61 protein-coding genes and 1 pseudogene (2 of these 62 cut by a window edge) are annotated in these 53,773 nt (G+C 62.3%); 27 read left to right on the top strand and 35 right to left on the bottom strand.

Going from position 1 to position 53,773, the window contains the following annotated elements; translation table 11 throughout:
• The 3 genes in view from HT585_RS08080 to HT585_RS08070 are tightly spaced (each overlapping or abutting the next) and all read left to right on the top strand, a layout consistent with a single transcriptional unit that may run on beyond the window.
• Positions 1–777: the 3' portion of an ATP-binding cassette domain-containing protein gene (locus HT585_RS08080; protein ID WP_176352431.1), read on the top strand. It extends 129 nt beyond the left edge of the window; only the last 777 of its 906 coding nucleotides appear in the window; its start codon lies beyond the left edge, outside the window; the stop codon is at positions 775–777.
• Positions 770–1,600, top strand: coding sequence for a zinc ABC transporter permease subunit ZnuB (gene znuB, locus HT585_RS08075; protein WP_176352430.1), 831 nt, complete (start codon positions 770–772; stop codon positions 1,598–1,600). Before HT585_RS08080 ends, znuB begins: the two co-directional genes overlap by 8 nt.
• Positions 1,600–1,995, top strand: a complete 396-nt coding sequence (locus HT585_RS08070) for a Fur family transcriptional regulator (RefSeq protein ID WP_176352429.1) — start codon at positions 1,600–1,602, stop codon at positions 1,993–1,995. The genes znuB and HT585_RS08070 overlap by 1 nt, the downstream gene beginning before the upstream one ends.
• A gap of 16 nt (positions 1,996–2,011) precedes the next feature.
• On the opposite strand, the gene HT585_RS08065 is transcribed toward HT585_RS08070, so the two are convergent.
• From HT585_RS08065 to HT585_RS08030, 9 genes are all read right to left on the bottom strand, one after another.
• On the bottom strand, positions 2,012–2,542 hold the full coding sequence (locus HT585_RS08065) for a gamma carbonic anhydrase family protein (RefSeq protein ID WP_176352428.1): 531 nt from the start codon (positions 2,540–2,542) through the stop codon (positions 2,012–2,014).
• 190 nt (positions 2,543–2,732) lie between these two features.
• Positions 2,733–3,419 carry a fumarylacetoacetate hydrolase family protein gene (locus HT585_RS08060; protein WP_176352427.1) on the bottom strand — a complete coding sequence of 229 codons (687 nt, stop codon included), beginning with the start codon at positions 3,417–3,419 and terminating at the stop codon, positions 2,733–2,735.
• A gap of 67 nt (positions 3,420–3,486) precedes the next feature.
• Positions 3,487–3,690, bottom strand: a complete 204-nt coding sequence (locus HT585_RS08055; RefSeq protein WP_210270354.1) for a hypothetical protein — start codon at positions 3,688–3,690, stop codon at positions 3,487–3,489.
• Between the two features lie 370 nt (positions 3,691–4,060).
• Positions 4,061–4,300, bottom strand: coding sequence for a DUF982 domain-containing protein (locus HT585_RS08050; protein ID WP_173420219.1), 240 nt, complete (start codon positions 4,298–4,300; stop codon positions 4,061–4,063).
• A 156-nt stretch (positions 4,301–4,456) separates the two neighbouring features.
• Positions 4,457–4,696, bottom strand: coding sequence for a hypothetical protein (locus HT585_RS08045; protein ID WP_176352426.1), 240 nt, complete (start codon positions 4,694–4,696; stop codon positions 4,457–4,459).
• A gap of 254 nt (positions 4,697–4,950) precedes the next feature.
• Complete coding sequence (locus tag HT585_RS32060) at positions 4,951–5,073, bottom strand: hypothetical protein (RefSeq protein WP_281410669.1); 123 nt, start codon at positions 5,071–5,073, stop codon at positions 4,951–4,953.
• 126 nt (positions 5,074–5,199) lie between these two features.
• Positions 5,200–5,661, bottom strand: coding sequence for a GNAT family N-acetyltransferase (locus tag HT585_RS08040; RefSeq protein ID WP_176352425.1), 462 nt, complete (start codon positions 5,659–5,661; stop codon positions 5,200–5,202).
• Between the two features lie 56 nt (positions 5,662–5,717).
• The gene (locus HT585_RS08035) at positions 5,718–6,101 is read right to left on the bottom strand and encodes a hypothetical protein (protein WP_176352424.1); all 384 of its coding nucleotides are present in this window, start codon (positions 6,099–6,101) and stop codon (positions 5,718–5,720) included.
• A 149-nt stretch (positions 6,102–6,250) separates the two neighbouring features.
• The gene (locus HT585_RS08030) at positions 6,251–6,724 is read right to left on the bottom strand and encodes a DUF3828 domain-containing protein (RefSeq protein WP_176352423.1); all 474 of its coding nucleotides are present in this window, start codon (positions 6,722–6,724) and stop codon (positions 6,251–6,253) included.
• 401 nt (positions 6,725–7,125) lie between these two features.
• Here HT585_RS08030 and dusA point away from each other — a divergent pair, with 401 nt between their 5' ends.
• Entirely contained in the window at positions 7,126–8,214 is a 1,089-nt protein-coding gene (gene dusA / locus HT585_RS08025) for a tRNA dihydrouridine(20/20a) synthase DusA (protein ID WP_176352422.1), read from the top strand.
• Between the two features lie 180 nt (positions 8,215–8,394).
• On the opposite strand, the gene HT585_RS08020 is transcribed toward dusA, so the two are convergent.
• Complete coding sequence (locus tag HT585_RS08020; RefSeq protein ID WP_025427309.1) at positions 8,395–8,607, bottom strand: cold-shock protein; 213 nt, start codon at positions 8,605–8,607, stop codon at positions 8,395–8,397.
• A gap of 804 nt (positions 8,608–9,411) precedes the next feature.
• Between HT585_RS08020 and HT585_RS08015 the strand changes: the two genes are divergently transcribed.
• From HT585_RS08015 to HT585_RS08005, 3 genes are all read left to right on the top strand, one after another.
• Positions 9,412–9,981 carry a J domain-containing protein gene (locus tag HT585_RS08015; protein WP_176353231.1) on the top strand — a complete coding sequence of 190 codons (570 nt, stop codon included), beginning with the start codon at positions 9,412–9,414 and terminating at the stop codon, positions 9,979–9,981.
• A 512-nt stretch (positions 9,982–10,493) separates the two neighbouring features.
• Positions 10,494–11,216, top strand: coding sequence for an LssY C-terminal domain-containing protein (locus HT585_RS08010; RefSeq protein ID WP_176352421.1), 723 nt, complete (start codon positions 10,494–10,496; stop codon positions 11,214–11,216).
• A gap of 305 nt (positions 11,217–11,521) precedes the next feature.
• Positions 11,522–12,277 carry a bestrophin-like domain gene (locus HT585_RS08005; protein ID WP_176352420.1) on the top strand — a complete coding sequence of 252 codons (756 nt, stop codon included), beginning with the start codon at positions 11,522–11,524 and terminating at the stop codon, positions 12,275–12,277.
• A 60-nt stretch (positions 12,278–12,337) separates the two neighbouring features.
• On the opposite strand, the gene uvrB is transcribed toward HT585_RS08005, so the two are convergent.
• Entirely contained in the window at positions 12,338–15,286 is a 2,949-nt protein-coding gene (gene uvrB / locus HT585_RS08000; protein ID WP_176352419.1) for an excinuclease ABC subunit UvrB, read from the bottom strand.
• A gap of 62 nt (positions 15,287–15,348) precedes the next feature.
• On the opposite strand from uvrB, the gene HT585_RS07995 reads away from it, so the two are divergent.
• Together HT585_RS07995 and HT585_RS07990 are read left to right on the top strand one after the other, a co-directional pair.
• A complete protein-coding gene (locus HT585_RS07995; RefSeq protein WP_176352418.1) occupies positions 15,349–15,933 on the top strand; it encodes a GNAT family N-acetyltransferase in 585 nt (194 codons plus the stop codon).
• A gap of 178 nt (positions 15,934–16,111) precedes the next feature.
• Positions 16,112–17,215: a FecR family protein gene (locus tag HT585_RS07990; RefSeq protein WP_176352417.1), complete on the top strand. Its 1,104-nt coding sequence runs from the start codon at positions 16,112–16,114 to the stop codon at positions 17,213–17,215.
• 3 nt (positions 17,216–17,218) lie between these two features.
• On the opposite strand, the gene HT585_RS07985 is transcribed toward HT585_RS07990, so the two are convergent.
• Together HT585_RS07985 and HT585_RS07980 are read right to left on the bottom strand one after the other, a co-directional pair.
• Positions 17,219–19,390, bottom strand: a complete 2,172-nt coding sequence (locus tag HT585_RS07985; RefSeq protein ID WP_176352416.1) for a CHASE2 domain-containing protein — start codon at positions 19,388–19,390, stop codon at positions 17,219–17,221.
• Between the two features lie 6 nt (positions 19,391–19,396).
• Positions 19,397–21,151, bottom strand: a complete 1,755-nt coding sequence (locus HT585_RS07980; RefSeq protein ID WP_176352415.1) for an adenylate/guanylate cyclase domain-containing protein — start codon at positions 21,149–21,151, stop codon at positions 19,397–19,399.
• A 308-nt stretch (positions 21,152–21,459) separates the two neighbouring features.
• On the opposite strand from HT585_RS07980, the gene HT585_RS07975 reads away from it, so the two are divergent.
• The 3 genes from HT585_RS07975 to HT585_RS07965 all read left to right on the top strand — a co-directional run bounded on the left by HT585_RS07975 (position 21,460) and on the right by HT585_RS07965 (position 23,526).
• Positions 21,460–22,122, top strand: coding sequence for an aspartate/glutamate racemase family protein (locus HT585_RS07975; RefSeq protein WP_176352414.1), 663 nt, complete (start codon positions 21,460–21,462; stop codon positions 22,120–22,122).
• Positions 22,123–22,263: 141 nt separating this feature from the next.
• Positions 22,264–22,764 carry a GNAT family N-acetyltransferase gene (locus tag HT585_RS07970; RefSeq protein WP_176352413.1) on the top strand — a complete coding sequence of 167 codons (501 nt, stop codon included), beginning with the start codon at positions 22,264–22,266 and terminating at the stop codon, positions 22,762–22,764.
• Between the two features lie 204 nt (positions 22,765–22,968).
• The gene (locus tag HT585_RS07965) at positions 22,969–23,526 is read left to right on the top strand and encodes a GNAT family N-acetyltransferase (RefSeq protein WP_176352412.1); all 558 of its coding nucleotides are present in this window, start codon (positions 22,969–22,971) and stop codon (positions 23,524–23,526) included.
• Positions 23,527–23,550: 24 nt separating this feature from the next.
• Here HT585_RS07965 and HT585_RS07960 read toward each other — a convergent pair whose 3' ends face one another.
• Positions 23,551–23,994: a TIGR02594 family protein gene (locus tag HT585_RS07960; RefSeq protein WP_176352411.1), complete on the bottom strand. Its 444-nt coding sequence runs from the start codon at positions 23,992–23,994 to the stop codon at positions 23,551–23,553.
• 728 nt (positions 23,995–24,722) lie between these two features.
• On the opposite strand from HT585_RS07960, the gene HT585_RS07955 reads away from it, so the two are divergent.
• The gene (locus tag HT585_RS07955) at positions 24,723–25,076 is read left to right on the top strand and encodes a DMT family protein (protein WP_077503757.1); all 354 of its coding nucleotides are present in this window, start codon (positions 24,723–24,725) and stop codon (positions 25,074–25,076) included.
• 22 nt (positions 25,077–25,098) lie between these two features.
• On the opposite strand, the gene HT585_RS07950 is transcribed toward HT585_RS07955, so the two are convergent.
• The 6 genes from HT585_RS07950 to HT585_RS07925 form a co-directional block, all read right to left on the bottom strand.
• Positions 25,099–25,926, bottom strand: a complete 828-nt coding sequence (locus HT585_RS07950) for an ATP-binding cassette domain-containing protein (protein ID WP_176352410.1) — start codon at positions 25,924–25,926, stop codon at positions 25,099–25,101.
• A gap of 40 nt (positions 25,927–25,966) precedes the next feature.
• Positions 25,967–26,743, bottom strand: a complete 777-nt coding sequence (locus HT585_RS07945) for an ABC transporter permease subunit (RefSeq protein ID WP_176353230.1) — start codon at positions 26,741–26,743, stop codon at positions 25,967–25,969.
• Between the two features lie 107 nt (positions 26,744–26,850).
• The gene (locus HT585_RS07940) at positions 26,851–27,804 is read right to left on the bottom strand and encodes an aliphatic sulfonate ABC transporter substrate-binding protein (RefSeq protein WP_176352409.1); all 954 of its coding nucleotides are present in this window, start codon (positions 27,802–27,804) and stop codon (positions 26,851–26,853) included.
• A gap of 79 nt (positions 27,805–27,883) precedes the next feature.
• Positions 27,884–28,183 carry a hypothetical protein gene (locus HT585_RS07935; protein ID WP_176352408.1) on the bottom strand — a complete coding sequence of 100 codons (300 nt, stop codon included), beginning with the start codon at positions 28,181–28,183 and terminating at the stop codon, positions 27,884–27,886.
• A 223-nt stretch (positions 28,184–28,406) separates the two neighbouring features.
• Positions 28,407–28,940, bottom strand: coding sequence for a hypothetical protein (locus tag HT585_RS07930; protein ID WP_210270386.1), 534 nt, complete (start codon positions 28,938–28,940; stop codon positions 28,407–28,409).
• A 68-nt stretch (positions 28,941–29,008) separates the two neighbouring features.
• Positions 29,009–29,395 carry an acyl-CoA thioesterase gene (locus HT585_RS07925; RefSeq protein ID WP_077503744.1) on the bottom strand — a complete coding sequence of 129 codons (387 nt, stop codon included), beginning with the start codon at positions 29,393–29,395 and terminating at the stop codon, positions 29,009–29,011.
• 214 nt (positions 29,396–29,609) lie between these two features.
• On the opposite strand from HT585_RS07925, the gene HT585_RS07920 reads away from it, so the two are divergent.
• From HT585_RS07920 to HT585_RS32170, 6 genes and pseudogenes are all read left to right on the top strand, one after another.
• Positions 29,610–31,424: a methyl-accepting chemotaxis protein gene (locus tag HT585_RS07920; RefSeq protein WP_176352406.1), complete on the top strand. Its 1,815-nt coding sequence runs from the start codon at positions 29,610–29,612 to the stop codon at positions 31,422–31,424.
• Between the two features lie 286 nt (positions 31,425–31,710).
• Entirely contained in the window at positions 31,711–32,262 is a 552-nt protein-coding gene (locus HT585_RS07915; protein WP_176352405.1) for a Kazal-type serine protease inhibitor family protein, read from the top strand.
• A 272-nt stretch (positions 32,263–32,534) separates the two neighbouring features.
• Positions 32,535–33,770: an extensin-like domain-containing protein gene (locus HT585_RS07910; protein WP_176352404.1), complete on the top strand. Its 1,236-nt coding sequence runs from the start codon at positions 32,535–32,537 to the stop codon at positions 33,768–33,770.
• A gap of 233 nt (positions 33,771–34,003) precedes the next feature.
• Positions 34,004–34,825 (top strand): TSUP family transporter, encoded by an 822-nt coding sequence (locus HT585_RS07905; RefSeq protein ID WP_176352403.1) that lies wholly within the window; start codon positions 34,004–34,006, stop codon positions 34,823–34,825.
• A gap of 300 nt (positions 34,826–35,125) precedes the next feature.
• Positions 35,126–35,458, top strand: a complete 333-nt coding sequence (locus HT585_RS07900; RefSeq protein ID WP_077503740.1) for an ArsR/SmtB family transcription factor — start codon at positions 35,126–35,128, stop codon at positions 35,456–35,458.
• A gap of 17 nt (positions 35,459–35,475) precedes the next feature.
• Positions 35,476–35,721: pseudogene (locus HT585_RS32170) on the top strand (DUF6691 family protein); the annotation flags it as partial.
• Between the two features lie 36 nt (positions 35,722–35,757).
• Here HT585_RS32170 and HT585_RS07890 read toward each other — a convergent pair.
• Positions 35,758–35,946: a hypothetical protein gene (locus HT585_RS07890; protein WP_176352401.1), complete on the bottom strand. Its 189-nt coding sequence runs from the start codon at positions 35,944–35,946 to the stop codon at positions 35,758–35,760.
• On the opposite strand from HT585_RS07890, the gene HT585_RS07885 reads away from it, so the two are divergent.
• Positions 35,945–36,871: an ABC transporter ATP-binding protein gene (locus tag HT585_RS07885; protein ID WP_176352400.1), complete on the top strand. Its 927-nt coding sequence runs from the start codon at positions 35,945–35,947 to the stop codon at positions 36,869–36,871. The two genes, HT585_RS07890 and HT585_RS07885, sit on opposite strands and share 2 nt — an antisense overlap.
• Entirely contained in the window at positions 36,868–37,629 is a 762-nt protein-coding gene (locus tag HT585_RS07880; protein WP_176352399.1) for an ABC transporter permease, read from the top strand. Before HT585_RS07885 ends, HT585_RS07880 begins: the two co-directional genes overlap by 4 nt.
• Before the next feature lie 18 nt (positions 37,630–37,647).
• Here the strand turns inward: HT585_RS07880 and HT585_RS07875 are convergent, their stop codons facing one another.
• The 4 genes from HT585_RS07875 to HT585_RS07860 all read right to left on the bottom strand — a co-directional run bounded on the left by HT585_RS07875 (position 37,648) and on the right by HT585_RS07860 (position 40,193).
• Positions 37,648–38,328 carry a permease gene (locus tag HT585_RS07875; protein WP_176352398.1) on the bottom strand — a complete coding sequence of 227 codons (681 nt, stop codon included), beginning with the start codon at positions 38,326–38,328 and terminating at the stop codon, positions 37,648–37,650.
• Positions 38,329–38,414: 86 nt separating this feature from the next.
• Positions 38,415–39,116, bottom strand: a complete 702-nt coding sequence (locus HT585_RS07870) for a TIGR02281 family clan AA aspartic protease (RefSeq protein ID WP_176352397.1) — start codon at positions 39,114–39,116, stop codon at positions 38,415–38,417.
• Positions 39,113–39,334, bottom strand: coding sequence for a DUF1289 domain-containing protein (locus HT585_RS07865; protein ID WP_176352396.1), 222 nt, complete (start codon positions 39,332–39,334; stop codon positions 39,113–39,115). The genes HT585_RS07870 and HT585_RS07865 overlap by 4 nt, the downstream gene beginning before the upstream one ends.
• A gap of 70 nt (positions 39,335–39,404) precedes the next feature.
• Positions 39,405–40,193, bottom strand: a complete 789-nt coding sequence (locus HT585_RS07860; protein ID WP_176352395.1) for an adenosylcobinamide-GDP ribazoletransferase — start codon at positions 40,191–40,193, stop codon at positions 39,405–39,407.
• A 151-nt stretch (positions 40,194–40,344) separates the two neighbouring features.
• Between HT585_RS07860 and cobT the strand changes: the two genes are divergently transcribed.
• Together cobT and HT585_RS07850 are read left to right on the top strand one after the other, a co-directional pair.
• Positions 40,345–41,361, top strand: coding sequence for a nicotinate-nucleotide--dimethylbenzimidazole phosphoribosyltransferase (gene cobT, locus HT585_RS07855; protein ID WP_176352394.1), 1,017 nt, complete (start codon positions 40,345–40,347; stop codon positions 41,359–41,361).
• 219 nt (positions 41,362–41,580) lie between these two features.
• Positions 41,581–41,994 (top strand): diacylglycerol kinase, encoded by a 414-nt coding sequence (locus HT585_RS07850; protein WP_176352393.1) that lies wholly within the window; start codon positions 41,581–41,583, stop codon positions 41,992–41,994.
• 6 nt (positions 41,995–42,000) lie between these two features.
• Here HT585_RS07850 and HT585_RS07845 read toward each other — a convergent pair whose 3' ends face one another.
• A complete protein-coding gene (locus tag HT585_RS07845) occupies positions 42,001–42,540 on the bottom strand; it encodes a GNAT family N-acetyltransferase (protein ID WP_176352392.1) in 540 nt (179 codons plus the stop codon).
• A gap of 3 nt (positions 42,541–42,543) precedes the next feature.
• On the bottom strand, positions 42,544–44,079 hold the full coding sequence (locus HT585_RS07840; RefSeq protein WP_176352391.1) for a sensor histidine kinase: 1,536 nt from the start codon (positions 44,077–44,079) through the stop codon (positions 42,544–42,546).
• A gap of 224 nt (positions 44,080–44,303) precedes the next feature.
• On the opposite strand from HT585_RS07840, the gene HT585_RS07835 reads away from it, so the two are divergent.
• The 3 genes from HT585_RS07835 (at position 44,304) to HT585_RS07825 (ending at position 46,079) form a co-directional block, all read left to right on the top strand.
• Positions 44,304–44,897 (top strand): thermonuclease family protein, encoded by a 594-nt coding sequence (locus HT585_RS07835; protein ID WP_246707601.1) that lies wholly within the window; start codon positions 44,304–44,306, stop codon positions 44,895–44,897.
• Positions 44,890–45,525 (top strand): uracil-DNA glycosylase family protein, encoded by a 636-nt coding sequence (locus HT585_RS07830; RefSeq protein ID WP_176352389.1) that lies wholly within the window; start codon positions 44,890–44,892, stop codon positions 45,523–45,525. The genes HT585_RS07835 and HT585_RS07830 overlap by 8 nt, the downstream gene beginning before the upstream one ends.
• Before the next feature lie 65 nt (positions 45,526–45,590).
• A complete protein-coding gene (locus HT585_RS07825; RefSeq protein WP_025427268.1) occupies positions 45,591–46,079 on the top strand; it encodes an Lrp/AsnC family transcriptional regulator in 489 nt (162 codons plus the stop codon).
• A 45-nt stretch (positions 46,080–46,124) separates the two neighbouring features.
• Here the strand turns inward: HT585_RS07825 and HT585_RS07820 are convergent, their stop codons facing one another.
• From HT585_RS07820 to HT585_RS07805, 4 genes are all read right to left on the bottom strand, one after another.
• The gene (locus HT585_RS07820; protein ID WP_176352388.1) at positions 46,125–47,117 is read right to left on the bottom strand and encodes a carbon-nitrogen hydrolase family protein; all 993 of its coding nucleotides are present in this window, start codon (positions 47,115–47,117) and stop codon (positions 46,125–46,127) included.
• Positions 47,118–47,323: 206 nt separating this feature from the next.
• The gene (locus HT585_RS07815; RefSeq protein WP_176352387.1) at positions 47,324–48,046 is read right to left on the bottom strand and encodes a DNA alkylation repair protein; all 723 of its coding nucleotides are present in this window, start codon (positions 48,044–48,046) and stop codon (positions 47,324–47,326) included.
• Positions 48,043–48,912: an NAD(P)-dependent oxidoreductase gene (locus HT585_RS07810; protein WP_176352386.1), complete on the bottom strand. Its 870-nt coding sequence runs from the start codon at positions 48,910–48,912 to the stop codon at positions 48,043–48,045. Before HT585_RS07810 ends, HT585_RS07815 begins: the two co-directional genes overlap by 4 nt.
• Before the next feature lie 109 nt (positions 48,913–49,021).
• Positions 49,022–49,849: a class I SAM-dependent methyltransferase gene (locus HT585_RS07805; protein WP_176352385.1), complete on the bottom strand. Its 828-nt coding sequence runs from the start codon at positions 49,847–49,849 to the stop codon at positions 49,022–49,024.
• Between the two features lie 180 nt (positions 49,850–50,029).
• Here HT585_RS07805 and HT585_RS07800 point away from each other — a divergent pair, with 180 nt between their 5' ends.
• Entirely contained in the window at positions 50,030–50,755 is a 726-nt protein-coding gene (locus HT585_RS07800; protein ID WP_176352384.1) for a DUF2270 domain-containing protein, read from the top strand.
• A gap of 102 nt (positions 50,756–50,857) precedes the next feature.
• Here the strand turns inward: HT585_RS07800 and HT585_RS07795 are convergent, their stop codons facing one another.
• From HT585_RS07795 to HT585_RS07780, 4 genes are all read right to left on the bottom strand, one after another.
• Positions 50,858–51,124: an usg protein gene (locus HT585_RS07795; RefSeq protein ID WP_176352383.1), complete on the bottom strand. Its 267-nt coding sequence runs from the start codon at positions 51,122–51,124 to the stop codon at positions 50,858–50,860.
• 176 nt (positions 51,125–51,300) lie between these two features.
• Complete coding sequence (locus HT585_RS07790; RefSeq protein ID WP_176352382.1) at positions 51,301–52,131, bottom strand: ABC transporter permease; 831 nt, start codon at positions 52,129–52,131, stop codon at positions 51,301–51,303.
• Positions 52,128–52,931: an ABC transporter permease gene (locus HT585_RS07785; protein ID WP_176352381.1), complete on the bottom strand. Its 804-nt coding sequence runs from the start codon at positions 52,929–52,931 to the stop codon at positions 52,128–52,130. Before HT585_RS07785 ends, HT585_RS07790 begins: the two co-directional genes overlap by 4 nt.
• Before the next feature lie 169 nt (positions 52,932–53,100).
• Positions 53,101–53,773, bottom strand: partial view of an ABC transporter substrate-binding protein gene (locus tag HT585_RS07780; RefSeq protein WP_176352380.1) — the 3' portion only. The gene runs 110 nt beyond the window's last position; the window shows 673 of its 783 coding nt (coding positions 111–783); the start codon falls outside the window, past its right edge — the gene reads right to left on this strand; its stop codon occupies positions 53,101–53,103.

The following is a 53,773-nucleotide window of genomic DNA, read 5'->3' as shown; positions in this document are numbered from 1 at the left end:
ATCGGTCCCAACGGCTCCGGCAAGTCGACCACGGCAAAGACCGCGATCGGTGTGCTGAAGGCCGACGAGGGCTATGTCGAGCGCAAGTCTGGCCTGAAGGTCGGCTATGTCCCGCAGAAGCTTGCCGTCGACTGGACGCTGCCCCTGACGGTCGAACGCCTGATGACCTTGACCGGACCCTTGAAGGGTCGCGAGATCGAGGAGGCACTGTCGTCGACCGGCGTGCTGCATCTGGCCAAAGCCGAGGTGCAGCATCTGTCGGGCGGCGAATTCCAGCGGGCATTGCTGGCACGGGCGATTGCCCGCAAGCCGGACCTGCTGGTGCTCGACGAGCCGGTGCAGGGGGTCGACTTCAGCGGCGAGATCGCGCTTTATGAACTGATCAAGCAGATCCGCAACCGCACCGGCTGCGGCATCCTGCTGATCTCCCACGACCTGCACATCGTCATGGCCGAGACTGATACGGTGGTTTGCCTCAATGGCCATGTCTGCTGCACCGGCACGCCGCAGGCCGTCAGCCAGAGCCCGGAATACCAGAAGCTGTTCGGTCGGCGCGCGGCCAGCACGCTTGCGGTCTACAGCCACAATCACGACCACACCCATCTGCCCGACGGGCGCGTGCTGCATGCGGACGGCTCGATCACCGAGCACTGTTACCCCGGCGACGGTCACCATCACGACGAGGACGACAACGTGCATGACCATGGCGATGATTGCGGCTGCGGCCACCATAGCCGTCTGCATGGCTTCGAATTGAAGGAGAAGCGCGATGCTTGACGATTTCTTCGTCCGGGCGCTGATCGCCGGCATAGGCATTGCCGTCATGGCCGGACCGCTCGGCTGCTTCGTCATCTGGCGACGCATGGCCTATTTCGGCGACACGATGGCGCATTCGGCGCTGCTCGGCGTGGCGCTGTCGCTGCTTCTCGATCTCAACCTGATGGTGGCGGTGTTCATCGTTGCGGCGGCGGTATCGCTGCTGCTGTTGTTTCTGCAGCGGCGCGGGGCACTGTCGACCGACGCGCTGCTTGGCATCCTCTCGCATTCGGCGCTGTCGATCGGCCTCGTCATCGTCGCCTTCATGACTTGGGTGCGCATCGATCTCGTCGGCTTTCTCTTCGGCGACATCCTGGCGGTATCGGAATCCGACATCGACATCATCTGGGGCGGCGGCATCCTGGTGATCTTCGCCATCGTCTATCTCTGGCGGCCGCTGCTGGCGTCGACGGTCAATCCGGAGCTTGCGGAAGCCGAAGGCATGAAGCCGGAGCGGGCAAGACTGTTCTTCATGCTGCTGATGGCGCTGGTCATCGCCATTGCCATGAAGATCGTCGGCATCCTCCTGATCACGTCGCTCTTGATCATCCCGGCGGCAACTGCGCGGCGTTTTTCGACGTCGCCTGAGATCATGGCGGTTCTCGCCTCGGTGATCGGCGCGCTTGCCGTGACCGGCGGACTTTTCGGCTCACTGCACTGGGATACGCCTTCGGGACCGTCTATCGTCGTTGCAGCACTTGCGCTTTTCGTACTGAGTCTGCTGCCGATCGGGCGGCGCCGGTTGGAGACAGCGTCTCATTCCACGCCTGGAGGGCATCATTGATGGCGACCCCGCAACTGACCAAGAACCAGACGATGGTGATGGATGCGCTCAGCCATTCCGAAGGCCCCTTGAGCGCCTACACCATTCTCGACAAGCTGCGCGATCAGGGTTTTCGCGCGCCGCTTCAGGTCTATCGCGCGCTCGACAAGCTGCTCGAATATGGCCTCGTGCATCGGCTTGAAAGCCTCAATGCTTTCGTTGCCTGCACATGCCCGCACGAGCATGAGCATGACCATGGGGTCACGGCGTTCACGATCTGCGAAGGGTGCGGGCAGGTAACCGAGTTCCACGACATCGCCATCGAGCAGCGGTTGTCGGCGCTGACACGGGCCCAGAGCTTCAAGACGGAAAAGACCACCATCGAGATCCGCGGCCACTGCCAGAGCTGCGTCTGACGGCGCGGTCGTCGGTTCAGTCGAGCTTGGTCAGCTGCATCGCGTAGCGTTGCCAGTTCTTGACGTAGTGGCTCGCCGAGCGCTTCAGCCCTTCGACGGCGGCATCGTCCAGCACGCGGATAGCCTTGGCCGGCGCGCCGACGATCAGCGAATTGTCAGGGAATTCCTTGCCTTCGGTCACCAGTGCATTGGCGCCGACCAGGCAATTGCGGCCGATCTTCGCGCCATTCAGCACCGTTGCACCCATGCCGATCAGCGAGTTGTCGCCGATGGTGCAGCCGTGGATGATCGCGCCGTGGCCGATGGTGCAGCCTTCGCCAATGGTCACGGGAAAACCTGGGTCGACATGGATGACGGTGTTTTCCTGGATATTGGTGCCGGCGCCGAGCCGGATCGGCTCGTTATCGCCGCGCAACGTCGCGCCGAACCAGATGCCGACATCCTCGCCGATTTCCACCTGGCCGATGATGTTGGCGTCCGGCGCCACCCAGTAGCTGCCCTGGGCAGGCGTTTGCGGGCGCAACGGTCCAAGGGCATAGAGCGGCATCGTGTGATCCTTGCGGTCAGGAGCATTTCCAGGAAAAGCGCGTAGCGGTTTTCCGTAAGGAAATGGTTCAAAAGTGATGACGGCATATCCAGGAAATTATGTAGCGGTTTTCCGTCAGGATATGCGTCAGGATAAAACGATCGAGCGCTTCCACGGCACCGAACACGACGGTTGCGGAAGCGCTCTGATCCTAGCGAACGGTGACGGCGAGGGCGGCCACGCCATCGACGCCACAGGTTACCGTGTCGCCGGGCACCACAGGACCGACGCCCGAAGGTGTCCCAGTCATGATGATGTCTCCTGGCGCCAGCGTGAACAGCCGCGAAAGCTCCGAGATGACCTCGGGGATCTTCCAGATCATCTGGTCGAGATCGCCCTGCTGGCGAAGCTCGCCGTTGACCTTCAGCCAGATATTGCCGTTGGCGGGGTGGCCGATTGCCTCGACCGGAACGATTTCGGAAACGGGCGCAGAATGCTCGAATGCCTTCGCCGCAGCCCAGGGCTTGCCGGCCTTTTTGGCTTCCGCCTGCAGGTCGCGGCGGGTAAAGTCGATGCCGACGCCGTAGCCGTAGACGCAGTCGAGCGCCTGTTCGACCGGGATGTCGGCACCACCGCTCCTCAAGGCGACAACCAGCTCCACCTCATGATGCACATCGCTTGTTCGCGGGGGATAGGGGAAGGTTTTGTCCGCCACCAGCAGATTGTCCGGGTTCTTCTGGAAGAAGAACGGCGGCTCGCGATCCGGGTCGTGCCCCATCTCTATGGCGTGGGCCGCATAGTTGCGACCGACGCAATAGACCCGGCGCACAGGAAAACCGACGAGGCTGCCTGTGATCGGCAGCAGGACGGGTGGCGAAAGTGGAATGACTGTTTGCATGATTGTCCGGCTGTTTAGAATCCCAGCCGGACGTTAGCACCCTTCCCGGGTGCTGCAAGGGTTTATCTCAGGCGCAGACCGCGTAGGCTTGCAACTGGTCGCGCGTGAGAAACCGGCCGTCGGAGCGAGAGTTCAGCTCCGGATGGCTGTATTCCAAGCTCGGGACTTGAAGTTCCAGGGCCTGGCGCACGGTCATGATGCCGACATCGCGACGGTCACCGCCGCGGGTCACCGTGACTTCAACGATGCGATAGAGATTCTGTTCACTCATGATATCTCTCCCGTTTTCGTTGTCCCTTTGCCGGGACATTATGCTTTTCCCTTGAATGGGACTGAGGCGCTTCGAAATTGGTTTTTGTGAGGCACCTCATGATATACCGGAGAGAAATGAACGCTTCACGACAGAAATCGGGCCATTTCCGGGATATTTGTGTGCGTTTTGAAGATGGTGCGCCAAATCGGCACGCAACCGCAATCACCTCATCCCATGCGCAGGCTTGGTTCCGGGCGCGGTCGCGCCGCCACGTGTCATTTCTCTGAAACGGAGTCAGGCGCCAATCAAATCGCCATCCCGCATGCTCTTCGCATGCCAACGGCAAAGGGGTGAGTGCGGGGCACTCAAGGCAGCCGAAAAATGCCTCTCAATGGGCTTTCAATTCAGCTTCGCGCGCAGCCGAGATAAACAGCGATCGCGCCTCTTCGACAGTCCGACGACCGTCGATGGCGGCGCGGCAGGCGCTGCGGGCGGCGACATAGCTCGGTCCACGGCGCGGCCAATGGTCGGCAAGGCAGGCAAGCGCGTCTGAAGGACCCTTTACGGTACGGACATCGCCCGTCACGAGGTCGAGTTCGATCGGCTGGTTCCAAATGATTTGATACATGCGTCTCCTCCTCGAGATCATCTCAATGAATGTCGGCATCGGGACAGCTTACGGCAGGGCTCCTCCCACGCGGCAAACAGTCAATTGCTCTAATGTAGCGCAGGATAACGCTTTTGTAAGCAGCTTTTCCGGGTGCGTTTCGCGGCCGTGCAACCTCTAGGCCGAGGTCGATGTCTCTGCCAGCCGGGAGGCGAACCAGCGGCCGACGACGAGCAGCAATTGCTCGTTTGTCGTGCCCGCCAGATATTCGTCGATTAGCATGCGGGCATGCCGGCGCGCGCGCGCGCTGTCGCGCGGCCAGCGGTGCTCGGCGCAGATGTCATCGAAGACCCGCTGCAGCGTGTCGATATCAGGCTGCGACAGCGCGATACATTGTGTCGAGCGCAAAGGGTTCACGTCATTCTCCCCCGGCACCCAAGCCGCAGTGCCCGGCGAACTATGCCACAACCCCTGATAATTGAACCCCTCGGGAATAAGGGGTTCGCGAGGTGGATATGCGGGAATTTGCCGCTCGCCCCGTGCCGGGAGACCGCCGAGGAATAAGAGGTCCGTATGCGCGCGTCGATCGGTGCATCGGCCACGCAGGTCACCTGCCGATCAACGATTGCCCCAAAAGGCCACTGCCTGGCCGTCAGGGTTGCGCCGCGCGGCTAGAAGATCGTGCCGGCAACAGATACAGCGATGGTTGCCGCCAGTGCGGCCAGCATAAGAGCGGCACTCACCGTGACCGCTAATGTTCGGCGCCGTCTTGCACCGCTCCAATCGTAGCTCATGTTTTCGCTCCGATGACAATCATGCCATTTTGGGACGATCGGCGATTCTGCTTAACAAATTGTTAGGAAGTCGATTATGGCAGCAACGGCCTGTCCGGCAGATGATCGCGCCTGCGCCGGACGCCACTATCCGTCGGCGATGTGCCGATGCATGGTCACGGCCTTGCCGAAGCGTGTCTTCGCCTTCCCGATGACGACAAAGCCGCAGCCCGCATAAAAGCCTTGGGTTTCGGGCGAGGCAACGACGATCAGCGTTGCGGCACCCCATTGGCGTGCCTTGCAGCAGGCTTCGCGGACGAGGCGCCGGCCTATCCCCATCCGTGCCCATCGGGGTTCGACGAACAGGCCATCGAGTTCGACGGTGCCATCCGCGTGGGTGATGACGACTGCAAAGCCGGCAGGAACCGCATCGATGGTCGCGACCAGCGTTCCGCCCTGGGCGATGTGTTCGATCGGAAGATCGATGGCATCGGGATTGTGAAGAAGAAGCGCACGATAGGCCTCGTGCGTGAGCGAAGCACGCCGCTGAAGTTCGATCAGCGCCAGACGCTCATCCGGTCGGGCAGGGCGGGTTTCATGCTTCGGCAAGGCTGGTCTCCGGCAATTGCTGTCGGACTGTTTGGGCCAACGACGCTGTCGCCGGTTCAGGCTGGTCCGACGCCTGCCACTTTGGTCTGGCGGCCGCCTTCCTCGATCCTGACGAAATCGGGGCCGATCCGGGCGAACTGGTCGCAGCGCTTGCCACCATCTTCGAACGTGATGCAAACCTCGTCGCCGGCGATCGTGTAGGTGCCGCCATCGCGCACCTCGTAGTCGCGATAGCCGTAGCGGCCGTCGGCAAAATAGGTCGAGACGACGCCGTTGATCGTGTAACGCAGCGACTTGCCGACAATGGCGGCCTGAAGATCGGCGCCGGAGAGCGTCGGCACGGATGGGGGCTTCGGCGTTGCGATCTCCTGGTCCTCGAGTGCCATCGACTGGCACGCTGCGAGCTGAAGAGTAAGGAGTGCCGCGATCGCGCGTTTCATGCCGTCTTCCCTTGTTCCTGGCGTCTGTATCGATACAGGGACGCTGCCCTAATCGCCTGTGACACTGCCTGTCAAGCCGATGATAGTTGCGTCCGTCCTTCTGCGCGACCTGGCCAAGTGCGAATTCGCCTCAATGCGGCGTGGCTTCATTACTGCGCGTTTGCGAAGATCTCGCTCAATCTCCACCGGGTGTCGCCTTCGACGCTCTCGATATCGTCGACCTGCCAGTTTCCGCCTTCATCGATCAGGCTGTATCGCAGGGTAACGGGGGTGGAGAAGTTTTCGAAGCGCACGGTTACAATAGCGGTCTGGTCGCTGATTTCTGCCTTGCCTACGCTAAGGTCGGCAATGTCCCAGTCCTGGCCGTTGATGACGGGATCGAAGCCGATGGCACCGACCTCGCCCTGGCTCTTTTGCGCGTCGGTGGCATAAAGCTCGGTCAGCCCGTCGGAGAAAAACGCGTCTCGCTCGGACGTATCGCCATTGCCGAGATAGGGCGCATAGAGCGCCTCAATCAACGCGGTCGGCGTTTTAAAAGGCTGGGCGAGGGAAGTTGAGGTGCTCACGACTGCCAGGGTGAGTGCCGCAACGGCTATGAAACTTCGCATGGAGATGCCCTTCATCGAATCCAGGAACCTTTCCTATCAAGGAATGGCGCTGGGCAATTGCGCCAATTTTGGTGTTGCCGTGGTCGAAAGACGGGGTTGGTGCCGGGGAAGATGCTTGCTGTTCGCCGACGCCGGTTCTCGTTGACGATCGAAGCGTGATGTCAATCCGTGCGGAAGAGCGTTCCAGTTGCGAAAACTTCGGATGCCGGCAGCCGCCAGCTCCGGGTGGCCAGTGTGGCGATCTCGTGCTATGGGCCTCTCGGGCGGTGCCGGATCCGAGGCCAATGTGGCGCATTCGTTTCAATGCCGTCCTCCTGTATCGCTACAAAACCGACCGCCTTGCACCTATCTGGCTGGGACGGACGCACGAAGATCGAAGTTGCGCGCTCGCCGCGCATCGATCGTTTTTGAGAGACATGCCTGATATGGCCGAAACGTCGCGCAATAGACGCTATTTCAACACTCCGGTCTTCGCCGTGGCCCCTATGGTGGACTGGACGGACCGCCACTACCGGTTTTTTGCGCGCCGGCTTTCGCAGCATTCGCTGCTCTATACCGAGATGATCGTCGCCGACGCGATCCTCCGGGGGGATCGCGACAAGCTGCTTGGCTACGATACCTCCGAGCATCCGCTTGCGCTGCAATTGGGTGGCAACGATCCGCGCAAGATGGCGGAGGCTGCGCGCATTGCCGAGGAGTTCGGCTATGACGAGATCAACATGAATGTCGGCTGCCCGTCGGACCGGGTGCAATCCGGGACCTTCGGTGCCTGCCTGATGCAAGAGCCCGGTGTGGTGGCGGAATGCGTGGCGGCGATGAAGGCGGCTGTGAAGATCCCGGTGACGGTGAAGTGCCGCATCGGCATCGACGAGCAGGATCCGGAAGTGGCCCTGCGCGATCTGGTGTCGCGCGTCGCGGACGCGGGAACCGACGCTGTCTGGGTGCATGCGCGCAAGGCGTGGCTGCAGGGACTGTCGCCGAAGGAGAACCGCGACATCCCGCCGCTCGATTACGATCTCGTTCATCGATTGAAACTCGAAAATCCCAGTCTTTTCATCGGCCTCAACGGCGGACTTCAGACTTTGAGTCAGTCTTTCGAGGAAATGAAGGGGCTTGACGGCGTGATGCTTGGCCGTGCCGCCTATCACGACAGCGCCATGCTGACAGCGGTCGACGGTTTCTTCCCGCATCCGCTCACCGGCGCGGCGAGATCAGACCGCAACGGTGTGGACTTCTCCGAGCGTGGCCATCGGTTGGACTTGTCGTTCTGGGTGGAGATACGTGATGTCATGGCCGACTATGCGAGCGGCCACGTTGCCAATGGCGGGCGGCTCGCCCATGTCACGCGGCATATGGTCGGGCTGTTCCAGGGCTGGCCAGGCGCGCGGCGCTACCGCCAGATCCTGTCGTCCGACGCCACGCGGCAAGGCGCGGGGCCCGAAGTCATTCACGCCGCATTCGAAGCAGTGTTCGAAGCGGCCGCCGCAAAGCAGGCGGCGGAGTAGGCCTTTCGATAGAGGCTGCTCGCCGCTTGTTGGACTGCAGGCGCGAGCGTCGCAGCGCTCGATCCGCCGGGGCTTGAGCCGCCGGTATTGGCCGCGTCTCCCGCAGAAGCCATCAGCCCAAACGAAAACGGCGCCCCCGAGGGAGCGCCGCTTCCAAAAAGCCCAGTCGGACGATCCGGCTTACGAAGCCTGGATGTTGACGGCCTTCGGGCCCTTGCCCATGCGGTCAGCTTCGGTGTCGAACGTGACAACCTGGCCGTCCTTCAGCGTAGCAAGGCCTGCGGCCTGTACAGCGGAGATGTGGACGAATACGTCCTTAGCGCCGCCGTCCGGCGTGATGAAACCAAAACCCTTGTCCTGGTTGAAGAATTTTACGGTGCCCTTAGTGGCCATGGAAGAAGTCCTTTTCCTTCAGTCTTAAAGCTTTACCCGCGCCCCCGTGAGGATGTGGGTGTGTCGTCTTCCGCATGCAAGCGGATAGGCGTCGAGTAGTCACGATAACGGGGAAAGAACGTCCATTTGCCGCTTCCGGCCGGCCCGGCAAGCCGGGCACAAAAGAGAAAGTCCAGTCTCCGGGATTGAAAACGCCCGAACGGTAGCAGCAGTGACAGTATTTGCAAAAAAAGGCAAGACCCATTTGCGCGGCATATTTGGGGAAAATGAGCCGTCAACCACAGCATTCTCAGGGGTTTTGGACCCGCACCTGCATGCGGCCTGAGGACCAGCCTGTGCAGGCGCGACGAGTTGCGGTATCGGTCACGCAATATCCATTCTTCTCGACCGGCGGCACCATGGCGCACTGTCCCGGGCATAACGAGGGACGATGCCGAACGTGACAGAAGAGCCCATCATTGCCGCCCGGGTGGCTGTCGCCGGGGTTGCCGATCCTGCGAGCGCCGCGCGACCGGTCGGCGCGCACGTGGCGCGTAAAAACCGGGGAGGGCCCGTTTCTCACCACAATTTCGTCCCGACCTCGGCCGAACGTGCGCGCCGCCGCGCCGGAGGGGCATTGTCCCGATGAGCGCAGCGGCGGTGTGCGGCGCTGATCCCTTCACATCGCATCAGCACTTGAACATGTTTGGGATAACGCGCAGGCTTTACCGGTGATTGGTTCCGGTCTTCCGGTACGTGCGTTAGGTCAGGCGGAGAAATCGGAATGCGAGACGAACAGGGGGCAGCGTGATCGATCCCTACGAGATGCTTGGCGTGGAGCGCGACGCGAACGACCAGACAATCCGCACGGCCTATCGCAAGGCGGCCAAGGCGGCCCATCCCGACTCGGGCGGCGATGCGGAGCAATTTGCCCGGCTGCAGGCGGTCTATGAACTGCTGAAGGACCCGGTGCGCCGGAAGGTCTTTGACGACACGGGTTACGACCCGCAGCTCGCCGAGCCGCGCGACCTCAAGGGCCTGATGATGCTGGAGACGCTGGTCAACGACTTCATCCTCGACGAGCGCGAGCCTGGCAGCTTCGATCCCGTTGCCGCCATGCGGCGCAAGCTCTCCGACGACATCGTCAAGAGCCGCTTCCACATCCTCGAGCTGGAGCGTCACCGCGCCCGGGTGCGCAAGCACCTCGACCGCCTCGGCCGCCGGCCGGAGACAGACGTGCTCGGTTCGATGCTGCGCGCCCGCTCGCGCTCGATCGCCGAGGCGATCAAGACCACCGAGGAGCAGATCAAGACCATCGAGCAGGCCTATGAAATGCTGGAAGGCTATTCCTACGAACTGGAGGCGCTGGAGGTTAAGGCGCACGCGGCAGAGTAGAGGCAGCGCACATCCTGCCAACAAGCGGCGCGGCAGGATCCTGACCGTGCAGTCCACCGTTCGGGTCCGGACGCCCGTCGCCGGTCCGCAGGCCGTGAACAGTTCCTTGTATCGGTATCGTTTCTGTAGAGAAATTATTCTGCAAATAGACAGCGTTACGTCGTTTTTTGAATGTCGAACTTGATGCAGCGCGCTGCAGCCGATCGTCCCCGCGATTGAAAGCCTGTCTTTCGCGCGTCGCGCGGGCCGGATGAATTCAGGTGGTTGCGTGCCATGATCTGCGTGAGACGCTGCTCCTTCATCCAAGCTGCCCGATGCGGATGTCGCCGCAGTGCCCGTATCCGAGCGTGGATGGGCCGAGGGCGCCTAGGTCGAGATTGCAAGAGGCCTGTCTGCCGAGACGATGATGGAAAGCTGTCGTGCCGGCAGGATTGCACGGTTGCCGCCCCGTTGCTTTCCGGGCCGTATCGGGTTTAGCTGATATCGCCGCACCGGGATCGAGGTGAACGCATATGACCCGCCACAGCAAACTTCGTGCAGTGTTGAGCGTCCTTTCCGCCGGGCTCATAGCCTATCTGCTGGTCAGCTATTTCCTGCTGCCGGACCTCTGGCTTTTCCGCGACCGCAGCCGGATTGACCGCTTCAGCCCCATGGTGACCACCACGGAGCAGGATATCCCGGGCGACCCCATCAATGTCGGCCTCGTCGGTTCGAAGGAGCAGGTGATCCGCGCCTTCGCAGCCGCCGGCTGGGATCCGGCCGACAAGATCACGCTTCGCTCGTCTGTCGATATCGGCTTGAGCGTGGTTCTGGATCGGCCCGACCTCGATGCGCCGGTCAGCCCTCTGTTCTTCGAGGGGCGGAAGCAGGATCTGGCGTTCGAAAAGCCGGTCGGCAAAAGCGCAGACGAGCGCAACCATGTGCGCTTCTGGTTGAGCAACCAGACCGCTGAGGGCGGCGGGTCGCTCTGGCTCGGTTCGGCCAGCTTCGACCGCGGCGTCGGCTTCAGCCACGATACCGGCCAGATCACCCATCATATCGGCCCGGATCTGGATGCGGAGCGAAACCTGGTGATGTCGGATCTGCAGAAGGCCGGTCAGATCGCATCGACCTACGAGATCCCCGGCATCGGCGCCACCACGACCGGACGCAATGGCGGCGGCGATCCCTATTTCACCGATGGCAAGGCGCTGGTGGGGGTGCTGGGGCAGGCGGCGGCAAGCGACGGCAACTGAGATGAAGCCGGTAATCGCGAGGCGATGATCCTACCCCGCCGGCAATGTCTTGCCCTGAATGTCAAGCGGTCGCTCGATCTGGCCTTGCGAAGGTTCGGCGCGCGTAAGGGCGTTGCACGCCTCGTCAAACGTTCTATCCTACAGCGCCGCGCGTCTTATAAGATGCGTAAAGGATGCTGTAGCGCATTGACCTGCTGCATATTTCTATCCCTAGATCGAAGGGCATTTAAGGATAGAAACATGCGGCAGGGGGCGTTGACTTGCCCCGGCCCAGAGGGCGGCGGCTAAGCAGGAGCGGGGCTGGAATGAGTGCGATCCTGATTGCCTTTGCCGCCTTTCTTTTCCTGAGCGTCGCCGCGCTCGGCATGATGCATGTCTACCCCAAGCTGCCGGCGCGCCATCGCGACGACGATACCAACACCGTGGTGCGGCTCGTCGCCAATATTTTTGTGGTCATGGCGTCGCTGGTTTTCGGCCTGATGATCAATTCGGCCAAGAACACCTTCGAGGGCATCGACGACAATGTGCATTCCTTCGCCACCAACCTGATCCTGCTCGACCGGACGCTCAGGACCTACGGCCTCGCCGGCAACGATGCCCGGCAATATCTGATCGCCTATGTGGAAGCGGCGATCGCCAACCCCGAGCGCGTCAACGATGCGCTGCACCAGACGCCCAATTCCGCACAGCAGCGCCTGGATACGATCGGCAACAGCCTGGCGGCCATGCAGCCCACCGACAGCCTGCACGAATCCCTGCTGGCGGCCGCGCGCGAGCGGTACAACCGCATCGTCGAACAGCGCTGGACGATCGTCGAACAATCCGAAGGCGCGATCCCGATGCCCGTCATCGGCATGCTGATCGCGTGGATGGCGCTGATCTTCGCAAGCTTCGGCTACCGCGCCCCGCAAAATGCCGCGGTTGTCGCCATGTTCCTGGTATCTGCAATGTTCATCGCCGGCTCTGTCTATGTCGTGCTCGACATGGACATCCCGTTCACCGGTGCCATCCAGATTTCCGACGCGCCGCTGCATCGGGCGCTGGCGGAGATGAAGGTGTAGTGGAGGGCGGCAAGGAGCGGGGCGATGGCGGCAGCACGCGGCTGACGCTGTATGGTTCGTCTATTTGCCAGGCCGCCCCGTCTTTCCCTTGGTCCGCCCCTTCTGCCGCTTCTCGTCGACCGGATCCTCGTAAGACCCGACGCCCGGTTTGGCGCGGATGATCGGCTTGTCCGGCACCTTGCCGATGACGGGCTTTTCGGTGCGGCCCACGGTCATTTCGTCGAGGCTGTTCTTGCGGAAGAGGCTTTGGCCCTCGGCGTCCTTGCGGCCGGCGGGCGTCGCCACGTCGCGGCCCATTTCGTCGAGGTCGGGCTTGCGGAACAGCGGGCGTTCGGTGTCGGTGCCTGGCCCCATGTCGTCGAGGGATGGTTTCTGGAAGAGGGATTTCTCTTCTGCGCTCACGGCCGTACCGCCCTGCGGGCTGGCCTCCGCACGGGGCGCCGGACGACCGGCGGCGGTCGCTTGTCCGCTGCGCTTCGCCTTTCCTGTACCCTCGATCGCCCTTGCTTCTTCCCGCGCCATCGGGTCGTCCATGGCAGCCAGTTCGGCGGCCTTGAGGCGTTTGATCTCGTCGCGCAGGCGGGCAGCCTTTTCGAAGTCGAGGTCGGCGGCGGCGTCGCGCATCTGTTTTTCCAGTGCGTTGAGGTGGGCCTGCAGATTGTTGCCGACGAGGTGGCCGCCATCGGCAAAGCCCTTGCCGGCGACGCCTGAAATATCGGCGCGGACGTGGTCCTTTTCGTAGACCGAGTCGAGGATGTCGGAGATCTTCGCCTTCACCGATTCCGGCGTGATGCCGTTGGCTTCGTTGTAGGCCATCTGCTTTTCGCGGCGACGGCTGGTTTCGTCCATGGCGCGCTGCATCGAGCCGGTAATCTGATCGGCATAGAGGATGACCTTACCGTCGACGTTACGGGCGGCGCGGCCGATGGTCTGGACCAGCGACGTTTCGGAGCGCAGGAAACCTTCCTTGTCCGCATCGAGAATGGCGACGAAACCGCATTCGGGGATGTCGAGGCCTTCGCGCAGAAGGTTGATGCCGACGAGCACGTCGAAAGCACCCAAACGAAGATCGCGGATGATCTCGATGCGCTCCAGCGTGTCGATGTCGGAGTGCATGTAGCGCACGCGAATGCCCTGTTCGTGAAGATATTCGGTGAGATCCTCGGCCATGCGCTTGGTCAGAACGGTGACGAGCGTGCGATAGCCGGCAGCAGCCGTCTCGCGAATTTCGCCGAGCACGTCGTCCACCTGGGTTTTCGCCGAGCGCACTTCCACCGGCGGGTCGATCAGGCCGGTCGGGCGGATGACCTGTTCGGCAAAGACGCCGCCGGACTGTTCCAGTTCCCAGGCGCCGGGCGTGGCCGACACCGCGACGGTGTCGGGGCGCATGGCGTCCCATTCCTCGAAGCGAAGCGGACGGTTATCCATGCACGAGGGCAGGCGGAAGCCATATTCGGCCAGCGTCGCCTTGCGGCGGAAGTCGCCGCGATACATGCCGCCGATCTGGCTGACCGAGACGTGGCTCTCGTCGATGAACAGCAGCGCGTTGTCGGGGATGTATTCGAACAGCGTCGGCGGCGGTTCGCCGGGATTGCGGCCGGTGAGGTAGCGCGAATAGTTTTCGATGCCGGCGCAGGAGCCGGTGGCTTCCAGCATCTCGATGTCGTAGCGAGTGCGCTGCTCCAGCCGCTGGGCTTCGAGCAGGCGGCCGCCCTTTTCCAGCTCGGCCAGCCGGTGCTTCAGCTCTTCCTTGATCGCCTTGATGGCGCCGTTCAGCGTCGGGCGCGGGGTGACATAGTGCGAGTTGGCATAGATCTTCACCGACTTCAGGTCGCCGGTCTTCTGGCCGGTCAGCGGATCGAACTCGGTGATGGCGTCGATCTCGTCGCCGAACATGGAGATGCGCCAGGCGGCATCTTCCAAGTGGGCCGGGAAGATCTCGATGGTATCCCCGCGCACGCGGAACGAGCCGCGCTGGAAATCCATGTCGCGGCGCTTGTATTGCTGCGCCACCAGGTCGGCCAGCAGTTGCCGCTGGTCGAGCCGGTCGCCGACGCTCATCTGGAAGGTCATGGCGGTATAGGTCTCGACCGAGCCGATACCGTAGATGCAGGAGACCGAGGCAACGATGATGCAGTCGTCGCGCTCCAGCAGCGAGCGGGTGGCCGAGTGGCGCATGCGGTCGATCTGCTCGTTGATCGAGGATTCCTTCTCGATGAAGGTATCCGAGCGCGGCACGTAGGCTTCCGGCTGGTAGTAGTCGTAGTAGGAAACGAAATACTCGACCGCGTTGTCCGGGAAGAAGTTCTTGAACTCGGAATAGAGCTGGGCGGCCAGCGTCTTGTTGGGCGCGAGGATGACGGCGGGGCGCTGCGTCGCCTCGATCACCTTGGCCATGGTGAAGGTCTTGCCCGAACCGGTGACGCCGAGCAGCACCTGGCTGCGCTCGCCGGAAGCAAGCCCCTCGACCAGATCGGCGATCGCCGTCGGCTGGTCGCCAGCCGGCTCATAGTCGGAGACCATGCGGATCTCGATGCCGCCTTCGGATTTCGGCGGCCGGGCAGGGCGGTGCGGCGTCCACAGCTTGCCATCCTTGAACAGCGGATTGCCGCTTTCGATCAGCGCCGACAGTGCTTCGACGGTGGCGGTGACGCCGGAGGTGGACAGCTTGTCTGCATCTTCCAGCGAGACATCGAGGCCGGCGACCGGATTGAGCCCCGCCGCGGCGCGCGTCTTCGGGTCGGTCGTACCGCCCATCGACGTTCCTCTTGAGGATTTGGACGCCGCGATCTCCACCTTCTTGCGGTGCTTGCCGGCCTTGGAGGCGACCTCGCGCCGGCTCTCGAAGGCAGACGCTTCGGCATCCGCCTCAAGCTGCTTCACCCAATCTGAGACATTGCCGGAGAGCGGCGTACCCGACAGCGGCGCCTGCGGGGCTTCCTCGAAGCCGCCGGGCACTGTCGATTTCCTGGGGGAGTTTTTTGCAGACTTCTTCGGATCCTGGGCCATGGCGGGAATATGGACAGAGTCCTAACGAAAATAAAGGGGGAATGAGTACAAAAGGGAAACGAATGAGTGGAATTTTCCGCCTCCCGTTGGCCCTGCGGCAGCCGTCATGTCGCGATGAAGATGATCGCGGCTACCGTTCCGTTTGCTTTGCCAATAGGAGGAACCATCGCCGCCCGGGATCGCTTCCTGACGCATGGCTTGAGGGGAAGATTCTTATCATTGATCGTTGTTTGCCGACGTCGTCTCTGCCTCAGGATTTCGATGATCTGAGAAATGACGCCTCATCCGAGGGCTGTCGGTCTATTGAACGCCTGCATGAGGATTGGTGTGCAGGAAATATGCGCTTCGATGGCCGTGGAGAGACTTTGCTGATTGCGACGATAGCCGGGACATGTGCGGGAATAGCAGGACTGACTGTCGATCCATCGATTGCGGATGCGTTGCAGCTTCACCGCTTCTATGTCCGGCCACCATTGCGGGGGGCTGGTCTTGGGCGTCAACTGGCGACCAAGTTGCTTGATCATGCGCTCAAACATGTCCCTGAGGTCACCGTGAATGTGGGCACCGCTGAAGCCGGACTTTTCTGGGAAAACATGGGCCTTACGCCTTCCGGGCAGTTGGGAATCACGCACCGGCTGCGCTTCTGAGCGCCGGCCACACATCAATTCGATGCATATCCTCGGTCTCGCGCCGCGCGGAGGCGGCGCTGACATCTATGGTGGCGTTGAATGAGACAGCAAGTGCCGGTTGCGGTCTGGTTACCCCGAATGGGCGAGAAGACACTCCAGCCTGCCGCATGATATCAATTGTGGTTTGGAGGGGGCCATGTCGCGTTTGAGTGGTGCCGCCCTTATCGCTTTTCGTGCAATGCTTCTTTGCCCTGCCACGAGCTTTGCGGCCGAACCCGTCGGTCAAGCGGTCTCGATCAGGACCGAGGTGTCGGGCGCAAGCGGTCCGCTGGCGGTCAGGGACCCGGTCTACCGGGACGAACGGATCCGGACGTCAAAGTCCGGTCTTGGCCAGTTCGTCTTTCAGGACGGGACCAAGCTCGCCGTCGGCTGGGGCTCTTCCGTGGTCATCGACCAATTCGTCTATGACGGCACCAAGTCGGTGAAGAAGCTGACGATCACGGCCGCCAAAGGCACCTTTCGCTGGGTCAGCGGCAAATCCAAACATTCGGCTTACGAGATCGTCACGCCGGCCGGCACCATCGGCGTGCGTGGCACGGCGTTCGATTTCTATGTGGGGCGCGACGGCACGACGGCGGTCGTTCTGCTGAACGGTGCGGCCAGCTTTTGCGGCGCCGGTGGTTGCCGGCAACTGACGCGGCGCTGCGATTGTGTCGTTGCCACACCCGGCGGTGGGGTCAGCCGGGCGGCGCGCGTCAGCCAGCGCACATTGCGCAGCCTCGGCAATGCGCAGGCCCTGCCTTTCCTGTCCGGCGGTCAGAGGCTTTCCGGCACGATCGGCGCCGTCGGTGCCGGCTGCGGGCTGCAGGCGGCGGTTCGTGATGTTATCGAACGTCCGCCGGCGCGGATCGCGCCACAGCAGGCGCCGATCGAGCGCGAGGAGCCCAAGCCGGAGAAACCCAGACCGGAAAAGCCGCACGCCGAAAAGCCGCATCACGAAAAGCCTCATCATGAGAAACCGGATCGCGATAAGCCCGACCGTGACAAGCCGGACCGGGACAAGGAGCATGGCCATCACGACAAGGATCGCGATGACGATCACGGGGATCGCGGGCACGGTGGCGGCAGAGGCGAACACGACGATAATGGCTCGTCTGGTTCCAATAACGACGACCACGCTGGCGGCAACGATGATGGCGACAGCGGAGAGCGTGCCGATCGCGATCATGGCAATGACAACAACGATCGCCATGGCGGCCGTGACCGCGATCGAAACGACCGCGACAACGACGACGATTGATTGCTATTCGGCGATGCGGCTCGCCTGATCGGCGGGGATTTCTGTGAAATGGTCGGAGCGACGGGTGATCCTGCCGTAGAACGCCACCAGGCCGGGCGTGATGGCTGCTGCCTTGAGCTTGGCGGCGTTGGCAAGGCTGCGGCTGGCCGAGGTGCGTACACGCAGGTTTTCGACCAGTCTTGAATGAAGGCGTTGCAGTTCGCCGAAATCGGGCGATGCGGCGACGTCTTCATCGCCGGCGACGGCAAACAGCCGGGTGCGGGTCGTCTTTCCTTTCAGCCCCAGGGCGCCTGCTTCCAGCAATGCGCAGCCGGGCAGGGCCTGCGCCGTCGCCTCGGACACCAGGATGTCGAAGCTTACGTCCTTGCAGGCCGCCTCTATGCGGGCAGCGATGTTGACGGTGTCGCCGACGGCCGAATAGTTGAAGCGCGTCTCTGCACCCATGTTGCCGACGCAGGCGATGCCCGTATGGATGCCGATGCCGATGCCGACCTCCTGCGCGGCACCGAAGCCGAACGCGTCGTCGGCATTGAGCCGCGCCAAGGTCTCGCGCATCCCGAGTGCGGCGCGCAACGCCTTTCTCGGATGGTTGGCGACGTCCACTGGCGCGTTCCAGAAGGCCATGATCGAATCGCCGATGAACTTGTCGAGCGTGCCCTCGTTGGCAAGCACATGCCGACTGAGCGCGTCGAGCAGCGTGTTGAGAAAGGCAACAACATCGGTCGGCGCCATGCGCTCGCTGATCTCGGTGAAGCTGCGCACATCGACGAACATGACGGTAAGCTCGCGATCGTCGCCGCCGAGCCGAAGGGCGTTGCGGTTGTGTTCTATCCGATAGAGCAGCGAGGGAGAGAGATAGCGGCCGAAGGCCTGGCGGACCTCGCGGCGCTCGCGGTCGGTGACGAGGAAACGGAAGGCCGTCGCCGAGAAATGGGTGATGGAGGCCGCCAGGATCGGCGCCAGCGGATCGAACAGCAGGCCGGCATAGGAGAATGCAACCCAGGACGCGACGAGCGCCAGCGCTGTGATGGCCAGGCCGCAGGCAAGCGCCACGATAGGACTGACAAAGGTCGTCAGCAGCACGAGCAGACAGCCGGCGACCGCAATCGACAGGATTTCCAGCCCATTGGCCCAGTCCGGACGCGAGAGATAGCGGCCGGAGAGGATCTGCTCAACGATCTGGGCGTGCAGCGAGACACCGGGAACGTTCTGGCCGAGCGCCGTCGTGCGCACGTCCTGCAGGCCGGCGGCAGAGGTGCCGATGAAGACGATGCTGCCTTCGATCGCGGCGGCGATATCGGGGGATATATCGCCATCCTCAAGCACGCGTCGGGCGGAGACATAGCGTTCGGTCGTATCAGGGCTGACATAGAGCCAGAGTTCGCCGGAGGCGGTCACCGGCACGACGAAGTCGCCGACCTTGGCGGCCGTCAGCGTATCCGGCACGTCGGGCGCCCCGGCAAGCACATAGGTCGAGCCGCCTTGCGCCACGCGCAGTGCCTCCATGGCGAGGCTGGGATAGAACTGCTGGCCATCGCTCAGAAACAGCGGCACCGCGCGCACGACGGCCGAGGAATTTCCGGGGTTCAGGCTGATATGGCCGAGCCCTGCGGCATTGCTCTCCAGTTGCGGTCGAAGCGGTGTGGCTGCGCGGATGCGCGGCGGCGCACCAAAAGGGCTTTCGCCGGTGAAGGCGAAACCCGCCTTGACCTGCGGCAGGTAGCTCCCTTCATTGGTCAGCCCGAAGCCGAGGACGACGGGCTTTCCGGCGATCGACCGGGCAAAGACCTCGTCATTGTCGGGCAGGCGCTGAAGCAGTGATGGATCGATTTCGGGGACGTCGCGCAGCACGTTGCGCGGCGACAGCCTGTCCGGTTCGGCAAACAGGATGTCGAAGGCGATCGCCGACGCTCCCATCTCCACAAGCCTGTCGGTCAGCTTCGCCAGCCTGTCTCGTGGCCAGGGCCATTGCCCAAAGGCGCGCAGCGACGCTTCGTCGATATCGACAACCTTGACCGGCATGGTCTCGTAGGCGCGCGGGGACAGCCGTTGATACTCATCGAAGGTGACGTCGCGTCCCTGCTTCAGAAGCTGGGGATCGCTGGCGCGCAGCAATGTCAGCACGGCGACGACAGCCAGACCGATCAAGACGCCGAGCTGTTGCGCACGGGTCATGGCGCCTCACGGAACGGCTGGCAGGCCCGCCTTGCGCAGCCCGTCTTTGAAATGCGCGTAATCGGCGGGGTCGACATAGGCGGTAAAGATCTGCCAGTAGCGCGGAAGATCGAGGGGGGCGTTGGCGACCGCCTCGTCGACAAGCTTGCAGGCATCCTCGGTGTGTCCGAGTTGGCCGAGGCAGGCGAGCAGCACGACCAGGTTGAAGTAGGTGCGCCGCAACAGCAGCCCGCGTTCGGCATGGTGCTGCGCCTCCTCGTAGTTGCCGAGATGGTAATGGGCAAGCGCGATCCGGTTGAGGAAAAGGTAGGTCAGCGGATCGTGCGGGCTCAGCCGCAGGGCCTTGTGCAGCGGATCGAGCGCGTCGGCGAAACGGCCGACGAAGATGCGGGCCCAGCCGAGCGCCATATGGGCCAGAGCGAGATTGGGGTTGAGATCGATGGCCTGCTGTGCCTCGGCAACCGCCGCATGTGGCCGGCGGGTGGCGAAATTGGCAAGGCACATCACGTAGTGAGAATAGGAATCCCTGTCTTCGAGCGCGATGGCGCGCTCGGCTGCGACAAGCAGTTCGGCCCTGTCGCGGTCGATATCGTCGCTGAAACCGAAGAAACATCGGGCATAGAGCGAGCGCGCCAGCATCATATGAGCGCGACCGAAGTCCGGATCGAGCGCGATCGCGCGGCGGTGCCAGTCGATCGCCTCGGCGAAATGCGCGGCCGTGTCCTGTGCGTTGTGCAGCAGCGTGCCGCGCATGTGGCACTCGTAGGCATCGAGATTTTCGGTGCCGCGCAGCAGAGCCCGGCGATTTTCGCCGATCAAGATTTCGGGTTCTATGGCGGCGACGACATGCTGGGTGAGTTCGTCCTGGATGGCGAAGATGTCGGCCACCTCTCGATCGAAGCGCTGTGCCCAGAGATGCACGCCAGTCTCGGCCTCGATCAACTGCCCGGTGACGCGAACGCGGCTCCCGGATCGGCGCACGCTGCCCTCGACGATATAGCGCACGCCGAGATCACGGCCGATCTGCTTCACGTCCACCGCGCGCCCCTTGTAGGCAAAGGAGGAGTTGCGGGCGATGACGAAGAACCAGCGGCAGAGCGAGAGCCCGGTGATGATGTCTTCGGTCAGCCCATCGGCAAAGTAGTCTTGGCCGGGATCGTCGGACATGTTGACGAAGGGAAGCACGGCGATCGACGGCTTGTCCGGCAGCCGGAGCGGCATTCCCGGCACATCCGGGCCCGTCGGGTCCTCGCGCCAGTCGACGCTGTGCACGAGCACCGGTCGCAGCATGTTCTTCAACTTCTGCTCGCCGAGCTTGACCATCGGGAAGTCGAGCTTGCCCTCGATCTGGTCATGCAACGTGCCTGAGATACACACGCCGGCAGGGCGAGCCACCTGCTGCAGCCGTGCTGCGACATTGACGCCGTCGCCGAGCAGATTGGCGCCCTCGACCACGACATCACCGAGATTGATACCGATGCGGAACTCCATGCGTTTCTCCGGCGCCAGATCGGCATTGCGGCGTTGCAGGGCGCGCTGGATCGCCACGGCGGCGCGCACGGCCTGGACGGCGCTGTGGAATTCGGCAACGACGCTGTCGCCGGCAGTGCTGAATACTCGCCCGCCATGCTCGGCGACGAGATCGCCGATCGTGGCGCAATAGGTGCCAAGCGTCGCAAGCGTACCTTCCTCGTCGGTCGCGACGAGGCGACTATAGCCAGCGACATCGGCAGCGAGGATGACTGCGAGTTTCCGTTCCAAGGGGGCGAGCCCCTCCTGCGGCGTATGGCTAGAGGAAATTAAGGGTATCGTAAATTAGGTATCTCTAGAAGCGCGAAAACGCGATCATCGTATCTAACCGATGACTGCTGCGCCGATTTTGAGGCCATTTGCGGGCCAAGCGGTCTTTCGCTCGTGGATTGCGCGCTGGGAGCGACAAAGAGTTTGCGTTGTGGGCTTGACCGAACGCTGTTTCCCCCGGCAGCGGAACGTGCAAGGTATCCCGAAACGCCAACGGCGCGTGCGCGATAGCCTGCGCCTGGCCTGAAATTCAGGACGAGGGAAGCATCTTGATCATTGCCTGCCTGCACACGGCCGACAGCAACTGTGCCGTTTTCGAAGCTGCCGCGCGCAAGCTCGGTCTTGCAAGTGGCGTGCTTCATCACACGGTGCGGCCGGACCTGCTCGATGCCGCGGAACGGGCCGGCGGTCTCACTGACGAGATTGCCAGCGAGACAGCCGCAGCGCTGAGCGCACTGGCAACGCACGCCGATGCCGTGCTCCTCACCTGCTCGACGCTCGGGCCCAGTACGGCGATTGTTGGTCAGGCGCCGGTGCCGGTGTTGCGGATCGATGCGGCGCTTGCCGAAAGGGCCGCGGACGCCGACGGTAAGGTCGTGGCGCTCTGCGCCGTCGAGACGACGGTGGCTCCGACAACCGCATTGTTTTCCGAAGCCGCGAAGCTCAAGGGTGTCACCTTCGAGGTGCGCCTCGTCGCCTGCGCCTGGAAATCGTTTAAAGCGGGTGACCGTGACGGCTATCTCGCTGCCATCGCCAAGGCTGCCGACGCTTCCTATGACGATGGCGCTTCGATCGTGGCGCTTGCACAAGCCTCCATGGCGGGTGCGGCGGATCTTGTGCGTCGAGGACCGTGCCCTTTGACGAGCCCGGAGGCGGGGTTGCGTGCGGCGCTGGAACGGATCGCGCAACGGGCGCCGCGGGTTGAATCGTGAACAGGCTATTTGATAGTTGATTCAGTATTTTAGAAGGTATGTCTAAAGTTCAGAATTCAACACTTAGATCGTGGATTGGCGTTGACAGGGCTGGGTCGATGCAGAGAGGATCGTCCGCCCGGAACAGGATTTTGACCCTGAATGCCTACCTTTCAACTCCGCCGCCTTGAGCCGCGAGATATAGACGCCTATCGGGCCGTGCGCCTCGATGGTCTCAAGCGCCATCCCGAGTCGTTCGGTGCGTCCTACGAGGATGAGGCGAAGCAGCCGCTCGAGTGGTTCGCCCATCGGCTGACGGTCGCCGCGATCGTCGGTGGTTTCGATTCGGCCGGCGTGCTTGTGGGTGTCGCGGGCCTGACGATCCCGGGCGCCATCAAGACAAGGCACAAGGGTATCCTCTGGGGCATGTATGTGGTCGAGGCGGCGCGCCGGAGCGGTCTGTCGCAACTGTTGGTGGAGGCGGTGATCGACGAGGCCCGGGGCAAGGTCGAGCAATTGCAGTTGACCGTCGTCTCCTCCAATGCCGCAGCTATCCGGCTCTACTCCAAACTCGGCTTTGTCGGCTACGGGCTGGAGACGCGCGCTCTTTGCGTCGATGGGCAGTATTTCGATGAGATGCTGATGGCACTGCCGCTCCTCTAGGGGCGCGAGCTACACGCTGATGAGGAAGCTCGTGCGCATGGCGCGATCGGCCTCCGGGCGAGGATCGTGTGTGGATGGCGAAGAGAGGGGGATAAGTCGTTGTCTTCATACATAAAACCTATCCGTGCAACCCATGCTGCCTTACCGGATCGGTCTCGCCAAAGACAGGCTCGACGGAGCGAATGCCGTCGATAGGATGCCGCCATGAACGCCCTGATTCGACTGACCCGCCAAGACGACGCACCGGCGCTTCCCGATATCGAGAGATCGTCGGGAGAAGCTTTTCGCAGTGTTTCCGAATTGGCCTGGATTGCCGACGACGATGTGCAGTCCGTTGACTCGCATCTCGATTTCGTTAGTGCCGGTCTCTCCTGGGTCGCCGTCGACGATGGCGATCGTCCGCTTGGCTTTCTCTGCGCCGAGATCATCGACGGTGCCCTGCACATCTGGCAACTCGCGGTGTTGCATGATCGACAGGGCCTTGGGCTCGGGCGTGCCTTGATCGCGGCCGCCGTCGCCCATGCGCGCGCGCGATCGCTTGGCGCGGTGACGCTGACGACGTTCCGCGAACTCGCATGGAACGAGCGTTTCTACCGGAAGCTCGGATTCGTGACGCTTGAAGCCGATGCGCTCGATGCCAGGCTGACGCGGACCCTTGCGAAGGAGGCGACATACGGCTTGCCGGTCGAGCGGCGCTGCGCAATGCGCCTGGCGCTCGACGACGCACAACCCGACGGCGGCAACGAACCGCGCATCGGATGATCTAGAACCTGTTTCCTTCGCCGGCTAACGCCTGACGGCGACGACCTGGCCGCGGCTGAACTGCGAAACCGTGACGCGGCCGGACTGATTGCCACCCATCACCTTCGCCGTCGATTTCGACAGGGCGGAGAGGATGCCGACATGATAGCCGCGACCGGCGCGCACGACGATGATATCGCCGGGGCGGGCATAGGAGAGCTTGACCGGCGCGCCGAAGCGCAGCCATGAGCGGGCTATGCCAAAACTTTGCGGCGGCGTTCGGCCCGACTTTCGGGCAATCAGGCCCATAAAGTGGCCGCACCAGGGGGTGCGCGCCGGGTTGATGCCGAGTGCGGTGCGCAGCCGCCTGTTGTTCTTGACCTCGTGCAGGCCATTATATTGCTGGGCCTGGGCCAACATGCCCGCCGTGGCCACATCCGGTGTCAAGAGCGCGACATAGGCAGCCGCGAGAAACGCCAGGACCTTCATGGTCAGGTCTCCTTGCCAAGTTGTTTGGTGCGTGCATTCCGGATGTGCCTGGCAATCGCCGAACACTGCCCCCGGTTTTCATCTGCATCGATCACTGTTTCGGGGATATCGGCGGCAAGCGCCTGCGCGTCGCACTTGAACGCAGCATCAGCGCGCCGGCGAACCGCGCTGAAAACGCGGTGCCAACTTCACGGCGATTGCCGTCGGAGTGTGGTATTCCCCTGCCTGTCCCGTCGGACGGTGCGCGGACTTTTGCCCGCCGTCTGGTGCAAAATTGTGGCAAAGGGCAAAAATGGAGAATTTTCGTGCGTAATCTAACTCTTTTGGGTTAGATATCGTCAACTTTTACGACCGATACGCGTTGTTTTTGTGTCTGCGCCGTGTTCGTCAGTTGGTCTGGCCCGCCATTGACCGGCACTTCCTGCCTTAATTGGGGAGGTATCCTCAGAGGCGGCCTACCGCGTTGAAGCCGGAAATGCGATGCAAGAGGGCGGAATTGATACCATCCGTCTGCGCGGGGCGGCGCTAGACGGAATGCGGTGAGAGGTGGCAATCGTGTTGTGGTCACCTTCGCATGCCGACGTCGCACGAAACCGGATCCATGAAAAAGCTCCGGCAAATTGGCGGGTTGATGCGGCGTGCGCTGCTGCAAGCATGATGTTGGAGCTTGTCAGAAGGAGGCTAGAAAGACCATTCTGCCGGACCGATTCGCGCCTTCGAGGGTCCTCATGTCGTTCGCCATCAACCCGGCTTATCTCTGGCCGATCCTGCTGCTGCTGATTTCCAACGTCTTCATGACGTTTGCCTGGTACGGGCACCTGAAATACACCTCATCGCCGCTTTACATGGCGATTGCCGCAAGCTGGGGCATTGCCTTCTTCGAATATTGCCTGGCCGTGCCTGCCAACCGTATCGGCCACGAGGTCTATTCGGCGGCCCAGCTGAAGACGATGCAGGAGGTGATCACCCTTTTGGTGTTCGCGGCATTCTCCGTGTTCTGGCTAAAGGAATCGATCGGCTGGAACCATCTCGTCGGCTTCTCCCTGATCGCCATCGGTGCCTCCTTCATCTTCAAGGGCTGAGGCCACCACCGCGGGACTTTCCTTATCCCCGGCCGAACAATCGATCCAGGATCTGCCCTTCCAGCCGCGCTGTATCCGGGCTGCCATGGCGGCGGGGGCGGGCGAGCGGGATGGGCAGGTCGAGCGCAATGCGGCCTTCATCGATGACGACTACACGGTCGGCGAGCGCCACGGCCTCGGCAACATCGTGCGTCACGAGCACCGCGGTAAAGTTCTGTTGCTGCCAGATGCGCTCCAGCAGCTGCTGCATCTCGATGCGCGTCAGGGCGTCGAGTGCGCCAAGCGGTTCGTCGAGCGCGAGAACGAACGGGTGGGCGACGAGTGCCCGGGCCAGCGCCACCCGTTGCTTCTGACCGCCCGACAGCACCGACGGCCACTCCTCGGCGCGATCGGCAAGCCCGACCTCATCAAGGATCTTCAACGACAGATCGCGGGCGACTTCGCCCTTGGCGATGCCCGTCAGCCCGACCTCGACATTCCGGCCGATCCTTTCCCAGGGAAGCAGACGCGGCTCCTGAAACATGATGCGGCTTCGGCGATCGGGCGTGCTGCCGGCGGGGATGGTAAAGGTGCCGCTGGTTGGTTTGTCGAGCCCGGCCAGAATGCGCAACAGCGTGCTCTTGCCGCAGCCGCTCTTTCCGATGACGGCAACGAACTGCCCTTCGGGCACGTCGAGGTCGATGCCGTCGAGCACGGTCTTGTCGCCGAAGCGTTTGCCTATGCCGCTCAGCGAAAAGGCGAGCGGCACGGCGGGCGACGCCTGTGGCAAGGGGGCGGCGCGCTCGGTCCCGGGCGCGTCGATGCGGTTGCGCTCTTGCTCGCGGTTTGGGTGAAGGGCGATGACGGACATCGGATCGTACCTCTCTTCGTCTTTCCGGGCCAGTGCCGGATCAGGCCGGCTGGAACGCCGGGTGCCATTGCAGCGTCAGTCGCTCGAGCAGCCTTGCGAAGCTGTCGGCGAGCTTGCCGAGCAGCGCGTAGATCAGGATCGACAGGATGACGACATCGATCAGCAGGAATTCGCGTGCCTGCATCGCCATGTAGCCGAGGCCGGAGGAGGCCGCGATCGTTTCGGCGACGATCAGTGTGAGCCACATGATGCCGAGCGCGTAGCGAAGGCCGACGAAGATGGCCGGCAGGGCGCCGGGCAGGATGACGCGGAAGAAGAGCTGGCGCTTCGACATGCCGTAGATCCGCCCCATCTCCAGGAGTTGCGGGTCGACACCCTGGATACCGAGCAGCGTATTGACGTAGATCGGGAAGAAGACACCGAGCGCCACGAGGAACAGCTTGGCTTCTTCGTCGATACCGAACCACAGGATGACCAGCGGGATCAGCGCCAGATGCGGGATGTTACGCACCATCTGCAACGTCGTGTCGGTCAGGTCCCGGCTCAATCGTGACAGGCCGTTGGCAAGCCCGAAGGCAAAGCCGATCGAGCCGCCGATGGCAAAGCCGGTGAGCGCGCGCAATGTGCTGATGCCGATGTTTTCGACAAGCTCTCCGGAGGCGAACAGTCGGAGGAAGGCGGCAAGCACAGCCGAGGGCGGCGCCATCACGCCGTCCGAAATCAGGCCGGTTCTGGAGGCCGCTTCCCAGGCGAGGATCAGGGCGGCGGGCAGAAGCCAGCCCGCAAGGTTTCGCGCAATGGTGCTCGTTGCGGTCATCACCATGACTGGGTCCTCGTTTGGTCAGAGCCTTCTGTCTTCGCGGCGCCGGCGCCGAAACGTTCGTCTCGACGCCGGCCGGTTCTCGCCTTGGGAGGAGAGAGGGATCAGTTGCCGGGTGCTGCCCAGACCGCGTCGGAAATGGTGATCTGCTTGGGGATCAGCCCAAGCTTGAAGAAGCGATCTGCGGTCTGCTGCTGGCCGGCGACGATATCATCGGTGATCGGGCCGATCGAAAAGACGCTGCGGTTGGCTGCGATCGTCTGGGCCTCAAGCGGTACGCCGGTCACCTCATGAAGCGCAGCGGCAACCTTGTCGCGGTTGGCGTCGGCCCAGACCGAAGCCTCCTTCAAAGCTGCGATCGTGGTGGTGATCGTCTCGGCATGGTTGGCTGCGAAATCGCGATTGGCGAGGAAATAGGTGTTGACCTTCAAGGTGTCAGCCGAGGTCGTCAGCACGCGTGGCTTGTAGCGCGTCTCGGCGATGGCGAAGAACGGATCCCATACGGCCCAGGCATCGATCTTGTCGCTGGCGAATGCGGCGGCCGCATCGGCCGGGCTCAGATAGACAGGGGTGACGTCGCCAAAGCCGATGCCGGCTTTTTCCAACGCCGCGACCACCAGATTGTGGGCACTGGTGCCCTTGCCGACGCCGATCTTCTTGCCCTTGAGGTCGGCAAGCGACTGGATCGGCGAGCCCGGCTTGACGAAAATCGCCTCGCCCTTGCCGTTTGAAGGGAGGGCCGCGGCATAGACGATCGCCGAGCCGGCCGCCTGGCCGAAGATCGGCGGCGCATCGCCCGTCCAGCCGGCATCGATGGAACCGACATTCAACGCCTCCACCAGCGGCGGCCCGGCGGTGAACTCCACCCAGGACACCGCAATGCCCTTTGGCTCCAGCGCCTTCTCGATCACCTTTTGCTGCTGGGCGACGACCGGCAGCCCGGTCTTCTGGAAGCCGATGCGAAATTCCTTCAGGTCCTCGGCCATGACGCCGAAGGAGGCGAGTACTGCGGCGGTGAAGAGGCCGGTGCCGAAAAGCCGTCTGGTCAGTTTGAACATCTGTCCCGCTCCTGTTTGCTGGAGGGCCATGGCCGCCGTCCTTGTGAACTGGAAGCAGTGTAAAAGAAGATTATAAAATTTATGGAGTTTGTTTGTTTTGTTGTCGGGCCGCTTTGCGGAACGCTTTTGCGGCAGGGCCCGGCAGTGCAGGAATAATCGTCATGTCGTCGGTGCGGGACGTCATGCGCGGGCCGACGGCTTCGGGGCGCTGACGGCAGATCCGTGACCTCCTGTTTTCTGGCCGGTTCTCACGTTCTTCTGGCCCCTTCTCATCCGCGCGGTGACATTGCTGACGCTTTTTGACGAGGCGGGTATGGACGGCTGCATCGCTCGCCTGATTCTCGCCGAATTGGCGAATTCCCCCGTCGATCAGGTTCATCTTCCGCGTCCGGTCGATACACGCCTTCGCACCATGACGGATGGCATGCTTGCCACTCCGGCCGACCGGCGCACGCTCGCCGAATAGGCTGGTCATATCGGCATGAGCGAGCGCAATCTACGGCAGACCGCCGGGCCGGTTACTGGCCGAGCGCAAGCCGCAAGCCGCGGGTTTGACCGGGCGCTGAGCAAAGCGAGCGGGGCGGCATTCCTCCGCCTCGCTCTCAATCCAGCAGATCGAAGGCCCGGTACATCCAGATCAGCTGGTAAGTGACCGCGCCGATTAGGAAGGCCGCGTGGAAACGCCGGTTCGGCGTCCAGGCGGCGATCAGGCACAGCGCGATGTAGGTCACGTTGCGCACCGGATACTCGAGCCCATAGGACGCGAAATAGGCTTTGCCCTTGAGTGCGGTGTCGACGAGATCGACGACAAAGGCGAGTGCCAGAAAGGCGAAGAACCACTTTCGCCGCGACATGAAATAATGCTCGTAGTCGCTGTAATCCTCGAGCGTTGTCGGAAACAGGAGCACGCAGAGAAAAAAGAAGACGCAGCAATAGAGGATGACGAAGAGGTAGACGGTGACGTCGAGCACGGGCAGGGCGTGGAGGTGGAATTCCCACCACCAGAAATGCACGAGGAAGACGAACATGAACAGGACCCAGCCGAGGTGGATCCAGTAGACCCGGGTTTTTCCCGGGTGCTGCACGAAAAGCGCAAGCCCGCTCAGGAGCCGCGCAAGACTGAGGCTGACGATCATGCCCATGACGACGCGGATATGCGAGAAAATCGCCGGATCGGGCTGGGTCGGGTCCACGCTCGCTCCTCCTATTCCGCCGGCACGACCTTTGGTTTGCCGTTCTCGTCGAGCGCCACCATGACGAAGATTGCGTCGGTGACCTTCTCCATCAGGTGCGAGAGATAACGCTGCGCCCAGGCCTCGACCTTGAGCGTCATCGAGGTGCGCCCGACCTTCACGACATCGGTGTAGATGCAGAGCGTATCGCCGATCTTGACCGGCAGCGCGAAGGCCATTTCCTTGACTGCGGCCGTCACCACGCGGCCGCGGGCCCGCTCGGCTGCACGGATGCCGCAGGAAAGGTCCATCTGCGCCATCACCCAGCCGCCGAAGATGTCGCCGGCGGCATTGGCGTCAGCTGGCATGGCCAGTGTGCGCAAGGTCAGTTCGCCGGTCGGTCTGGTGTCTGCGGTCATGGCTGTGTCTCCCTCATGTCCCAGAAGATGTAGCGCATGGCAGCTTCGTCAGGGAAGTGCACCGGCCGACAAATCGCGTCTGTTTGACGATCACGAATTTCATTCGTTGCGAAGGTGTTAATTGAGAATTGTCAAATTTAGGGATCGTTTGTTAGGGGCTTTGCAAACAGACATCCTTACCCTGCACGTTTCTACTGGAGGCAGGGGACTGGGGATGAAGAGATTCAGGATTTCGGTGCGGCTCTATGCGCTCGTCGCATTCGCACTGTTGACCATGGCTGCGGCGCTGACATTCGGCCTGTTTCAGGCGCAGGACAAGCTCGTCGGCGAACGCAAGGCGATGCTGTCGGCCATGAACGAGAATGCCGTTGCGGTGTTCGAGGCCTATCACAAACAGGAAACGGCCGGCACGCTGTCGCGTGAGGACGCGCAGAAGCGTTCGCTCGAAGCGGTCAAGGCGATGCGCTACCAGGGCAGCGGCTATTTCTGGATCAACGACATGCATCCGACGATGATCATGCATCCGATCAAGCCGGAAATGGATGGCAGCGACCTTTCCGCCAACAAGGATCCGAACGGCAAGCACCTCTTCGTAGAATTCGTCAAGACCGTGGAAAAGAGCGGGCAGGGCTTCGTCGACTATTACTGGCCGAAGCCGGGCGCCGACGAGCCGGTGCTGAAATACAGCCATGTCGCCGGCTTCAAACCCTGGGGCTGGGTGGTCGGCACCGGCGTCTATTCCGACGATCTCACGGCCATGTTCCGCGAGCGCGCCTGGCAGGTGGCCGGCATTCTTCTTGCCGCAGCACTGGCGATCCTGATGGCGGCGCTGGCGATCGTGCGCAGCGTGGTCAGGCCGGTCGAAAAACTGAAGGCGTCGATGCGGTCGATTGCCGACGAGGACCTGTCTTCCGACGTGCCGGAAACCGACCGTGGCGACGAGATCGGGCAGATGGCCAAGGTTCTCGTTGTCCTGCGCGACTCCGTCCGCGAGCGGCTGGAGCTGCGTTCGCGCGAATCCGAGCAACAGGACAGGCTGGAGTCCGAGCGGCGCGGCAACGAGCAGCGCCAGCGGGCGACCGCCGATGCGCAGGCCGATGCGATGGAAACGGTGGGGGCAGCGCTCGAACTGCTCGCAAACGGCGACCTGACGGCCGAAATCGGCCATATCGCCCCGGAATACGGCAAGCTCAGACAGGACTTCAACACGGCGGTTGCGGCCCTTCGCGATGTCATCGGTTCGATCTCGCATTCCACCGAGATCGTCACCGCCAGCGCCGGCGACATTTCCGAAGCCGCCAACAACCTCTCGCGCCGCACAGAGCAACAGGCGGCCGCACTCGAAGAGACGGCAGCGGCACTCGACGAGATCACCTCGACCGTGCGCCATTCCTCCGACCGGGCCAACGAAGCGCGCAACATGGTCGATGAGACCAAGGCGAGTGCGGCAAAGTCCGGCGGCATCGTGCGCAACGCCATCGACGCCATGGGCCGGATCGAGACCTCGTCGAGCCGGATCAGCCAGATCATCGGCGTGATCGACGAGATCGCCTTCCAGACCAATCTTCTGGCGCTGAACGCCGGCGTCGAGGCAGCTCGGGCAGGTGAAGCCGGCCGTGGCTTTGCGGTGGTGGCGCAGGAAGTGCGCGAACTTGCACAACGTTCTGCCGGTGCCGCCAAGGAGATCAAGGAACTGATCGGCACATCGGTCCGCGAAGTCGGCGCCGGCGTCGACCTCGTGCGCTCGACCGGCGATGCGTTGACCGAGATCGAAGCGCTGGTCAACCGCGTCAACGAACAGGTTGCCTCGATTGCAACGGCGGCCCGCGAACAGGCGACGGGCCTTGCCGAGGTCAATACCGCCGTCAACAGCATGGACCAGATGACCCAGCAGAACGCGGCCATGGTGGAGGAGACGACGGCCGCAAGCCAGACGCTTGCAGCCGAGAGCCGCGAGTTGAAGATGCTTCTGACCAAGTTCCGCCTGCAGGAAACGACGCGGCATACCGCCTACGGCCGCGCCGCCTGACATGGCATCCCACGATTGATGAGGGCCTGCGTGCGAAAGCGCGCAAGCCTTTTGCCATCTCCGGCGTTCGCCGAGGCGCGCCATGGGATCGGGAGTGCGGATGCGGCGCTGAAGGCTTGCGCTGCGTGCGCACGTTGATCTCTCGACGTCCTGTTCAACCGCCTGTGCGTCAGGGACGAAGCGGGCTTGACCAATCCGTGTGCGGGGTTAGATACGGCTGGACGGGGGCGGAATGATACGGCATGGCGCCGGGTCGGTGGCTACCGGTGCTCTCCAGGGGATATTCATGGCGCTTCTCAGACTTCTTTTCACGCGGCCGGGGGCGGCTATTCTTTTGGCATTCGGATTTCTGTCGGCCTGTACCGTCGTGGTCGATGAACCGCGGCCTGGCCCGGGGCCGATCCGCCCGCCGATGTGCACGATGGAGTATGCACCTGTCTGCGGTGAGCGCGGCAATCGCATGCGCACCTTCTCGAATTCCTGCCAGGCGCGGGCCGACGGCTTCAATGTGATCCATCGCGGAGAGTGCCGCCCGGATTACCGTCCGCCCGAGCGGGAGCCGCAGGCTTGCACGCGGGAATATGCGCCTGTGTGCGGCCAGCGCGGCCGCCAGCAGCAGACCTTCTCGAACGCCTGCATGGCGCGTGCCGACGGCTTCCGTGTGGTTGCGCCCGGCGAGTGCCGCCGCGACGACGACCGTCCGCCGCAGGGCCAGTTCTGCACCCGCGAATACGCGCCGGTCTGCGGCCAGCGCGGCAACCGGATCCAGACCTTCCCGAACTCCTGCGAGGCTGGCGGCGCCGGTTTCCGGGTCGTGCACCCCGGTGAGTGCCGCTAAGCACGGGTAAATCGCAAGAACTGCAAAGGCCCGCGCAGAGAATTCTGCGCGGGCCTTTTGTATCGTGCCGTCGGAGCGCTGCCGGCGTCGGACCTGCCGGATGTTGGATGCCGTTCGCAAGGCTTCATTTACCGTGTTTGAATAAAATGCAGCGGAAATCGGCCTTTTTCGGCGGCGTGCCCGGCTTGCGACACAGGTGGCCTGCACCGTTTTGACGTCGATTAGTGCGGCGATGTCGTTGATATCGTTCAGGATGAAGGCGGCAAATCGGTATGGCGTATGTTCCCTCTCTCCATCGTCCGTTGACGGCGTTCGTGCTGTCGATCTCGCTCGTCGCCTGCACGACCGATGTGCTGACGCCGTCGGCGCGCATCGATAGCGGCGATCGCGTCGGTGCGATCAGACCGGTTCCGGTCGATGCCGTGCCGGAGCAGGAGGTTGCGGCCTATCCTTCAGGAGAACCGGTTTCGACGTTCAGCAACGGCAACGGCAGACATCAACCGGCCCGTCGTGCCTTGCCGATGATCGATAGCGAAGAGGCGGCGCTTACCGGTGCCCAGCCGGTCAATACCGGCTCGACCGCCATTCCTTCCGAAGGCGTCAACATGGATGCGATGCTCGGCGTTCAGCCCGTCGTCGGGCTGGCGGAGGAGCAGAACAACGAGATTGCCGAGGGCAACGCCAGCCAGCCTGTTGTGGGGGGCATCGGCGAGGATAATGTGCGTCAGCTCGGCAGCCCGCCACAGACGCTGAACGAGGCGCAGGCGAGCCTTGGCGGCGACCCGGATCTGCCGCCTTTGACGGCGGAGCAAATTTCCGCCGAAGAAGCTCAGCGTCGTCTCGCCTTCGAGCGTCAGCGTGCAATGCAGCGCGCCCAGGAACCGCAGGAGGTGGCGATGCTGCCGCGGGCACGCAATCCGCTGTCGGAGCCGGAATCGCAGTTCACCGGCCAGATGCCGCGCTCGGAAATTGCCTGCCGCCAACGCTTGCGCAAGCTCGGGGTCGAGTTCCGCGACATCCCACGCATCAGCAACGGTCCGTCTTGCGGCATCGACTATCCGATCCAACTCAGCGGTCTCTCCGGAGGCATCGACGTAAAGCCTGCAGTCAAGCTTAACTGCGAAGTGACCGAAGCCTTCGCGAAGTGGGTGAAATACGAACTGGCGCCGTCGTCACGCTATCGCTACTGGTCCGGCGTCAAGACGATCAAGCCGCTCGGCGGTTATTCCTGCCGCACGATGAATTCGCGCCGGGGCAACCCGATGTCCGAGCACGCGCATGGTAACGCCATCGACGTCGGCAAGTTCGTCTTGAAGAACGGTAAGGAAATCGACGTGCGCAAGAAAGGCTTCTTCGCCTTTCGCGAAAAGGGACTGTTGAAGGCCGTGCGCACCGACAGCTGCAAATACTTCAACACGGTGCTCGGGCCTGGCAGCGATCCGTTTCACAAGGATCATTTCCACTTCGACCTGAGGACGCGCAAGACCGGTTACCGTCACTGCGATTGAGGGGCGTGCAGCATTGTGGTCGTGAGCCGGCAAAAAAAGAGGCCGGCGGGGGAGCCGGCCGACGTCCGGAGAAGAAGCTCCGGAACTAAGGCGATGCGTGCAAATCACGAGGCGGCTGGCCGCGTGCCACGCCAAACTGATTGAAAAGCATCACCGTTTCGTGACAGAACCGGCGTGACGGCGGCAATATTGGCTTTCTTCGCCGGATTTCCACTGTCACGATCGGAGCATCCGTGCCGCCAGTTTCTGAACTGATGATGTTTGCGCTGGCGCTGGCCGCCGCCGGCGTGGTCGCTGGGCTGCTTGCCGGTCTTTTCGGCATTGGCGGCGGGGCGATCCTTGTTCCTGTTTTCTACCAGGTGTTTGGATTGCTCGGTATCGACGATGCCGTTCGCATGCATCTTTCGGTCGGAACGTCTCTGGCCATTATCGTGCCGACCTCCGTGCGATCCTTCCTGTCGCACTACAAGCGGGGCGTAGTCGACATGGCGCTGTTGCGAAACTGGACCGTCGCCGTACCGCTCGGCGCCATCCTGGCATCGGTCATCGCATCGTCCGTCAGCAGCGGAACGCTTCGGCTGATCTTTGCGGTGATCGCACTTGCCGTCGCATTTCGCATGCTGTTCAACCGCGCAAGCTGGCGGCTTGGCTCCGATCTACCGCGCAATCCGGTAAAATGGCTGGTCGGCGTCGCGATCGGTATCCTCTCAGGGCTCATGGGCATCGGCGGCGGTGTGCTCAACAACACCTTCATGACGCTCTATGGCCGCCCGATCCATCAGGCGGTCGCGACCTCGGCCGGCGTCGGGGTGCTGATCTCGATCCCCGGACTTTTCGGCTACGTCTGGGCCGGGTGGGGCTTGCCGGGGCTACCGCCGCTTTCAACCGGATTCATCAACTGGATCGCGGTCGCATTGATCATCCCGATCACATTGCTGGTCGCGCCGCTTGGCGTGCGTGCCGCTCACGCCATGAACCGGCGTCAGCTCGAGACTGGATTTGGTGTCTTCATGATTTTGATTGCGGCGCGGTTTCTCTACAGCCTTTACGGGTAGGTTGTTTTTGCACCAAGAATTTTAGCCTGCCATCATGGTTGCGTTTCTTCATCGATCCAACTCAGGAGTGCGTATTTTGAGTGGCGCACCGTTGTAGCGAACTGTTTTTGCTATATGATTTTTTGCGATCGCGTCGAAGTACGCCGGCGCGCGGTAGTAACGCGTTTGTGTTTCGTCTGACATGTGAATAAGTAATACGATAATATATTAATTCGTATAACAATCATGGATTGAGTCTCGGTTTGTTCCGGGCGCTTCTTTTGGGTCTCCACTCACTCCTAGGCACGACAGGAGGAAAGCATGGGTACTGTTATGCGATTTCCAGGGGTGCGTGCCGACATGACGGCACACGCCACCGAAGTTTCGCTGATCCTGCGCACGCTTGCCAACCGCAACAGGCTGCTGATCGTCACCACGCTTCTCGAAGGAGAACATTCTGTGGCGGCACTGGAGGAGTTGCTGGGGATCCGCCAGCCGACGCTGTCGCAGCAATTGACCGTCTTGCGCGATGCCGGCGTCGTTTCGACGCGGCGGCAGGCCAAGCAGGTTTTCTATCGCCTCAGCCATGACAAGGTCGGGCGGCTCGTGGGCACGCTCTGTCAGATCTTCTGTCGCGAAGGCGCGAAAAAATGAAAAAAAATGAATGAGTAGTGGAGTGCGCATGCGGGAGACCTACTGATCGGGTTCTCGGCGGCGATCCTGATGGTGGCCAATGCTCGCGTGTCCAGCATCAGCGGGATGATGATGCCTTTCATCTGCCACAGAACTGCGTGATCGACCGCCGCCTCATCGTCGGTTCGGAGATCTTCGGCGTCGGTTGGAGCCAGGTTGGCCTTTGCCCCGATCCGGCCCTTGCGTCGCTTTCGCTCCGGATGTGGGCGACGATGCTTTTCGTCGTCGCCATGCTTGCCGGCGTGGCGCTGCATGACCGGCTACAGCGCATCGGCGGGCGTCGGCAAGGCGAGGGCGATCGTAGCCTCCGGGTCGATGGTGGCGAGGTTGCCGGAACGTTGACGGTTCGTCACCTTGTTTTTTCCATCCGGCAGGCTGCAAATTGCGGTGAATCGCCCCATATAGGCGGGACCTGCCGACTTCGCCCCCCGCATCCGGATCAGCTTCATGGCGCCTATCGTTTCCGTTTCCAATCTGTCGAAAACCTATGCCTCGGGTTTCAAGGCGCTGAAGGGCGTCACCCTCGATATCGAACAGGGCGAGATCCTGGCGCTGCTTGGTCCAAACGGGGCGGGCAAGACCACGCTGATCTCGATCATCTGCGGCATCGTCAATCCGAGTGGTGGCACCGTGCTGGTCAACGGCCATGACGTCGTGCGCGATTTTCGCGAGACCCGGGCGATGATCGGCCTGGTTCCGCAGGAACTGACGACGGACGCATTCGAAACGGTCTGGAACACCGTCACGTTTTCGCGCGGGCTGCATGGCAAGAAGCCCAATCCCGCGCATATCGAGAAGGTGCTGAAGGATCTGTCCCTCTGGGACAAGAAGGACAACATGCTGCGCGAGCTTTCCGGCGGCATGAAGCGGCGCGTGCTGATCGCCAAGGCGCTGTCGCATGAACCGCGCGTGCTGTTCCTCGACGAGCCGACGGCCGGCGTCGATGTCAGCCTGCGCAAGAGCATGTGGGAAGTCGTCGAGCGGCTGCGTGCCTCGGGCGTGACGATCATCCTGACGACGCACTATATCGAAGAGGCGGAAGAGATTGCCGACCGCATCGGCGTCATCAATGGCGGCGAAATTCTTCTGGTGGAGGACAAGACGGCGCTGATGTCGAAGCTCGGGCGCAAGCAGTTGCGGGTGGACCTGTCGCATCCGCTGGACGCCGTGCCGGAAACGCTCTCGGCCTACAATCTGACGCTCGAGGGCGATGGCCATTGTCTGATCTACGACTATGACACCAGCGCCGAGCGCACCGGCATAACCTCGCTGCTGGCAGCCCTTGCCGAAGCGGGCGTGCGCCTCAAGGACATTTCCACGCGACAGAGCTCGCTGGAGGACATTTTCGTCGAGATCGTGGGGACCGGACGATGAACATCGAAGCGATCAAGTCGATCTACTTCTTCGAGATGGCGCGCACGCGGCGCACGCTGCTGCAGAGCGTCGTGTCGCCGGTGATTTCCACCTCGCTCTATTTCATCGTCTTCGGCGCGGCGATCGGCGCGCGCATCCAGGAGATCAACGGCGTCTCCTATGGCGCCTTCATCACGCCCGGCCTGATCATGCTGACGCTTTTGACGCAGTGCATCGGCAACGGCTCCTTCGGCATCTACTTCCCGAAATTCACCGGCACGATCTACGAGGTTCTGTCCTCGCCGGTTTCGATGATCGAGATCGTGCTGGGTTACGTCGGAGCGGCGGCGACCAAGGGGTTGATGATCGGAACGATCATCCTGTTGACGGCTTCGCTGTTCGTCGATCTTTCGATCGCCCATCCGCTGGCGATGATCTTCTTCTTCGTGCTGACAGCCGTGTCGTTCAGCCTGTTCGGTTTCATTATCGGTATCTGGGCCAAGGACTTCGAGCAGCTGAACCTGATTCCGATGCTGGTGATCCCGCCGCTCGTTTTCCTCGGTGGCAGCTTCTACTCGATCGACATGCTGCCGCCGTTCTGGCAGGCGGTCAGCCACTTCAACCCGGTGCTCTATCTTATCAGTGGTTTCCGTTGGAGCTTCTTCGAAGTGTCGGATGTCAATCCGGTTGTCAGTGCTGTCATTATCCTGGCTTTCCTGAGCATCTGCCTGTCGGTGCTCGCCTGGATCTTCCGCACCGGTTACCGGCTGCGGAACTGACGGTGGCGCCAAGCGACATCAGGCGGGCGGGCTGCCTGTGCCATACACGATAGCGGCGCCGACAAGCAGGATGGCGATCAGCGCTTGAACCAACGTCCACACGACACGCAAGACCGCGCCTGTTGTCGACAGCCCGAGGTCGGCCTTGAACCAGCGCGTTTCCACGATCACATACCAGGCGAAGGCGGCAAGTACGCAGGCAAGGCCAGTGACGCGTGCCGTTTGGTTATCCGTTCGCGTCAGCAGCATGCCGACGCTGAGCGCAAGCGCGAACGGCGAGGTGACGTAGCACTGGCTGAAAAAGGGCGCCCTCAGCGTGTCGCGGGTGAGCCGGGCTCCCTTATGGCGGAGCAGCTTGACCGCCATCAGCAAGGGCAGAATGCTGAAGGCGACGGCGCGAAACATTAGAAGATTGGAATCGTTTGCGAGCAGCGGCGGCGGCGCCCAGGGTGTCGTCTGATTGACCAATCCGAGCTCGACGCCGTGGGCGAGCATGAGCGTAATCAGCAGAAAGAGCGGCGGGCTCAGCGTCTCGGTGTACTGTTCGGAGACGTCGTCGGTCAGCTCAAGATCGGCATAGCGCATCATCGCTTGCGGCTGGTGCAGCGTACGCCACATCGTCAGCGGATAGAACAGCAGCCATGACACGAGTTCGTAGAGAAGCTCTTCGATCGACTTCAGCAATCGCATGAAATCCATGCGGCGACTCCTTGGGCAACGGTCTGCGGACATCCGCACGGCGATATCGCCAACATGCACGAAGATGCGTCTGCCGGAAATTCCGGTCAGTCGCGCAGTCGAAGTTCGTCGGTGCGCATCTGCAGCAAGTCGAGCGTCGACAGGAAGCTCATACCCAGCAGGCTCTGGTCGAGCTTGCCTTCAGCGGCGACGGTCGCGCGGACATCGTTACGCATGATCGGGCCGATGGCGACCTCAGACAGCAGCACGGGCGCGGCCATCGCCTGACCATTGGCGGTCATCACCGTCATCGTGTAGCTCAGGTTCGCCGGGTCGAGGCCGATGCGCTCGGCATCCTCGTAGGTCAGCGCGATGCTACTGGCGCCAGTATCGACCAGCATGCTGATTTCCTTGCCGTTGACCGCAGCGTTGGTCTCGAAGTGACCATTGATCATTTTCTGCAGCACCACCTCCTGGCGGCCCTCGTTGTCGGTGATGACGGTCGCGCGGCCGGGTATCAGGCCGGAAAGCACCCGGTTGCCGAAGCCCTGCAGCTCGAAGCGGTAGACGTAGGCCGAGACGAGAGCGAGGACGATCAGCAGCCAGATGGCCGCCTGCCGGGCACCTTCGCCGAAGCGGCGGCGGCTTTGCCAGATGCCGGCGCTGAGCAGCGTCGCGATGGCGCCAAGCGAGACGAGCTGACCGAAATCGTCATTTGCCAGCCCGAAGGTGCGGCCGGTGTCGTGGTTGACGATCAGCAGCAGGAGGCCGATCGCAAGAATCGAGAGCAGGATCAGAAGGCGTGTCATGCGTCGCCGCGTTCCCTCGCCATGCGCGTGCGGCGCGTTTCGCGACGCGGTTTCCGCTCCATCGTTTCGAGCCTTGCAGGGAGCGCCAGCATGATCGCCCGGCGCTCGGCGTCAGTGTAGAGCGACCAGGCGCCGACCTCGTTGCGGGTGCGACCGCAGCCGAAACAGTAGCCGGTCTTGTCATCGATGGAACAGACGAGAATGCAGGGAGTTTCCATGGTCCTGAACTGAAGGTCCCGGGTTGCGGCGGCGTAGGCCGGCGTTGTTTCGACTGATTATATCGGCTTTTCAAACGGTCAGTGCAAGGGCGCTGAGAACCGCGATCTCGGTCAGTTGCTGGGTGGCGCCGATCGTATCGCCGGTGTGGCCGCCGATCTTGCGGGTGGCGAGGCGGCCAAAGGCTGTAACGGTTGCGATGACAGCGACAAGCGACAGGATGAGTGCCGGTGCCGGAGCCTTGGCAAAATAGAAGAGCAGCATGGCGATGAGGACACCCGAGCCAAGTGCGAAGGAGGTGGCTGCCGGATCCGGTTCACCGGCCGAAGCTGCGACACCGTCGCGACGTGCCGGTGGCAGGCGCGACCAGTGCCAGACCATGGCCGAACGACTGAGGGCGGCGACGCCAAGGATCGTCAGCCCGGCACCTGTCGGCGTGAACAACGGCAGGAAGGAGGCGAGCGCAGACACGCGCAGGCCGAAGGAGAGGATCAACGCCACGGCGCCATAGGAGCCGATGCGGCTATCCTTCATGATCACCAGTGCTGCCTCCCGGTCGCGCCCTCCGCCGAAGCCATCGGCGGTATCGCTGAGCCCGTCCTCGTGCAGGCAGCCGGTGACGAGCGCCTGCACGGCGACGACGAGGAAGGCGGTGAAGAGCGAGCTGACGTGGAGCGCGATCAGCAACGAGGCAACGGCGGCGGCGGGCAGGGCAATCAGCAGGCCCGCCAGCGGAAAGGCGCTAACGGCCCGATTGAGCCGGCCGTCGTAATTAACGAAATGGCGTTGCGGCATATGGATGCGGCTGAGGAATGCGACCGAGCGCGCCAGATCGTCACAAAAGTCGCGAAGATAGGTCATGGCCCCTCCAGTCCCGGTCGCGCCGAATCGACGTCCGTTCGGCGGATCATGCGCCGGCGACGCGGATTGGCGCAAATGTCGTTGCCCGAAATTTCCTCGCCCTTTATGAGGGGCGTGGATTGAGCTTCACGATATGCAAGGATTCTTCTCCATGAGCGCCAGCGGCCTGCCGTTTGATGATTTCCGCGAATTGCTGCGCAACCTGCCGGGCCCGAATTCGGCAGCCCTGGTTGCCGCGCGCGATCGCGATGCGCAGCTGACGAAGCCGCCGGGCGCGCTCGGGCGGCTCGAAGAGATCGCCTTCTGGCTTGCCGCCTGGACCGGCAAGCCGCCGGCAGTCAACCGGCCGCTGGTTGCCATCTTCGCCGGCAATCATGGCGTCACCCGCCAGGGCGTCACCCCCTTCCCGTCGTCTGTCACGGCACAGATGGTAGAGAACTTTGCCGCCGGTGGTGCCGCGATCAACCAGATCTGCGTCAGCCATGATCTCGGCCTGAAGGTGTTCGACCTCGCGCTCGACTATCCGACCGGCGATATCACCGAGGAGGCGGCTCTTTCCGAGCGTGACTGTGCGGCCACCATGGCCTTCGGCATGGAGGCCGTCGCCGGCGGCACCGATCTCCTGTGCATCGGCGAAATGGGCATCGGCAACACGACGATTGCGGCGGCGATCAATCTCGGGCTTTACGGTGGCACGGCCGAAGACTGGGTCGGGCCGGGCACGGGCTCGCAAGGCGAGGTGCTGAAGCGCAAGATCGCTGCCGTCGAAAAGGCCGTCTCGCTGCATCGCAATCATCTCTCCGACCCGCTGGAGTTGATGCGCCGTCTCGGCGGTCGCGAGATCGCCGCCATGGCCGGCGCCATTCTTGCGGCCCGCATGCAGCAGGTGCCCGTCATCCTCGACGGTTACGTGGCGACAGCCGCCGGCGCGATCCTCAAGGCCGCTAACCCTTCGGCGCTTGACCATTGCCTGATCGGCCATGTCTCGGGCGAACCCGGTCACATGAAGGCAATCGAGAAACTTGGCAAGACGCCATTGTTGGCGCTCGGCATGCGGCTCGGCGAAGGTACGGGTGCTGCCCTTGCGGCCGGCATCGTCAAGGCGGCAGCGGCCTGCCACGGCGGCATGGCGACGTTTGCGCAAGCGGGCGTCAGCAACAAGAACTGACCAGGGAATGGCGGGTCTTTGACCAAAGGCCCGCCGTTTGCTGTCGATTGGCTGTCGCCCGCCTCTCAACTGCCCTTGCTGGCCGCATTCTTCTCGCCTATCCAGAGGCGCATATGCACGCCGCAACCGCCTGCCGGCGCCCACTGCAACCGAGACCGCCTTGCATTCGCCTCAATAACGATGTCGAAGCAGCGCAGTTTTACAGCCAGTCGAGATGAAATGGACGCCAACAACACCACGCCCCGTCGCGGCCAGACCGGACCGGTCGAAAAGCAGACCGGGATCCGCCATCTGTTCGCAGCTGCCAGCTACTCGCTGGGCGGTGCGAAACGGCTGATCGGCGAGGCGGCTTTCCGGCACGAGCTGATCGCCTTTGCGGTGGCCATGGTGGCGTTCGCCATCGCCGGCGCCACCTTCTTCCAGTATATCGCCATGGCGATCCTGTTCCTGCTGATGATGGCCTTCGAGGCGATCAACACCGCGATCGAAGAGATCGTCGACCGCGTGTCGCCGGAAATTTCCGAGATGGGCAAGAATGCGAAGGACCTGGGCTCGTTCGCCTGCCTCTGCCTGATCGTCGCCAATGCGGTCTATGCCGGCTATGTGGTGGTCTTCGTCGGCTTCTTTGGTTGAGCGATATCAACCGTTTGGTCTGACCCGATAAAGCACATGCGGCCGTAGCGGATTGCCTTCAGGCACGGTGACGTCGTCGAAGTCCTCGGCCGCGTGGGTCGACATACCCAGCTTTTCCATCAACGCCCGCGAGGGATGGTTGATCTGCGAGGTGTAGCCGATAACTTCAGCGAGGCCGAGTGTTGTCCAGGCATATTGCAGGCAGGCGCCGGCTGCCTCGAGCGCATAACTGTTGCGCCAGTAGGAACGCCCGAGGATCCAGCCGATCTCGACATGCGGACCACCGGGGATTTCGTCTCCGGCGATCGAAAGACCCAAGCCGCCGACAAGGGCCGCATCGGCCTTGCGCTCCACTGCGACGAAGGCAAAGCCATGTTGCCGGAGGTGAGCATCGCATTCAGCGATCACGTCCGCTGTCTCTGTTGGCGTGAGGATGCTGGGGTAGTAGTAGCGACGAACTTCCGGGTCGGCATTGATGACGGCAAAGGGTGCGATATCGCGCTCTTGCCAGGGCCGCAGCCGCAGGCGCTCGGTTTCTATCCGCATGGATCAGGCAAAGCTCTTGCGGCGGCGGGCAGGGGCGGGCACGTCCTCGACGGCCGGCAGGCTTTCCAGCACACGGCGGGCCGGCAGGATAGCGATGGCTTCCGTGCCTTCGCGTAGCTTGGAGCGCAGGATGAACTCGCCATTGTGCTTGGCGAGGATCGCCTGGACGATCGGCAGGCCGAGGCCGGTGCCCTGTTCGGCGCTCTTGATGGCAATGGAGCCCTGGCCGAAGGCGGAAAGCACGATCGGGATCTCCTCCTCGGGAATGCCCGGACCATTGTCCTTGATCGACAGATATTGACCGCCGCCGGCCGTCCAGCCGACCTTGACCGTGATCTCGCCACCGGAACTCGTAAACTTCACCGCATTCGACAAGAGGTTCAGGATGACCTGGCGCATTGCCTTTTCGTCGACCCAGACGGCGGGCATGCCCTGCTCGAACTGGGCATGAATGCCGATCGTCTTGGCGCGGGCGCGAAGCTGAACCATGCCGATGCAATCGTCGGCGATATCGACAAGGCTGACGGCCTCTTCGTTGAGGTCGTAGCGGCCGGCCTCGATGCGCGAGAGGTCTAGGATCTCGTTGATCAGGTTCAATAGGTGTTCGCCCGAGCGATGGATGTCGCTGGTGTATTCCTTGTAGGTCGGGTTGTTGAGCGGCCCGAGAACCTCGGTCGACATGACTTCGGAGAAGCCGAGAATGGCGTTGAGCGGCGTGCGCAGCTCGTGCGACATCGAGGCCAGGAACCGAGACTTGGCAAGGTTGGCTTCCTCGGCGCGCCGGCGGGCTTCATCCGACATGGATTTCGCCACTTCCAACTCGGCGATCAGATCGTCCTTCTCCGGTTGCATCGAAAGAATATGCACATTGGCGCGATTCATGCGGTCGGTCATGAACACGAGGAAGAGCAGAGAAAGCGAAATCACGCCGGTCAGGCCGACATGCGCCGGGTCGCCGGTGGTCAACGACGAAAAGGCGAGGGCGGCCACGACAGGCAGGAAGGTGTAGAGCAGGGCGTTGCGCAGCAGGAAGGTGCCCATGGCGGTGGCGGCGAGCGCGATCAGCAATCCCGTTCCTTCGAAAAAGCCGTAGCGAATGTCGCCGCAGGCCGCGCAGTCCTGCGTCACGAACGTTGCCCAGCACAGCCCCATCAGCAGCTGGCCGATCAGGAAGCGGCGACGCCACACTGGCACCTTGTCGGCGGCGATGTCCTCCTTGCGCGCCTTTCGCGCCAGAAAGACGGTGATGGCGTGGGCCGAGAGGGTCATCACTGCCCAGACGACGATGCTCAGATTGCCGGAGAGATAGATGCCGACGGCGGTAATGAGCGCCACCAGCAGCGGCATGGCAATGGCGCCATGCAACGCGGAACCGATATAGAGATTGAGCATCTCGCGTTCGAAGCCGGAAGGCGCCGACGAACCGGTTTGCAGCCGTTCGCGCGTCGCGCGTACCGTCTTCGAAACAGGCTTGTTTCGATGGCTTCGCGACTTGTCGACAATAATCTTATCTGTCGATGTGCTGACGGCGATACTCATGCTCATATATGCAAAGGTTACAGCTGGTTGCAGTCTAGTGAGCAATCCTTAAGAAGTTGCTGCTGGCATGAAGGATTCGACAACCATTGTGGCGCGATCGTGATTTGCCGGATCAATGGGGCGTTGCAAGAACAATGGAGCGCAGCAAATTGAAATCGGGCAGATCCAGATATCGGTTCGCGGGAGGCAGAAGGGGCGCTGAGGGCGGCACTCCTGCCGGCCGCATGGGAACCATTGGCGGCTGGATCTTCTTTCTGCTGCTGTGTGTCGGCGCCTATTTCGCTTCGCAGCTGCCACCGCCGGAGCGCACCGTGACAGGCGAGCTTTCCGGAATGGCAACCGCAAGCGATGGGGACAGCCTGCGTCTCGACGGTCGGCGGATACGGCTCGAAGGCATCGATGCTCCCGAGATCGGTCAGACCTGCAATCGCGACCGCACGGAGTGGGATTGCGGAGCAGACGCACGCCAGCGTTTGCGTGCGATGGTGTCGGGCGGCACGACGGTTTGTCGCCTCCACGGGCGCGACAAATATGGCCGCGATCTCGGTACGTGCGAAACACATGGAAGAGACGTTGGGCGGCAGATGGTGGCAACCGGCTATGCCGTCAGCTACGGCCGCTATCAGAAAGAGGAAGCTTCGGCGGAAAAGCAGAATGTCGGGCTTTGGGCCGGCGATTTCACCCGACCGCAAGCCTGGCGCCGGGCCAACGGCCATGCGGACGAGACGCCGCATGTGGTGGATGGCTGGCTGGACGCGATCCGGCTTTGGTTGTTCGAGCAGCTCACCGCGCTGTTTGCGAGGATCGGCGATGCATGAGAAGCAGGATGATCTGGCACCGCTTCGCGCGGCGATTGCCGCCTGTCGCATTTGTCGCGACGAGCCGGCGCGCGGACCGGAAGACCGCCTGCCGCACGAACCGAGACCGGTGGCCGTCATCTCAAGATCTGCGCGGGTGCTGCTGGCCGGACAGGCGCCGGGCCTGCGGGTGCATGAAAGCGGATTGCCCTTCAACGACGCCTCCGGTGACCGGCTGCGCCAATGGCTCTGCATCGACCGTGAGACATTTTACAACAGAGACAAGCTGGCAATCGCGCCCATGGGCTTCTGTTTTCCCGGTTACGACGTCCATGGCAGCGACCTGCCGCCGCGCCGTGAATGCGCACTCTTCTGGCGCACGACCGTGATGGAGACGATGCCTCAGGTGGAGCTGGTATTGGCGATCGGCCATTATGCGCAGCGCTGGCATATCGGACCGGACTGTCCGAAATCGATGACCGAGACCGTTGTCGGCTGGCGCCGTTACGCGATGCGCAACGCCGTGCCGGCGATCCTGCCGCTGCCGCATCCCAGCTGGCGCAATACCGGCTGGCTGAAGCGCAATCCGTGGTTCGAGGCGGATGTCCTGCCGTTTCTGCGCGAGCGGATCAGTCTGTTGATCTCCTGAAAAAATATTCTTTATCTTTGCCGATTTCGCGCTATAGAAAGAAAAATAATTCGAGAGGGACACTCATGGATCGCCTAGACCGCAAAATCCTGCGCCTGCTGCAGGAGGATTCCACCCTGGCTGTTGCCGACCTTGCCAAGAAGGTTGGGCTTTCGACCACGCCTTGCTGGCGGCGCATCCAGAAGATGGAAGAGGACGGCGTCATCCGCCGCCGCGTGGCGCTGCTCGACCCGGTCAAGATCAACACCAAGGTGACGGTGTTCGTCTCCATCCGCACCAATACGCACTCGATCGAATGGCTCCGCCGCTTCTCGGAAGTGGTCGGTGAATTCCCCGAAGTCGTCGAGTTCTATCGCATGAGCGGTGATGTCGATTACCTTCTGCGGGTCGTCGTCCCCGATATCGCCGCCTATGACGCCTTCTACAAGCGTTTGATCGCCAAGATCGAAATCCGCGACGTCTCGTCTGCCTTCGCGATGGAGCAGATCAAGTACACGACCGAGCTCCCGCTCGACTACATGATGATCGACCAGGCGAAATCCAGCGAGGATTGAGTTTGTGATCCGGGCGGCGGAGAACGCCGCCCGCGCACGATTTTCTCAGAACGTGTTGCGATCATCGCTTCTCGGGTCGTTTCGCACCTGGTGCGGTGCGTAAAGATTGGCGCGCGCCGTTCGCCTCCACAGGCGCGCCGTGGGCTCAGGATTGATCTCGATGTCGGCGACGGCGATAGCGGGAGTGCCGTCAGACCGGCATTGCGCCACCCAGTGACCGTCGGGTGCAGCTATGCCCGAGGGAATGACGATGCTTTGCGCCGCGTGGGAAGAATAACTGACCCAATATCTGTTGCTTGCGGCATGGCCCAGGGCCTCCACCGCGAACGCCGGCGCGGCAGAAGGGGTCTCGCCTGATGTGGAGAAAAGAACGCAATCGACATCGAGGGCTTCGTACTCGGTGAATATTTCCGGATAGTGCGTTTCCATCCCGAGCGCGCAGCCGAAGCGGATGCCGCCAACCTCAAATGTCACCGGGGTCTTGCCCGGCGCATACATGAAAGAGATTTTCGTGTTCGACAGCATGCGCTCGTCGTAGCGCGTCACCAGCTCTCCGCGATCGGAGACGACATAAAGGCAATTGTGCGGGCGGTGCGGCGCGCTCAATTGATGGACCGAGCCGAACACCGTCCACAGCCTAAGTTCGCGTGCGAGCCGGCTGGTCGCGTCCAGTTCTTCGCGTAAAACCGTCCATTCGAAACGGGCCCAATCGGAAAGCCCGATGTCCCGAGGGCCGGTTACAGACATGATGCGCTTGTTCGGTGCGCATGTTGCTCCCTCCGGGAAATGGATAAGCCGGGCGCCGGCGCCGTGTGCCTCGCGCATCAGGCGGCGTAATTCCGTGCCGCTGGCCCGAAGCCCGGAAATATCGCGCGGGTCGTTGAAAAGCGACGTCTGGGCGACGGCCAACCGTATGGATCTGGCCGCCGGGTCGTCAGGGATTGTCTGGCGGATCTGCCTCAGAGCCGATGTGTAGGATTCGCCGGTTTTGGCTGCACGGGCGCGCACACGGCGCTTGAGATTTGCATTTCTGGTCATCGTCGGGCCTCTCGCGTCGCAGGCATCAGCTCCCCAGCAACCACGCCCGAGACGGTCGGACCAATACGATTGCCCGAGACGGAAGTCCCTTTGCCTCCGTTCGAGACCATGCTGGGGACGGTCGTTGGAGGTTGGGCGCAGGCGGCGCCAAGCAAAACATCGCGTTGCCGGTGCGATTCGTCAATGTGCCGTGACGCCGATCCGGCTCAGGTTTGCGTGAGACCGGCGCCCGTGTCGGCGAGGCCGAGTCTCGCCAAGACCTTGTCTCCACCCAGTTCTCGCTGAGCGTCCTTGCCGATCCACCGCGCCGCGCGATTGGAACTCACGGCAAGCTTCTCGGCCAGTGCCAGCGCCGGGCCATGACAGGCGGCGTTGCGCTTGCCGATCTGGCGCAGCGCCCAATTCACCGCCTTCTTGACGAAGTTGCGTTCGTCCTCGGCGTGACGCTCGATCAGCGGCAGCCAGGCCAGCAGGCTTGCGTCCGGCTCCTTCTTCAGATGCACGGCTGCAGACGCGATCATCGCAAAGGCGATGCGACGAACGAATTCTCGGCCGTCGGCCGCGAATTCCGGGATCAGTACCTGTTCGAAGCGGGCGGTGACGAAGAGGTCGGCGACGGTGTCGACGACCTCCCAGGAATTGCAATCCTCAGCCCAGCGTCTGGCCTCGTCGAGCGTCAGCGTTTTCGGGCCGGCGGTGAAGGCGGCCAGGATGCGGGCCTCGCGGATGCCGGACTGCCAGAGTTCGAGCGCGCGGGCATGGTCGATCTTGACCAGTCGCGCGATCCGGTGAAGTTCGACATTCGAAAGCCCAAGGGCGGTCTCGGTGACGATGCCGAAGCGCGCCATTCCGTCGAGGTTCTCCTGCGAGCGTTGCGCCCGCAGGTGCGCGATGATGTCATCGGCACTCGAGGTCGGCGAGAGCGTCATTTCTCCAGCCGGGCGAGCAGGGAGGATGTATCCCAGCGGTTTCCGCCCATTTCCTGGACGTCGCCATAAAACTGGTCGACGAGGGCCGTCACCGGCAGCTTGGCGCCGTTGCGACGGGCTTCCGTCAAGACGATGTCTAGATCCTTGCGCATCCAGTCGACAGCAAAACCGAAATCATATTTGCCGGCATTCATCGTCTTGTGCCGGTTTTCCATCTGCCAGGACCCCGCAGCGCCCTTGGAGATGACATCGACGACCTTCTCGATGTCGAGACCGGCCTTCTTGCCGAAGTGAATGCCTTCGGCAAGGCCCTGGACGAGGCCGGCAATGCAGATCTGGTTGATCATCTTGGTGATCTGGCCGGAGCCGGCTGGACCCATCAGGCCGACCATGCGGGCAAAGGCATCGATCACCGGCCTGGCCCGCTCGAAGGCGGCTTCGTCGCCACCGCACATGACTGTCAAGACACCGTTTTCGGCGCCGGCCTGGCCACCCGATACGGGGGCGTCGACAAAATGGGCGCCGCGAGCCTTGGCCGCCTCGTAAAGTTCGCGGGCGACTTCGGCCGAGGCGGTGGTGTTGTCGATGAAAATGGCGTCAGCCTTCAGAGTTTCGAAGGCGCCGTCCTTGCCAGTGGTGACCGAGCGCAGGTCGTCGTCATTGCCGACGCAGGCGAAGACGAAATCGGCGCCATCGGCGGCTTCCGCCGGCGTCCTGACGGCACGGCCGCCGAACTCGGCAGCCCATTTTTCGGCCTTGGCGAAGGTGCGGTTATAGACCTTCAGCTCGTGTCCGCCACGAACCTTGAGGTGGCCGGCCATGGGATAACCCATGACACCGAGACCGATGAATGCAACCTTTGCCATTTCCTGAACACTCCCAATTGCTTTGGGTGAGGTGTAGCCGATGGCGCCGGCGCGCGAAAGGGGCGACGGAGCGGGTCGCTTCCGTTCCGTCGCGGACTTCTCGTGTTGCTTATGGCTTGAAGCGGGCGATCACCAGGTGGCCGGCGATCGGCTCGCCTTCTTCCATCCGAACGGTGATGTCGCCGACTTCGATCACTTCGAAACCGGTCGCGGTCAGGCGTTCGCGCAGATAGGTCTCCGCATGGGCGAAACGCTGGTGCGGGCCGACCATGAAAGGCCGGCCGGCAAAGGTCTCGGCAGGCAGCGTTTCGCTCGAAAAGATGAACAGGCCACCGGGCACGAGATTGTCCACGGCGCCGAAGAACAGCGCCTCGAGCGCGCCCATATAGGGCAGCACGTCGGTTGCGACGATCAGGTCGAAGGGCTCGTCGTCGTTGTCGTCGAGAAAGTCCACCGCTTCGGCGACATAGAGGGTCTCGTAGAGATCCTTCTCGTGGGCGATCTCGACCATGTTTTCCGAGAGGTCAATGCCGGTGATGTCTTCGGCCATGTCGCGCAGCGCGCCGCCGGTCAGGCCCGTGCCGCAACCAAGGTCGAGCACGCGGTTGAAGGGGCCGAGTTCGAGTGCCTGCAGGCGCTGGCGCACAAGGAGCGGCACGCAGTAGCCAAGCTGCTCGACGAGCACGTTGTCGAAGACGTCGGCATGCTGGTCGAAAAGGGTGGCGACATAAGCGTCCGGCGCCTTCACAGGCGTCTCTCCACGTCCCATCGAGGCAAGACGCACGGAAGCGCCGCCGTGATCCTCGGGGTCTAGTGCCAACACTTCCGCATAGGCATCGGCTGCCGCGTCGAAGTTACCGGATTTTTCCAGGGAGAGGGCGCGGTTGTAGGCTTCCGCCAACGCTTCCTCGTCGATTTTCGTGGTGTTCTGGGTCATGGGCGCTTCTTACGTCCGAAGGCGATCTTTGGCAATGCGCCGCAGCTGCGGCCAGGCGAGATCAAGGCGCCGCCAGAGTGATGAAGACCGAAAAACGGGGCCAAGCGGCGAGCGTGGGATTTATCCGGACCCGGAAAGAGTTCATGATCGCAACAACAAGAAAAGACGGAGGAAATGCCGATGGTTGCCGAACTCAGTCCGCTGCTCGTGGGCACGGAGGTCAAGGAGCCGAAAGGTCCGCCGCTGCCCCAGACGTCGCAGGAGCAGATCAATGCCGTCGTGCATTATTATCGCGGCGAAATGGGGCGGATGGCCGGCTGGCGGGATCGCATCGACCGCACGTCCAACTGGGCGATCACCGTGGTCGCCGCTCTCCTGTCCGTCTCACTGTCGACGCCATCCTCGCATCACGGCGTGCTTCTGTTTGCCATTCTGCTGATCACGCTGCTTCTGCTGATCGAGGCGCGCCGTTATCGCTTCTTCGATGTCTACCGCGCACGGGTGCGCCAGCTGGAGCGTGGCTACTTCGCGCAGATCCTGGCGCCGGATGGCGCGCCGAACCTCAACTGGGCGGCAGCGATCGCCAAGAGCCTGCGCAAGCCGGCGTTCCTCATGAGCTACCGAGAGGCAGTGTGCCGACGGCTGCAGCGCAATTATTGCTGGATGTATCTGATCCTGCTGCTCGCCTGGGCGCTCAAGATCTCATCGCCGAAACTGTCTGCCAATGGTGAGCCGTTCGGGCATGTACGCTCCTGGACTGATGTGACCCAGAATGCCGCGCTCGGCCCGTTGCCGGGCTGGCCGGTAATTTTGGTTGTGGTGCTGTTCTATGCCGTCGTGCTCTACGGTTCGCTGCACAAGGAACCGGGCGAGGGCGAACTCGCCCATGGTGAGGTTCACGTCTGATGCGGCGCATCTGTCACATCCGCATCGAGGGCGGCATTATCCGTTCGGCCTGAGGGCGTCGTTCTCTACGACACGGTGCGCCATGACGCGCCGTGGGCGGGCTCAGTGTAAAATGAACTCGCCCTTGAGCGCCCGCCATTCTGTGGCCGATATCAGCTTGCGATGCACATAGCGGACCGAATGCAGCGGGCCGTCCAGCTTTTCCTGCCAGAATTTCAGGAAGCCGCGCATCTCCGGGAAATCCGGAGCGATGTCGTAGTGCTGCCAGATAAAGGTCTGCAGAAACGTCGGATGATCCGGCATGCGGTAGAGGATCTGGGCCGTGGTCATGCCGTAGCCCTTCAACTGCAGTTCCATTTCGTTCGTCATATGAACCCCACTTCTCGCAAAGGTTGGTCTTTATGATGAAACGCTTGATTTATTAATCAAGTTCTAATATTTGCTTCATCTTGAAACTTTAGGCGTAAAAACAACGGCTTGGCAGCACTCGATGAAGAGTGCTGCCAAGCCGTTTTGGTCTGCTGGTGGTCTTGGGAGCTTCGGGCTCAGCGCTTCAGATGGCGCGTCAGGCGGTTTTCCAACCAGGCCCAGATATTGCGTAGCAATTCCACCATCAGCAGATAGAGGATCGCCGCCCAGACGTACATCTGGTAGTCGAAGGTGCGCGAGAAGGCGCGGCGCGTTTCGCCCATCAGGTCGAACACGGTGACGATGGCAACGATGGCCGAGCCCTTGATCATCAGGATGATTTCGTTGCCGTAAGGCCGTAGCGCCACGATCATGGCCTGCGGCAGGATGATCTTGTAGAAGGCGACACGCTCCGGCAGGCCGAGGGCGGCTGCACCTTCGCGCTGACCGCGCGGCACACTCTCGATCGAGCCGCGCAGGATTTCCGCCTGGTAGGCAGCGGTGTTCAGCGTGAAGGTGAAGAGCGCGCAGTTCCATGCTTCACGGAAGAACCACCAGAGGCCGACCGATTCGAGTTGCGGGCGGAAGCTCCCGAGGCCGTAATAGATCAGGAACAACTGGGCGATCAGCGGTGTACCGCGGAAGAAGTAGACATAGGCGTAGGCAAGCCAGGACCAGATCTTGTTCTTCGACATGCGGCCGAGCGCGATCGGCAGCGAAAGGATGGCGCCGAGCACGACCGAGCAGGCGACCAGCATCAGGGTGACGCCGAGGCCCGACAGGAAGCTCGGACCGTATTTGGCGAACTTTGCTGGGTCCCAGCCGTTGACGACGGTCAGGAATATGCCAACGCCGAGCGCCAGCCAGATGCCGAGCGTCACGCTGCCGACAAAGCGCGCAAGCGTGTAGGCTTTTGGCGGCGCCGGAGGCGGTGCCTGCGGAGGGATCATCGTCTCGACGAAGCTCATCGGCCCATCTCCGCACGCTTGGTCCAGCGTTCAAGGTTCGAGAATATGATTGACGAGACCATGGCCAGGACCAGGAAGAGGATGCAGGCCATGCCGAAGAACTCGAAAGCCTGCTTGGTGACGCGGGCGGCGATACCGGTCTGGCGCAGAATATCGGGAAGACCGACGACCGAGACGAGCGCCGTGTCTTTCAGCAGCGCCATCCAGAGATTGCCAAGGCCCGGCAGGGCGATGCGTACGAGCTGAGGCACGATAATCAGCCGCATGGTGCGGCCGCGATGGAGGCCGAGTGCAGCACCGGCTTCGTACTGGCCATGTGGGATCGCCTTGAAAGCCGACAGCAGAACCTCGGAGCAATAGGCGGAGAAGACTACGCCCAGTGCGATCATGCCGGCAAAAAAGGCGTTGATCTCGACGGGGCCATCGTAACCGAACGATGCCAGCAGTTGCTGCACCAGGATCTGCAGGCCGTAATAGACGATGAACAGCGTCAGCAGTTCCGGCAGACCACGGAATATGGTGGTGTAGATGTTCGATGCGAGACGAACGGTCCGCTCTTCCGACTGCTTGCCGAGCGCGACGAAGAAGCCGATCAAAAGCCCGACGGGCAAGGTCGCTATGGCAAGGCTTGCTGTGACGACGAAGCCATAGGCGATCTCGTCGCCCCAGCCTGCGTCGCCGCAAGCGAGAAGCGTACCGGATGCCAACCAGCGAAAAACGCCGACCGGGCCGCAAAATGGATCTACGATGGAGCCGATCCAGGCTAGGATCGAATAGAAGCCGGCAAATAACCCGCTCATGTCAGAGAATTCCCCTTTGCGCTGTTCTTATGAAAATGGATCGCGCTTATGTTTTAGGTTCTTGTCAAACAAAAACGGCGGAAGGGCAAGCCGTCCGCCGTTGCATTTTTTTCATCAACCAACGTTTTTCCGGCATGATTCACTAGGAAAACAGGCCGGAAGCCGTCGATCAGCTGCCATAAACGTCGAACGGGAAGTACTTTTCGTTGATTTCCTTGTACTTGCCGTTGGCGCGGATGGCTTCGATCGCCTTGTTGAACTTTTCGCGCAGCGCGTCGTCGCCCTTGCGCACGGCGATGCCGGCGCCTTCGCCGTTGATGACCGGGTCTACCGGCAGCGTGCCGAGCAGCTTGCAGCACGCGCCGTCTTCCGACTTCAGCCACTCCGAAAGCACAACGACGTCGTCGATTACGGCATCGACGCGACCGTTGACGATGTCGAGCTTGTATTCTTCAGCCGTCGGATAAAGCTTGACTTCCGCTTCCTTCATATGCGCTTCGGCATAGTTGGAATGGGTGGTCGAGCCCTGTGCGCCGAGTGTTTTGCCGGCAAGAGCCGCCTCGGTTGCTTCGGTGATCGGCGAATCCTTCGGGACCACGATCGCCGGCGGCGTGTTGTAGTACTTGTTGGTGAAGTCGACCTTTTCCTTGCGCTCGGCGGTGATCGACATGGACGCGATGATGGCGTCGAACTTCTTGGCGATCAGTGCCGGAATGATGCCGTCCCAGTCCTGCGTCACGAACGTGCATTCGACCTTCATCTCGACGCAAAGTGCCTTGGCAATGTCGACGTCGAAGCCGGTCAGCGTACCGTCAGCTGCAAGGTTGTTGAAGGGCGGATAG

Origin of the sequence: Ensifer oleiphilus, from assembly GCF_013371465.1 — a bacterium.
In the GTDB taxonomy this organism is placed as follows: Bacteria; Pseudomonadota; Alphaproteobacteria; order Rhizobiales; family Rhizobiaceae; genus Ensifer; species Ensifer oleiphilus.
The sequence above is the reverse complement of the archived record's forward strand: the minus strand, read 5'-3'. Positions and strand labels throughout refer to the sequence as shown.

What these genes read in the sequence shown, in the direction of transcription:
- cobT (WP_176352394.1), top strand. Translation starts at nt 40,345, where the DNA reads ATGAGCGCCAGCGGCCTGCCGTTTGATGATTTCCGCGAATTGCTGCGC.
- HT585_RS07890 (WP_176352401.1), bottom strand. Translation starts at nt 35,946, where the DNA reads ATGAAGCTGATCCGGATGCGGGGGGCGAAGTCGGCAGGTCCCGCCTAT.
- dusA (WP_176352422.1), top strand. Translation starts at nt 7,126, where the DNA reads ATGCCTGATATGGCCGAAACGTCGCGCAATAGACGCTATTTCAACACT.
- HT585_RS07950 (WP_176352410.1), bottom strand. Translation starts at nt 25,926, where the DNA reads ATGTCCGTCATCGCCCTTCACCCAAACCGCGAGCAAGAGCGCAACCGC.
- HT585_RS08020 (WP_025427309.1), bottom strand. Translation starts at nt 8,607, where the DNA reads ATGGCCACTAAGGGCACCGTAAAATTCTTCAACCAGGACAAGGGTTTT.
- HT585_RS07865 (WP_176352396.1), bottom strand. Translation starts at nt 39,334, where the DNA reads ATGGAAACTCCCTGCATTCTCGTCTGTTCCATCGATGACAAGACCGGC.
- HT585_RS08050 (WP_173420219.1), bottom strand. Translation starts at nt 4,300, where the DNA reads ATGTATCAAATCATTTGGAACCAGCCGATCGAACTCGACCTCGTGACG.
- HT585_RS07840 (WP_176352391.1), bottom strand. Translation starts at nt 44,079, where the DNA reads ATGAGTATCGCCGTCAGCACATCGACAGATAAGATTATTGTCGACAAG.
- HT585_RS07810 (WP_176352386.1), bottom strand. Translation starts at nt 48,912, where the DNA reads ATGGCAAAGGTTGCATTCATCGGTCTCGGTGTCATGGGTTATCCCATG.
- HT585_RS07940 (WP_176352409.1), bottom strand. Translation starts at nt 27,804, where the DNA reads ATGTTCAAACTGACCAGACGGCTTTTCGGCACCGGCCTCTTCACCGCC.
- HT585_RS07990 (WP_176352417.1), top strand. Translation starts at nt 16,112, where the DNA reads ATGTCGCGTTTGAGTGGTGCCGCCCTTATCGCTTTTCGTGCAATGCTT.
- HT585_RS07850 (WP_176352393.1), top strand. Translation starts at nt 41,581, where the DNA reads ATGGACGCCAACAACACCACGCCCCGTCGCGGCCAGACCGGACCGGTC.
- HT585_RS07830 (WP_176352389.1), top strand. Translation starts at nt 44,890, where the DNA reads ATGCATGAGAAGCAGGATGATCTGGCACCGCTTCGCGCGGCGATTGCC.
- HT585_RS08035 (WP_176352424.1), bottom strand. Translation starts at nt 6,101, where the DNA reads ATGAAACGCGCGATCGCGGCACTCCTTACTCTTCAGCTCGCAGCGTGC.
- HT585_RS07930 (WP_210270386.1), bottom strand. Translation starts at nt 28,940, where the DNA reads ATGATCGTCAGCCTCAGTCTTGCGCGGCTCCTGAGCGGGCTTGCGCTT.
- znuB (WP_176352430.1), top strand. Translation starts at nt 770, where the DNA reads ATGCTTGACGATTTCTTCGTCCGGGCGCTGATCGCCGGCATAGGCATT.
- HT585_RS07900 (WP_077503740.1), top strand. Translation starts at nt 35,126, where the DNA reads ATGGGTACTGTTATGCGATTTCCAGGGGTGCGTGCCGACATGACGGCA.
- HT585_RS07920 (WP_176352406.1), top strand. Translation starts at nt 29,610, where the DNA reads ATGAAGAGATTCAGGATTTCGGTGCGGCTCTATGCGCTCGTCGCATTC.
- HT585_RS08070 (WP_176352429.1), top strand. Translation starts at nt 1,600, where the DNA reads ATGGCGACCCCGCAACTGACCAAGAACCAGACGATGGTGATGGATGCG.
- HT585_RS07870 (WP_176352397.1), bottom strand. Translation starts at nt 39,116, where the DNA reads ATGACACGCCTTCTGATCCTGCTCTCGATTCTTGCGATCGGCCTCCTG.
- HT585_RS07965 (WP_176352412.1), top strand. Translation starts at nt 22,969, where the DNA reads ATGAACGCCCTGATTCGACTGACCCGCCAAGACGACGCACCGGCGCTT.
- HT585_RS07825 (WP_025427268.1), top strand. Translation starts at nt 45,591, where the DNA reads ATGGATCGCCTAGACCGCAAAATCCTGCGCCTGCTGCAGGAGGATTCC.
- HT585_RS07795 (WP_176352383.1), bottom strand. Translation starts at nt 51,124, where the DNA reads ATGACGAACGAAATGGAACTGCAGTTGAAGGGCTACGGCATGACCACG.
- HT585_RS07945 (WP_176353230.1), bottom strand. Translation starts at nt 26,743, where the DNA reads ATGACCGCAACGAGCACCATTGCGCGAAACCTTGCGGGCTGGCTTCTG.
- HT585_RS08030 (WP_176352423.1), bottom strand. Translation starts at nt 6,724, where the DNA reads ATGAAGGGCATCTCCATGCGAAGTTTCATAGCCGTTGCGGCACTCACC.
- uvrB (WP_176352419.1), bottom strand. Translation starts at nt 15,286, where the DNA reads ATGGCCCAGGATCCGAAGAAGTCTGCAAAAAACTCCCCCAGGAAATCG.
- HT585_RS07805 (WP_176352385.1), bottom strand. Translation starts at nt 49,849, where the DNA reads ATGACCCAGAACACCACGAAAATCGACGAGGAAGCGTTGGCGGAAGCC.
- HT585_RS07860 (WP_176352395.1), bottom strand. Translation starts at nt 40,193, where the DNA reads ATGACCTATCTTCGCGACTTTTGTGACGATCTGGCGCGCTCGGTCGCA.
- HT585_RS07985 (WP_176352416.1), bottom strand. Translation starts at nt 19,390, where the DNA reads ATGACCCGTGCGCAACAGCTCGGCGTCTTGATCGGTCTGGCTGTCGTC.
- HT585_RS07955 (WP_077503757.1), top strand. Translation starts at nt 24,723, where the DNA reads ATGTCGTTCGCCATCAACCCGGCTTATCTCTGGCCGATCCTGCTGCTG.
- HT585_RS07875 (WP_176352398.1), bottom strand. Translation starts at nt 38,328, where the DNA reads ATGGATTTCATGCGATTGCTGAAGTCGATCGAAGAGCTTCTCTACGAA.
- HT585_RS07935 (WP_176352408.1), bottom strand. Translation starts at nt 28,183, where the DNA reads ATGAACCTGATCGACGGGGGAATTCGCCAATTCGGCGAGAATCAGGCG.
- HT585_RS08060 (WP_176352427.1), bottom strand. Translation starts at nt 3,419, where the DNA reads ATGCAAACAGTCATTCCACTTTCGCCACCCGTCCTGCTGCCGATCACA.
- HT585_RS07880 (WP_176352399.1), top strand. Translation starts at nt 36,868, where the DNA reads ATGAACATCGAAGCGATCAAGTCGATCTACTTCTTCGAGATGGCGCGC.
- HT585_RS07800 (WP_176352384.1), top strand. Translation starts at nt 50,030, where the DNA reads ATGGTTGCCGAACTCAGTCCGCTGCTCGTGGGCACGGAGGTCAAGGAG.
- HT585_RS07820 (WP_176352388.1), bottom strand. Translation starts at nt 47,117, where the DNA reads ATGACCAGAAATGCAAATCTCAAGCGCCGTGTGCGCGCCCGTGCAGCC.
- HT585_RS07910 (WP_176352404.1), top strand. Translation starts at nt 32,535, where the DNA reads ATGGCGTATGTTCCCTCTCTCCATCGTCCGTTGACGGCGTTCGTGCTG.
- HT585_RS07915 (WP_176352405.1), top strand. Translation starts at nt 31,711, where the DNA reads ATGGCGCTTCTCAGACTTCTTTTCACGCGGCCGGGGGCGGCTATTCTT.
- HT585_RS08055 (WP_210270354.1), bottom strand. Translation starts at nt 3,690, where the DNA reads ATGAGTGAACAGAATCTCTATCGCATCGTTGAAGTCACGGTGACCCGC.
- HT585_RS07845 (WP_176352392.1), bottom strand. Translation starts at nt 42,540, where the DNA reads ATGCGGATAGAAACCGAGCGCCTGCGGCTGCGGCCCTGGCAAGAGCGC.
- HT585_RS07925 (WP_077503744.1), bottom strand. Translation starts at nt 29,395, where the DNA reads ATGACCGCAGACACCAGACCGACCGGCGAACTGACCTTGCGCACACTG.
- HT585_RS08065 (WP_176352428.1), bottom strand. Translation starts at nt 2,542, where the DNA reads ATGCCGCTCTATGCCCTTGGACCGTTGCGCCCGCAAACGCCTGCCCAG.
- HT585_RS07790 (WP_176352382.1), bottom strand. Translation starts at nt 52,131, where the DNA reads ATGAGCTTCGTCGAGACGATGATCCCTCCGCAGGCACCGCCTCCGGCG.
- HT585_RS08015 (WP_176353231.1), top strand. Translation starts at nt 9,412, where the DNA reads ATGCTTGGCGTGGAGCGCGACGCGAACGACCAGACAATCCGCACGGCC.
- HT585_RS08010 (WP_176352421.1), top strand. Translation starts at nt 10,494, where the DNA reads ATGACCCGCCACAGCAAACTTCGTGCAGTGTTGAGCGTCCTTTCCGCC.
- HT585_RS07960 (WP_176352411.1), bottom strand. Translation starts at nt 23,994, where the DNA reads ATGAAGGTCCTGGCGTTTCTCGCGGCTGCCTATGTCGCGCTCTTGACA.
- HT585_RS32060 (WP_281410669.1), bottom strand. Translation starts at nt 5,073, where the DNA reads ATGAGCTACGATTGGAGCGGTGCAAGACGGCGCCGAACATTAGCGGTC.
- HT585_RS07995 (WP_176352418.1), top strand. Translation starts at nt 15,349, where the DNA reads ATGAGTGGAATTTTCCGCCTCCCGTTGGCCCTGCGGCAGCCGTCATGT.
- HT585_RS07885 (WP_176352400.1), top strand. Translation starts at nt 35,945, where the DNA reads ATGGCGCCTATCGTTTCCGTTTCCAATCTGTCGAAAACCTATGCCTCG.
- HT585_RS07785 (WP_176352381.1), bottom strand. Translation starts at nt 52,931, where the DNA reads ATGAGCGGGTTATTTGCCGGCTTCTATTCGATCCTAGCCTGGATCGGC.
- HT585_RS08005 (WP_176352420.1), top strand. Translation starts at nt 11,522, where the DNA reads ATGAGTGCGATCCTGATTGCCTTTGCCGCCTTTCTTTTCCTGAGCGTC.
- HT585_RS07970 (WP_176352413.1), top strand. Translation starts at nt 22,264, where the DNA reads ATGCCTACCTTTCAACTCCGCCGCCTTGAGCCGCGAGATATAGACGCC.
- HT585_RS07835 (WP_246707601.1), top strand. Translation starts at nt 44,304, where the DNA reads ATGGGAACCATTGGCGGCTGGATCTTCTTTCTGCTGCTGTGTGTCGGC.
- HT585_RS07815 (WP_176352387.1), bottom strand. Translation starts at nt 48,046, where the DNA reads ATGACGCTCTCGCCGACCTCGAGTGCCGATGACATCATCGCGCACCTG.